The following is a 54,430-nucleotide window of genomic DNA, read 5'->3' as shown; positions in this document are numbered from 1 at the left end:
GTGGTCGATCTCGCCCTTCTGCGCCATCAGGGAAAGCGGCGCGCGCATGTCGGTTTCCATGAGCAGCAGGCCCTCGCCCTCCGAGTCGTTGGGCTTGCCCAGGTGCGGCAGGGCCGCCAGGCGGCAGGCCTTGCCCGCCGCGTAGGTGGCGCGCACCTTTTCGACGCGGTTGTAGGCGCTTCCTTCCGGGCAGCGGTTGTTGCTGCTGCCGAAGATCAGCCCCAGGCCGGGCTCGTTGCGCATATGGATCAGGTTCTCCGTTACCAGCACAGTCTGCTGGCCCACGTTCCACTCGGGACAGAGCTTGGAGACGTTGGGCGCCGACTTGGCCAGGAGGCTCTCCTGGACCTTCAGCGCGGCGTAGCGCCCTGCCACCGCACTGGTGATGCGGTTCCAGTAGACGGTCCCGGCCATGTCCGTGTAGCGGGCCTCGCCCACCGGGATCACGGCGTTGGGGTCCGCCACCGTGGCGATGAGCGCCTGGATCGTCGCCACGTAGGTGGAGACCTCGGCCGCCGTCGGCTTCAGGGGATCGGCCACCACCATGCGCGGAACGTCCAGGAAGGCGAAGCGCTCACCCAGGTTCGACGTGACCATCGTGTTGCAACTGGTCAGGATGGCCGCCCAGAGCGTAAGCGTGTCCGCGCCCACGAAGTGGACCCAATTGACATCCGTGAAGTCCTCGCTGGCCGTGATGCCCGCCGTGTAGTCGCCGTTGGCCAGGGTCAGGCCATCGTTACCGCCCGCCAGGGGGGCCGCGGTCTTCGCCGCCACCAGCCCGCCGGCGCCGATGGTCGCCTTCACCAGGGACTGGCCGGCGTTGATGGCCGCCACGAGGCCCGCGTTGGTCGTGCCCGTGAAGGCATGGACGACGTCGGTGTCCGGGTCGACGATCTCGATCGTGCGATCGCCGGCATTGGCCGTGATGGAGATGCTCACGCCGTTCCACCAGACGCCGGGGTAGTAGCCATCGATGGTGAAGGCCGTGCCGGTCGCCCCGGGAATGGACATGGTCGCCTTGGCCATGGCCGTGCCCGCCAAGCGCAAGGCATAGATGACCGTGGAACCCGCGTCCAGGCGCTCCAGGATGGCCTGCAGCAGTGGGCCGGACTTGAACAGGTCCAAGGCGCTGCGCTTGTCGCTGATGATGTAACGCGTCAGCTTGTCGCCGCCACCCGCCGCGCCGGCCACGCACTCGACGGCCGTCGGCTTCTGACTCATTCCCGCCTTGCCCGAGAAGTACTCGGTGTAGACGTCCTTGATGATCTTGCCCACGATGCCTCCCTACTGCTTCTTCGCCGGAGCCGCGAGCCACGCGGTCACCAGGGCCTCAAACTCCACCGGATCCACGAGTGCCGTCCGGGTCAGCCCGTGCTCGGCCAGGACGCCCGCCGCCACCGGCGCCGGGACCTTCAGCCGCTTGATCACCGTGGCTGCGCGCTGCTGCGTGAACTGCGCCGGATCCCCTTGCCCGCCGCCGCTCGCTTCCGTCCCTTCCTGGGGCTTGTCCTTTTCGCTCTTCATGCCGGGCTCCTAGTTCAGTTCGATGCTCTGGGAAATCGTCTCGATCAGCGGCGCGCGCTGGACTTCGTCCACCATTTCCGCCCAGACTTCCACGTCCAGCGTCCGCTGGGCCTCGAAGGGCACGCGCGTCAGCAGCGGACCCTGGTCGTTCTCGCCCAGGAAGCGGATGCGCTCCAGGTGGACGGGCGTGCTGGTCGTCGTGTCCACCAGATCCAGCGCCTGCCCATTGGCGTGAAGGCGCAGGAACGCCTGCACCGTCCCGGACACCTTGTCCAGGACAGTCGCGCCGCTTTTGCCGCTCATGGCCGCGCTGCGCAGCGTGAGGCGCAGGGTCAACCGGCGCGCCCAGGCCTTGTGGTAGACCCACTCTTGGGCCCCTTCATCCCACTCCTTCACGTCGTAGCGGCCCGTCCCCTTGCCCTGCACCCGTTCCGCCGTCTTGGTGACCATCAGATAGGGCCAGGGCTCGCCGGCCTGTGTCCACGCCAGCTCGTCCTTGAAGACGTGCAGGACCGGATTCAACATCACCAGGTGCTCGGCGAAGGCGCGCTCGACGATCATGACAGGTGCTTCTCCACGGCTGCGAAGGCCAGATCCACCGCGTGCTGGACCGTCACAGGCGCCATTGCCACGCCCATCAGCCAAGCCGGCTGCATGAAGGGCTTGGGCTTGGGATGCACGTAGAAGTAGGTCCGCGACTCGCCCTGCGGGATCTTGTGGCGCACCAGCCATTCCCTGAGGCCCGGCACTTTCTCGACCTTGACGAAGTGTCCTACCGTGCCGAACTCCACGGGCGCCGCGTACTCGGATGGCGTGCCGACCAGCACTGTCAGCGGCCCCAGCACCAGGATGTGGAGGGAGGCCCTGAGCGCGCCCAGGTCGATGGCGCCCTCGTCCGTCAGGCTGCGCTTGGCTTGGGTCTGCACGACCTTGGCGATCTCCAGAATCGCCAAGGCCAGGCTGCGCGCCAGCACCGACGGGAAGGCCGCCAGGAGTTTCTGCGTCTTGCCCAGTGCCTTCTTGTCCAGCAGCATCGTCACGCCGTCGAGCATCACACGCTCCCGTGCAGCTGCTTGGTGGACAGCTCCAGGTGCGTCACGGTGCCGAAGAGATTCCGCGACACGACATCCTCGACCTGGTAGCGATGCCCGCCGTGCGTGAATTCGTCGCCCTCCGCCACCACCGTTTCCGGTCCCACCAGCACGAGCAGTTCGTGCCCCACCTGCAGCAAGTCTTCGGGTGCCTTGGCGGTCAGGACGGCCGGGACGGCGACGGGGGATCCGAACTCGGGTGCCGGATCCCCCGCAAAGCCCGAGGCGGGGGGGGCTTGGCGCTGGCGGAGCTGGATGACGTCGCCCGTCGATGCGAGCAGGCGCGCCACATCTGCCAGGGCCAGGGTCGCCTCGGTTGCCGTCAAATGGCTCATGTCGTCGCCGTATCCGTTGTGACCACGGATCCGCGTTCAAAGAGCAGGGACTGCAGGGCCGCTTGGCGATCCGCCTCGCCCATCTCCACCAGGCGCTGGTACTCGCCCTGGGCGTGGGACAAGAGTTCGCGCCAGGCGCCGGCGGACCGCGTTGTGTCGATCTCGATGGCGCCCGCCTTGAAGCTCGGGCGCCGGGCGGCCTTGGCGATCTCGATCCGGCAGCAGGTGGGCGTCGCGGCCAGGAGCAGGAGCTCCAGGTCCAGGTCCGACAGCGCCGGCGAGAACGTCTCCTGGTCCGTCTCCATCCCGTAGGCCAGCTCGAAGTCCCGGTTCAGCAAGGCCAGACCCCGCTTCAGGGCATTGCGCAGTTGGTCGGTCGTCAGGTCGACTTCATCCGTCGCGACGAGCTCGCCGCGAAGCACCTGGATCAGCTGCGTGACCGTGGTCGCCATAGGTCAGCTACCGCCGGCCACCGGAAGCGGTCCGGGTCGTCTTCCGTGCAGGGGCAGACGGTTCAGCCAGCGCGCCCGTCGCCTCGTCGGCGAAGGGATCGGGAGGCTGCAAGGGGTCTGCCCCGGCGTCCTCGTCCTCTTCGCCACCCTCCACGTGCAGGAGAGTCACGCCGGCGAGGGCCGCATCATCCAGCGCGCCAGAGACCGAGGTGTCAACTGGGCTGGACAGGTCGGCAGCCGGCTCGCCGATCGCCGTGCCAGCGCCGGCAATCCCTGCGTCACCCGTGGCATCCGTGACAGCCGTGGCGCCAGCGTGATCCACGCCGTCGGCTTCGAGCAGCTCCGTAATCTCCACCAGATCCGTCCGCGCCGCTACCTCGGGCGGCACGCTCTCCGGGTAGCAGACGGGCCGGTCCACGTGCAGGACGTGTTCGCCGATCACCACCGTCGAGGTCCTGGCCTTCACCTGGAACATGAGTCCTCCGTGAGAGAGAGGGCCGGCCGAAAGCGCACCTCCGGCCGGCCGCGTTGTCCACGTTCTCGGGCTACGCCGAGATGGTGACCTTGAAGACCAGGTCGGGGCGCGTGATGCCCATGGCGCACTCCTGCCAGGTCAGGAAGCCCACCTTGAAGCCCTGCTTCTGCGGGTCCACCTGCAGGGCCGTGCGGATGGCGTACTTGCCCACCTCCATGTCCGGGATGAGGATCACCTCGTCCGTCTTCATGGACGCGCTGTTGATCAGACCCGCGCCCTGCAGGCGGTTGAGGATGCCCTTCTCGACGAACTCGCGCCGCGATTCGGGATCCAGGTTGAAGTCCTTCAGGTCGATGATGCGGCTGCCGCGGATCAAGAGGAAGCGCGGCGTCAGTTCCAGGTCGTTGATGCGCCCGATGGCCGTGAAGAGCGCCGTGTCGGTGAGCTTGCCGCCCGTCACGTTGACCACGTTGGTGGTGGGCAGTGTGGCCGCCGCGGCGGACAGGAGGTCCACCACCTTGGCGTTGAGCTTGTTGCGGATGGCGCTGGCGGCATCGGTCTGCATGTCGGTGATGGCGCCGATGTTGCCGTTGGCCAGATCGCTGACATCGACCTCAGGGTTGGCGTGGATGCGGAAGATCGGGAAGGACACCTCCGTGTCCGCGTTCACCTCCTGCTGGTGGGGCTGGCCGCCCACACCGATGTAGTGCGCCCGGAGCGCCGCGCGTTTCTGGTACTTGGCCTCCTGCCCGGCCTTGAGCGTGTGCTCGGTCAGGACCAGGGGCACGATGTTCTTGCGCTCGATGTCCATCTTGATCACCGGGGCGATGGCCTCGGCCAGGGCGTAGAGGCCATTCTCCCTGCCCAGAGCCTCGGCCATCAGGACCGCCATGGCGGCCATGAACTGCGGGTCCTTCGTCGAGTGCGTCTTCACGTGGGTTGTCTCCTGCTTTCAGCCTGCTGGCTGGGTTTAGGCCACCAAGCCGTGGTTCGTCCACAGGACGGAGATCTCCGCTCCGTCGACGGACAGCACGCGGCCCACGATCTTGTTCGTCGCCACCGCCTCCTTCAGCTTGGCCGTGGTGGCGTCGAAGGTGAGGTTGTTGCCAAAGGCCGGCGTGCCCGAGAACTGGTCCGTCTGGAAGACGAAGGTCCCCGTGTCGACGACACAAGGGGTCGTCTCCGTCGCGCCCTGCAAGGCGCAGTTCTTGTCGGCGCGCTTCAGGATGCCCGCCGGCACATCGGCGGCATTCGAGACCACCGAGAACTCGTTGTTGCCGACGCTCTTGAGCACCTGGCCCGGCGTGCCCGGCCCCTTGAGGACGCCGTCGCCGTACTCGATGCCGGGATGGGAGTTGTTGTACATGCTTCGCTCCTTGTCTCTTCGTTGACCGTCCCGGCATCTCCGGGTCGGGAGTAGTTACTCGGTCCCGCCGCCGGTCGCCTCGCCACGCTCGCGCGCCACGCGCTCCTCGTAGGCGGCCTGAAAGCCCACGGTGAGCTTGGTCTTGAGGTCCTGGGGCGTGGGGTCGCCACCCGTGGCCGGCGTCAGGCCGGCGTTGGCCCTGAGTGCCCCGCCGCCCGCGGCCGTGGCCGCCTGCGCGCCCTCGCCGCCGCCCTCGCCGCCCGCCGGGGTTTCCTTGGCCGGCACGCCGGACTTGTCACCCGCCTTGTCGGGCAGGGCGCTCCAGGTGTCCGCCACGGCCTTCCGGGCCTCGTCGGAGAGGGCTGCCAGCTTGTCCACCTCCGCCTGGCGCGCGGCGGGATCGGCGAAGGCCCTGCCCTTCTTCTCCATCAGCGCCACCAGCGCCTCGGCCGCCTGGAGGGCCGCGCTCTTGGCTTTCTCGACCTCCGCCGCCTGGACCTTGCCGGCCAGGTCCGTGTTGAGGCCCGCCAGCTCCTCGGCGTGCTTCAAGAGCTCCTCGTGGCTCATGTCCTTCAGGGCCTTCTGCGAGGCCGCCTGCTCCGTCTTCGGGTCCATGGCTCCCGTCTCCTTGCTGATGGTGGTCAGGATTTGGATCACGCGATCCGCCGTGTCGCCGGCGGCCTGGCGGATCTTGGCGCCGATCTCGTCCAGCGACGCGGCCTCGGCCGCGAACTGGTCGACCAGCGTGCTGATGACCGTGTGAAAGGCGTCCTGCGTGCGCCAGAGGTCGTCCCGGATCTCCTGCTGGATCAGGACCTGGCGCATGGTTTCGGGCCGGTCCGGTTGCCTGGCCAGCTCGCCGCCGTACGAGAAGGCGCGCATCAGGCCGTCCGGTTCCCAGGCCATCGACGTGATGTCGGCCTTGGGGTCAGCGGGCTCGTAGCCCTCCAGCAGCCCCGCGCCCGTGAAGGTCACGCCGTGCAGGATCTCGAAGACGTCCTTGCCATCGAGCTGCTGGCCCTTGGACTTCTTCAGGTGCTCGCAGCGGTCCGCCACGGCCACGTGCGTGTGCCCACAGATCGAGCACTCGCCCTTGGCATACGAGCACTCCATCGAGACCTTGGTGATCAGCTCCTCGTGGATGAGCTTCCTGGCCTTGGCCGCCAGCTCGTCACTGCCCGTGAAGAGCTTTCCCGCGCAGACGACGCGGCCGCCCTCCGTCTCCTCGTAGGCCGCACTCTCCGTCTTGCCCACGATGTCCTGGGCCTTCTGGCCGTGCTTGAGGTTGATCTTGGTGCCGGCCGCGCTGGGGGCCGCCGCCTTCAGCTCCACCACCGTGAAGTGGTCGCCATTCTTGTTGGTGCCGGCGTGACACAGCACGAAGGCGATCTCGTGATCTTCGCCGCCCTCGGGCTTCGCCTCTGACACGGCCACCAACCGGCCAGCGTCCAGACGCGCCTTCAGGCGGGTCAACGCGGCGACTGCCGCCAATTCATTGACGGCCTCGGCGTCCACGACCTTTGGGTCCTGCACGGGATCCTCCTTTTGCGCTTCGTCCTGAGCCTTCTTCGCCGTCCCCACGAACAGGTATTCCTTGGCCTTGGCCGGCTCCTCGTCCCGGCGCTTGCCAGCCAGGCTGCCGTAGGAGAAGTCCTTCGTCTCCAGGCGGAACTCACGCCCGGCCTTCTCAAAGACCTCCTGCAGCTCGGCTTCGGTGGGATAGCTGTGGTCGCGGTAGGAGAGGATCCAGTCCGGGATGTGCTCGGCCGCGGCGAAGACTTCCTGGAAGAAGGCCGCGATGTTGGCCTTGGTCAGGTCGCCCTGGGTCTTTTCCATCCGTGTGACGCTGTCGGTGTTGGGCGTGCGGCCTTCGCCCTTCACCATCACGGCGTCCACCACGTGGTAGTTGGCGCTGTAGTTGGCGGCGCTGAACTCGGTCACGTAGGGCGGATCGAAGTAGGCCAGGTCGGCCTTCACCTTGGGCAGGAACTCGCGCACGTCCAGGCGCTGCGCCGTGCAAGCGGGTCCGTCCAGCACCATCGAGTTCAGCCTGCGGATGACCTCGCCCAGCCGCTTATGGAACTGCTCGGGCGAGTAGCCGTCCTCACTGACCTTACTGGTGGTGAACTGGGGAAACCAACCGCGGGCTGAGAGCATGGTGGCGCCCAGGGCCGCCAATGCCAGGTCCTTCTTGAAGCCGGAGAGGTCATCGATATTCTCGCGCACTTCATCGATGACGCCGTGGATTTCTGGCTTCCAGAACTTGCCGGCGTAGTGGTCCCGGACGAAGGTGCCGGCCTTGGGATTGGGCTGGCAGAGGGCCTCAATCTCCTCATCCGTCACAATCTCGGTCTGGTTGACGAGGATGGCCCGGGCGATGTGATGGGGCCAATGCAGGCTGTCGTTGGAGTGGACGGCAAAGCCCTCGCGCTTCAGCATGTAGCTGACGCTGCCGCCGCCGGCGAAGGCGTCCACTACCGTCTTCACGCCCTCAGGAATCTGCTCGCGGATCCAGTCCAGCAGCTTGCGCTTGTTCCCGATGTACTGGACGCCATGCGTCGGCGCGCCAGCGCCCTGGGCGCTCAGGCTCAGTTCAGGGAATAGGGCGGCTTCGACGGTCAGGAATTGCATGGCGGTCCCGCGACTTGAATCAGTCGGGGGACACGGTCGCCTGTCCGAGAGGGTATGTCAAGAAGTGGTAGAAAATCATCGGGGATTGACTCTTGCACCAATGCCACAAAACTCAGCATGTGACTGATGCTGCCGCCGCCGGCGAAGGCGTCAACAGTGGTCTTCATCCCCTCGGGAAGTTGCTTGCGGATCCAGTACAGCAGTTTGCGCTTGTTTCCGATATACTGGACGTCGTGAGTTGGAACACCTGAGCCTCGGGCAACTGGACCTAGCTCGGGGAAGAGGGCGGCTTCGACGTTCAGGAAGGATATGCTCGTCCCCGTAAATTCTTGGATCCACGGAAGCGATCTTCCACCCAAGAGGGCGAGCCGATGCTGAAATGGAGAATATTGTCAGCGACTACTGAATAATTCTTCGTTCGCAATGGCGAACATGTAGCGGCGACTTCCTCCGAACGCTATTTTGCTCAGCAGCGTACTTGGTCAGACTAGCTGCATCTCATGCTCATTTTTTCATTTCCCGTCTGCTCTTTTTTGCTGTTTTCTAAATGGAACTTCAGAGTCTACACGCTGGCTACTTCGACATAGTTTGGCTCCAACACAAAGTACCTTTTTCTAAACGAGGCTGCAATGAGTTCCGAATGCCGCACAAGACTCATTACCGATGCTCCGGCTGATGAGGACGCCTTTGGCTCTCATCAGAAAATTGCATCTGCTTTGGCGGATCTAGTCCTCACGGAACCAGGAGGAAAGGCAATAGGTCTAGAGGGCGGATGGGGTTCCGGGAAATCAACAGTAGTCAATCTACTTCGTAAAGCAGTTGAATCGGACCCAGACCTACGTTTTGTAGTTTTCGATGCATGGTCTCACGAAGGTGATCCTCTACGGCGCAGCTTTATTGAAACTCTTATTAAGTCGCTTGACGTTGCGGGATGGATAGACCACAATTTCTGGAATGAAAAAAAGGAATTTCTCACAAAAAGGAAAAAAACATCAGAAACAACCACTTCCCCGCGTCTCACTTCTTTTGCCAAATGGCTTATTATAACTACTTTATTAGTTCCTATCGGTTATGCACTTTTTAGCTCTTCACTAAACAATACAGTTCATTTGATTCCAGATATCGATCTACCCATTGCTTGGCGGTTTTTGATTGGCTTATTGATTAGTCTGGCACCTCTTTTTCTTCTTCTAGCTAATAAGATATTTGGATCTAACGAGGAAACATGGGCTATTTTAATCAAAGGATCAACTACCAATACTAAATCAGAGGCGATAGAAACATCAGATCCTACTTCAATAGAATTCCAAACATTATTTGTCGAGCTGATGACGGCCGCACTTGATACAAATTTTTCCAGCCGTCGCGTTGTTTTAGTAGTTGACAACTTAGATCGCGTCACTCCTAAAGATGCCCTTTCGATTTGGGCATCTCTCCGAACCTTTTTACAACTCAACGAGAGTAATTCGTTGAGCTGGTTCAATCGCTTTTGGATTGTCGTGCCCTACGATCCCAACGGATTAGGCCGTCTTTGGAATGATGATGATGGAATAAAAGACCTTGCATCATCTTTTATAGGAAAAACCTTTCAACTTCGCCTCTCAGTACCTCCAATACTTGTTTCAAACTGGAGAGCCTATTTAAATAATTGGTTGGTAGAAGCGTTTCCTGATCATGACTCAAGTGAATTTCACGTCATATATCGTTTATATTCATGGCATTTAAAAGAGACGAAATATAAGCCAACACCACGCAATATCAAGTTGTTCATTAATGACATTGGCGGTATTCACAGACAATGGCATCACGAAATCCCGCTATCAGATATTGCATATTATGTCCTATTAGGGATCGAACGTAATGACGTTACTACTAAATTATTAAACCATGACGTTCCACACAAGGAGGTCATTGATCTTCTTAGTAAAGAGATCGCAGACAATCTTGCAGCTCTTGCGTTCAACACTACAGTGCCCGAAGCACGTCAACTTCTTCTTCATGACCCACTTACGAACACTTTGGAGCAGGGCAATGCTGAAGCACTTAACATGCAATCTTCGACACCAGGCCTTTGGGAAACTCTAGAGTCAATTGATTTTAGTCAATGGTCAGAAATTGAATCATCAAAATTGGCTAAAGCAGCTCTTTGCCTTTATAATTCAAACATCGTTGGCAACGATAAATGTCCAATGAAAGTGCAAACTTTAACCAATCTTAGAAACGCAGTGATTCTGGTAAGCAAATGGCGTCCTCTTAGCATAGATTTAGGACAAGGACTATCAGCTATCTGTCGCCTATGCCCTGATCAACCAGTTGTACAACACATACTTACAACATTATCTTCGATTGAACCAAGCGAAAAGAAGGAAACATTTCCTGAAGATTGGGTTGTTACGATTGTTTCCGTATTAACGACACTAGATGATCTTGGACGTTTCCCGCGTGCAGATGATAGAATACCGTTATTGGAGCCAGCCGATATGACACTGCAAACGTGTCATTGTATGGCCCGTTTTAATCTGAACGATCACATTTTGAGCGCCTTTAAGTCGAACGTTTCGCAAGATGAAGTAAATGATGTTATTTGTACAACCATTTCCAATGAAACTGACTTGAACGATCTTGTTGAAGCCGTACCTGTAATTCGAAAGCTGAGCGTTATCACTGACTGGAAAGCTATTATAACTACAACTAAAACTAAGCTTGAGACAATTGAACCGCTTGCGTCGTCAACTATTGATCCTCTTCTTTCACTACTTTCAAATCTACGATTAGAAGATAATGATGCAGTAACAGCTATTTCTTCCCTAGCTACATCAGGATATCTATTACATCATCTTCATACTGTACTACCAAAGGGGAAAGGCACCAATATACATACGGCTGCACAATTGCTAATTCTATATCTTGAATTTGATCCAAACATTTCCTCACCTCCTGGGACCGGCAATTCTGCAGCTGGACATCGAATAGCTACACAATTAGTCGTCGAGCCTACCGATGAGTTCGCCTCTGCTATAATTGGATACATTGCAGGACATAATGAGGCAACACTTCTTTATGATCTTGTTGGTAATAATGAAGCATTAAAACCGCTTGTTTTGAAGTGCCTGCGATTTGCAGCTACTACAAGTGATTTTAGCTTATTTTTCCCTCCTGAAGCTGTCGTTGAGAATTGGGATTTGGTATCGGAGGTGCCAACAGAGACGAAATTAGAGTCGTTTGCAACTTTGTTACGGGAAAAGACGCAACTTGTGAGTTTCCTTGCAAAGAACGATTTCGTTTCAAATCGAGGTTCATTGTATGCTTTAATGATTAGCAATGGTGCAGGAGCAGAGCTTGAACAATTTTGTATTACCGGTCTGAAAGGAATAGCTGGTAGAAGCTGGCAAAATGAACTCGAGACAGAATCAAATCTCGCTGAATTGTTAGTTGAATTAAATTCAGCAAATGTAGAATTCACTCTAGGCCATGAATTTCAAGATGCATTAATATGGCATGCTCGCGAGACAGCTGCCGGCAGAATAGAACCTTCGTATCTTAATCCAAGTCACTGGCAGCAGATTTTATCACATCTTCATGAAGATTCAAGAAAAGTATTTCGGCGAGACCTTCTCAGTGATGCCGCACTTTCGAACGGTCAGCTTTCTGAGGCGTTCTTCAATTTTTACGGTCAAGAGCTTGCACACATTGAGGTTCTTAGTGAGCGAAATGCGATTCCTGGACTTTTTACATCGATAATTAAATCTGGAAATATCAGTGGTTATCAGTGGATGATCAGTTTTCTAAGATCTAATATTGGTTTTTTCACCTCTCATCCCGACATAAGCGCTGTAGAAGACTTCAAGCGCAGAGTACAGGAGCTTGTCGAATCACCGCCTGATTCCGACACCGCGTCAATCCGAGACCTTCGGCAAGAATTAGCAGATATCCTAGGGATTCATTTGGGTGATCTAGAATCTCCACAAACTGATGAGTAGATGGGTGGCCAACTGAATTCACTAAGATCCCAATAGCGCAGAGGAAATCTTTGAAGCGAATCCCTTTAGATTTGATACTTCCTCTTCATAAACTTGACTAGAGCTACGGAAATAGCCTAGGTGCGTTTGCCAATATTCGAAGGCAGCTTGATTGATTGACCTCACCCCTGCTTCCAACATGCGATTGATGAGGTCCGACGGAATTGCCTCATCCTCCGGATAGGCTGGATCGAAGACGTAGTCCAGAGCCCCATCCACCCAGATCCAAGCTCCGATGGGCTGCTTGCGTGTGGAGTCCGGATGGAACTCGAAGACATAGAACCAGAGCACTTTCACGCGGCTGCCTCCTTGTCCCGGGCAAGCCAAACGCGGGCTTCCTCGTCAAGGATCTCAAGCAGCTTTTCTTCGCCACCAATCTGTGTCACGGAAGCCTCCCAGGACTGGTAGACAGCCTGCTGGCGATCATCTAGGTCGTGGGGATCATTCTTGCTGATGAGGAAACGTTTGTCGCCGTCCGTCTCTTTCAGCCAGCAGAAGTGGCCCTTGCGCTCGGTCACCACGCCGCGAAAGGCATGCACGGGATGGCCGGCGTTCAACACGTCCAGGACGCTCATCTCGGCGAAGAGGATGAAGTAGCGCCACGCCTGAACCACGCCCGTGTGACGGTCGAAGAGCGGCGTCGCCTCCAACACGCGGATGCCTGCTGCGGGGATGTAGATGCGGTCGCCATCGCCAAAGGTGACGACAACCGTCGCGCCGTAGTCCGCCAGCAGGGAATCGCAGTAGGCCTGGAAGGCCAGGCGCTCGGGCTCTTGGATGCTCATGCTACCTCGCGAACACGACATCCTCGATCCGCCGGCCGTCCGGAAGGGTCGTGATGCCGTGCTTCTTGAAAAGGGCGATGACCTTGGCCTTGCGGCCGGCATCGCCGACGACGATGGAGTCCATGTTCTCCAGCAGGGGAACCGCCCCCTTGATGATGGTCTCATTGCCACAGTAGTGGGGCATCTTCTTCAGCGTCTCCAGGTCCGAGATGCGGTTCTCGCGGACGAAGTTCCCCACCACCTTGCCGTAATGGTCACTGTTGTAACTAATCGCGTCGGCACGACGTAGCAGGTCGGGCTTGAAACGGATGGTGTTGGCCTGCGTGTTCGTGGAGCGCATGATGCGCGTGAAGAAGTAGCTGGCCCCGCCCGTGTTCATGTCCTGCGACGGACTCATGCCGCCGATGGGCACGCCCGTGCTGAAGCGCTCGGCGTTTGGCATGAAGGACTGGTTGGTCGGCAGCACGGCCTCCAAGAAGTCCTCGACGGAGCCCTTCGTCATGCCATGCATGAGCACATAGCCTTCCATTTCCTTGGCCAAGGTCTCCCGTGACACATCGAAGCGGTACTGCACGCGCATGCCGGCGCGCGCGCCATCCACCGCCGTGGCCGCCTGGTGCACGCCAGCCGGGTTGTAGTCGGGAAGCTTGGTCACGTCCTTGACGCCCAGGTGGCGGCTCCAGGCCTCGCGCCAAATGCGCACGGCCGACTCAGTGTTGGCCTTTCTGGCCTCTTCCGCCGCGGCCAGGAAGGCCGGGCTGTCGTCGATCTTGGCGACGAAGGCGACCTTTTGCAGGTACATGAGCTCCTCGTCCCAGGGCGTCGAGGGCGCCGTGTCCAGGCCCAGGGCTTTCAGCTTCTCCATGGCCTGGGTGACGGTGCTCTCCGAGACACCCTCGCGCACCTTGACGGTCATGCGTCCCTGCATGGCGTAGCTCTTGCCCACCGCCTTGCCCGTCCCCTGGAAGGGCTTGTAGACCGCCTCCACACCGTCGCCCAGGTCGATGTGATACTCGACCAGCGTATCGTGGATACTGGAGTGGAAACGCGATAGCGACACGTGCTCGGCCTCGACCACCAGCTGATGGCCTCTCGTCGCCACGCGATCCTCGGTCCAGCGCGGGCTGGCCGTCACGCGCAGGCCGCTGCCCTTCGTGGGTGCGCTGACGCCCTTCTGCAGGGCCTTCAGATCCGCCGCGGAAGGGGCGTATTGCTTCACCATGGGGAGCTTCGTCGGCGTACCAGCGGTCGTGGCCTCCACTGCGTGGGCAATGTCGTCCAGGGTCTTCAAGTACTGGTTCGCCATGGCGCGCTCGATAGCGTTCTTCCCGCAGGCCAGCCGTGTGAGGACCAGCCGCAGGTCCTCTGCCGCACGCAGTTTCGACGAGTTGTAGTTCAGGTCTCCCACGTGTGTGTTGACGGTCTTGGCGGCAGCCAGGATGGTATCCCAGAACTCGTCCTCCACCACCAGCTCTTTCGGAACCTCGCCGACGACATTCGCCTTCAGAAGCTTCACAAGGCGCTTGTCCGCCTCCTGGCGCAGCTTGAGCTGCAAGATGGTCTGTTTCTCCCCGTCCGGACCCAGCACCTGGCGGACGAGGATGTTCTGGTCCTCGATGTCGCCCTTGTCCACGGCCAGGGAGCGTCCCTGCCAGCCGGACTCGCGAATCGTCTCCACCTCCGCCTTCAGGTCGATGCGGCTGCCCCGCGCCCAGACCTCGCCCGCATCCCTGGCTGCGGGCGTCGTCGCCGGCGCAGCCTCTCCGAAGCGGAAGGCCACAGGCTTTCCGGTCCGCGCAGACTCGAGCTCGCTGTAGAACCTCTCGAATTCCGCCTGCAGCGTGTTCTTGCGCAGCGTGGCCGCCTTGAGGAAATCCTCCAGGGTGCCGGGCTGCCCGGCGAAGCGCCGGCCGGCGTAGGGCAACAGCATCTCGCGGTAGGCGGCATCCGAGATCCCCTGCACACGGCGCACCCATTCGCCTGTCGCCTGCAAGTCCAGTTTCAGTTTCCCATCCCGGTGGGCGCGCAGCAGCTTGTTGTAGATGGGCTCGTCGAAGCGCCCACCGGCGTTGGGCGCATAGTCAACGGACAGGCGGTCGTGGCCGAAGTACTTGTAGAGCTGGCCCTTGTCGATGCCGTAGACGCGGCCGTCCTGGGCGCGCAGGAACTGGCCCGCGTGGCCGTCGTGGTTGGAAATGAGCCAGTCCACCACCTGCTCGCGCTGCAGCTGGACCAGCTCCGCCGGGTCGATCGCCAGAACGTCCATCTTCTCGAAACTGATGGGGTCGCGCAGCCCCAGCTTCATCTTTTGGATCGACCCGGTGCGCAGGCGGCCGTGCATGTCCTTCAGCTCGATGTAGTGCACCTCGATCGCGTCCGGATCGATCTCGCGCTGGATCAGGTAGGCCACCTCGTCGCCCCAGGCACGGAACTCCTCGCCGATGGGCTTGAACAGCCACTTGTCGCCGGCCTTGTCCGTGTAGAAGTACTTCGTGTGCACGCCGCCCAGGTCGCTGGCGTCGCGCTGGAAGGTGAAAGGGTTCGTGGCCTTCAGCTCGGCCCAGGCCTCGTCGGCCCCCCTCGCCAGGACGGCTGGGCTGGCCACTGGGGCAGGCGCTGGCGTGGCCTTCGGCGCGGGTGCGGATGGTGGCGCCGCCGACTTCGGGGACGGGTTCGGAACGACCTTCTTGAGCTTCGCCGCGTCCTTGGCGGCCGCCACCTTGGCCGCCACCTGCTCGGCGATCTTGGGCTGCAGGGGCTTCTGGGTCAGGTAGGCGACGGACTCGGGCTTCGTGAACCACTGAAAGTTCTTGACCTTCGCCGCCTTCAGGACCTCGCGCAGCACCGACTGGCTCGTGCCCGCCACCTCGGCCGTGAAGGCGTCCTGGGCCTTCACCAGATAGCCGCCCAGGTCCGCCGCCTTCTGCGGGCCCAGCAGCTCCAGGTTGCCATGGACCTGCGCCAGGAGCTGGTCCATCTGCTGGTGGAAGGCCTCGAACTGGGCCGGATTCGCCTCCAAGGCCTTCAGCTGGGCCAGACCCGCGTGGAAGTCCGCCACCGCCTGGTCGGCCTTGGCCAGTTTCGCCGCGGCTTCCTCGGCCGCGTGTTTGGCCTGCTTGGCCGCCCCCTCGGCCTGCTTCAGCGCCGCTAGCTTGGCTGCATCCGTGGCGTGGTCGGCCTTGTAGAGGGCCGCGAGAAGCTCGTCCTTGGACTTCAGCGCCCCGATGGTGTACTGCTTGAACCAGGCGTCCAGCTCATTCATGGTGTGTCTGGAGAGCCACTCCTCGCTCTGGCCGGAGGCCTTCGACAGGAGCGTGATGCGCTCGGCCTTGGTGCGGCCGATGGACACGCCCTTCTGCTTGGCCACCTCGCGCAGCTGGGCGCTCGTGAGCTTCCCGTAGTCGCCGCTCGTCAGCGCCTCGACGACGACGGTTTGGCCCAGCGTGTCGCCGGCGATCTTTGCCGCCAGCGTGGCCAGGTCGGTGATGCTGGAGAGGTCCCCAGCACCGGGAGTGTGCGTGCAGCGGCAGGCCGGGTGCAGGGGCTGGCTGGGCAGGCTGGTGAGCGGGTATTCCTTCCCGTCCAAGGGCTCGCACTCCGGGCACATGCGCTCGTCGCCGGCGGTCAGCCAGTAAACGGACTTGACGCCGATCTTGGCTTCGAACTTCAGCGCGCCTTGGTTGTAGGCGCGCATGGTCTCGCTGCGCGCAATTAGCTCGGCGCGCTGCTGCACGGTCTTGAAGACGGTCTTGCCCGCCTGGCGAAACTCATCCGGGTCCTTCACGATGCCGCCGATGCGGCGGGCAATCTTCGCCGGGCCCTCACCCTGGGCAATACCCACTTGCACGGCGCCCTTGATGCCCGCCACCATGTCGTCCGAGAGCTTGCCCAGGAGCTGCAGTTGGTAGCCGGAGAGAAAGTCGAAGGCGTCCGCCGGGAAGAGCGAGAAGGCCCCGTCCGCCAGGGCCTCGCGGCCCGCTTGGTCCAAGGCCTGGTATCCACCGACCTTCAAGGCGCCGAGCTTGGCCAGCGTGCCCTCGATGCCGGTCTTGGCCATCTCCTCGGTCATGCCCTGGTAGGCCAGGGTCAGGTCCTGCTTCAGCCGCGTGCCCACCGCCGCCAGGTTCTTGTCCAGCGCCTTCAGCCGCGTGAGCTGCACGAGCTTGCCGCCCTGGCGGTCCGGCGCGAACTGCGAGAGGTCGCCCAGGCCCAGGATCTCGGCCTTGACGGCCTTGGCCGCCTGGTCCAAGTGCTTGAGGCTGGTCTTGAGGAGCTCGCCCGAGTACGCGCCGGCCTGGGCCAGACTCTCGGCCGTAGCCTTCTCGATGGCTTGCTTCTGTGAGAAGGCGAATGCCGTGAGCGCCCGGCTGCCATGGACTAGCAGGAGTGCCTCCACCTGGGTGTGGAGCTCTCCCACCGGCAGCGGGGCGTGCTGCCGGCCGCACGTGCAAGTGGCCATCGGCATCAGTCAACCAGGGCGGGGTCGGGTTCGGGATCCGCGTCCAGCTCGGCCAGACGCGCCCGCACGAGGACCTGGGCGCGCTGCAGGAGCAGGTGATCCACCTGATCGTAAAGGGCCGCCACGTCGCCTGTCTGTCCGCCAGGCGGGCCCGCCGGCGCTCCCCCCGCGGGCTTGGCGTCCGGCGCGCCTTTCAGCCGCTCGGCCAGGTTCAGCAGGTAGAAGACCTGGTCGTTCTGCAGCATGCCCTGCTGCGCCAGGCCCACGATGTCGCCTGGCGACAGAGGCGCGATCACCTGCTTGGTCTCGCGCTTAGTCTGAGCCTGCTCGATGTCGGGCGAGAGGCCCATCATCGCCTGCAGGCTGCGCACGCTGATCAGGCCGCGGTCGTAGAGGTCCACCAGCACCTTGCGCTGGTCGGCGCCGGCGGAGAGGTCGATTTCCGGGAAGGCAATGTGCAGGCTCTCGCCCTCCTTGCCACGCATGGCCAGCCAGTCATCCAGCACCCATTGCAGCATCTCGCGCGCCGTGTCACGCAGGTCGGAGAGCATGAGCTGAATCTTGGCGAAGCCCAGGCTGGCGGTTGAGAAATTCGCCCCGTCCCCGGAGACCAGCGCCCTGGTGAAGCCCATGGCGACGATGACGTCGCTCTTGGCCTCCTTGACCTTCTCCTCGGTCTTCAGCGTCTCGCCCTCGGCGCCGTAGGTGTCGATGGTGACGTAGAAGGGCACGACCGCGCCCTGGCGGGCGCTCATTGAATCGAAGACCTTCTTGATGTCCTTCAGCATGCTGGGCTTGGGCATGACCACGGTCTTGCCGAACTGCCCACCCACCTTGATCAGCCTGACGGGCGTGGCCCAGCGCTTGGCGATGGCGCGCTCGGCGCGGCGATAGTCCCTGAGCAGCTCGATGGACTCGAAGGCCGGCAGCACCATGCTGGTGCCGTGCTCGGCGAAGTCCGGCGCGTCCCACATCCAGCGCCGGAAGTGCTCCAGGGACACGTCCTGGTGGCCCGTCGGGGTGTTGGACAGATCCAGCGTGAAGGAGCGCACCTTCGTCACCGCGCCATCCTGGACCGTCGTCTCCAAGAGCAGCGGGTTCAGGGCCTTCACCTTGCCGAAGTCCTGGTAGAGCGGCGCGCCGTTCTGGTCCGTATCCTTCTTCTCTCCGCCGTAGACCTTGAAGGCCGCGGCTTCGCCCTTGGTCAAGAGCTGCAGCAACTGGTCCTTCAGCCAGCGCTTCAGATTCAGGCGCTTTTTCAGCGCATCCACGTCCATCTGCAGTTCGGGGCTGGAGGCGATCAACGTGAAGTCCTCGCCCACGGCCAGGGTGCGCCAGGCGTTGATGCAGTTGTTGACGATGGGTTCCTGCTGGTAGTACTCCCAGGCCTTGGCGCCGCGGTCAGCCCAGGCCTGGGCGATGCCGTCGCTCTCCGTCTCGCTGGAGAAGGGATCCAGCGTGGCGGCCTGGGTCTGCATCTCGCCGCCCACTTCCAGCACCCCATCGGTTTGCTTGCGGGTGAACAGGCCGGAACTCAAGAGCCGCATGGATCCCCCTTCCTAATCGAACACGCTCTCGGTCAGGACGGGCATGACGAACTCGCCCTCCAGGCCCCGGCCGTCGTCCACCAGCTGCTTGAGGAGTTCGCGCTCCTTCCTGAGCACGGCCGTGCGCGTCGAGTCGATGATGTGGTCGTTGCCCTTGGAGTAGACCAGCCGGCCCATCTGCGTCTGGCTGTAGGTGTGCGTGCAGAACTGGTCCTCCCAGTCCAGATCCACGTCGCCGGCGGGAAAGAGCAGGGTGCGTGCCGCCAGGCGTCCGTTGATCAGGCTGGTCATGTATTCCTTGATGCGCTGGACCTTGGGCCGGCCCTGCGGATCGTAGCTCGTGGTCAGGCAGCCGCCGAAGTCGTAGGTCTCCAGCCGGAAGGCGAACTGGTGGCCCTCGTAGCGGTCCTCGGTCGTCAAGATGTGCTCGACGGCCAGGCCGTTGGAGCCGGCGTCGAAGCCCAGGCCCGCGAAGTCGAAGTGGTCGTCGAGGATGGCGATCAGCGCCGCCTGAAAGGTGTAGGGCATGTGCTCGTTGTGGACGCGCAAGACGGGCACCAGGCGCCCGCGCTCGTCCTCCAGCCAGACCGTCAGCTCGCTGGGGTCGTTGGTGTAGCCCAGGTCGCCACCCATCCAATACGTGCCGCGGGCCTCGTCCTGCAGATCGAGCAGGGCCTCCAGCCGACTGTAAGCCTCGTCCACTGAGTGGATGGCGCTGAACTCCTCGCCGTCGATCCGGACCACGCGGTAGACCTTTTCCAGCTTGCGCTGGCAGTCGCGGAACTGGCGCACGTTGAAGGCCGCGTAGCTCGGCGCGCCGTGCTCGCCCGCCACCTCGTGCTGGAAGCCCGCCGTGTCCTTTCCGCCGTAGAATTTGGCCTCGCCCTCGGTGTCGGCCTGGCACCAGCCCGGCACGATCCAGCTCGGCCACTTGTAGATCCGCCAGCCGCTGGAAGGCTGGGTGATCCGGTAGTAGGTCGTGTTCCTCAGGCCGTTGGGGTTGGAGTAACAGCGCATCTGTCCGCCGCGGTTCAAGACGCGGCGCAGGGCCCGCCAGGCGGGCTCGGGGTACCAAGCGGCCTCGTCCACCAGCACCTTGTCGCAGTGCAGGCTGCGCACGCTTTTGCCCGTCGGACCGGCCGGGCGGAAGTAGATGATCGTGCCGTTCTTCCACGTCTGCTGGTAGTAAGGCTTGCGCGTGATCCGCATGCGCCCGTTCGCATCGACGGCGACCATCTCGCGCAGGAACTCGCTGGCCTCGATGTGGGCCTCCACCTCCTCGATGATCTTGTTCACATGACCGTCGTTGGGCGCCGTCACCAGCATGCGGCCGTTCCGGGCGGTCACGCCGTAGTGCAGGACCTGCACGACGATGTCCACGGTCTTGCCCACCGCGCGCCCGTCCTGGTGGACGATCTCGCGCGAGGCGTCCCGCACGTCCTCCACCTGGTGCGCCCAGAGGGCCATGGGCCGACCCGACTCGGGGCCATCGAGCTGGGAGAGGAAGCCGGCCGAGAAGGCGACGGGGTCGAGCAGAATCTGGGCGAAGGAGATTTCGTCCGCTGAGAGCTTGGCCGGCTGGGGCTTTCGGATGGTCATCGTCCTGCTTCTCAAGCGGTTCCGACTTGACTTCCCGACCGTCTTCGCGCAGACTGGTGTCCGAGACATGTTCCAGGCTGCAAGGAGACCCGATGCGCACCCGAATCCCCGCCTACGCCGAGCATCTGAAGGCCCGGCAACTCGCCGCCGGCACGCTCATGCCCTACCTGGCCGAGCTGGAGCGCCTGGCCCGCTTCCTGGAGGCGGAGGGACTGAGCTTGGAGACGCTTACGCTTCCGCAGCTGACACGGTATCTCGCCCGAGAGGGAAGGGCAAGCGGGACGACGCGCCGGGCCCTGACCATCCTGCACCAGTTCCTCAACTGGGCGAAGCATCCGCTGGCCACCGAGCTGGGCGCCATCCGTCTGCCACGTGCTCACACGCCCTCGCCCGACTACCTGAGCGAGGCCGAGGAAAAGGCCCTGAGGAAGACCCTGAAGGCCCGCACGGACCTGAAGTGCCAAGCCCGGGACCGGGCTCTCTTCTGCCTGATGCTGGACACGGGGATTCGCGTCTCCGAGGCGGCCGGGCTGACCGCCGGCGCCGTGGAGCTACTCGAGAAGCTGATCCGGCTGGTCACGAAGGGCGGCAAGCATCGGCCGCGCTTCTTGCCCATGGAGACGCGGGACCTCTTGAAGCCGCTGGTGGCTGGGCTCGCCCCCACCGCGCCGGTCTTCCAGACCAGCAGCGGGAAGGGCATCTGCCCGCGCCACATCCGCCGGCTCCTGGACGCCTGGGCCTTGCGAGCCGGGATTGAACGCTCGATCCATCCGCACGCCCTGCGGCACACCTTCGCCACCAGCCTGTTGAAAAAGTCAGGCAACCTGCGATTGGTGCAGCTGGCCCTGGACCACGAAAGCCCCAAGACCACGGCTATCTACGCCCACGTGGCCGACGAGGAGCTTAGGGCCGCCATTGAGGGCAGGCGGGCCTGATATTGGCGAGGCAAACCGCAGGCATGGCCGGCTTCGGAGGGGCATCCACGGGATGTATGCTCGAAGTCATGTCAGGAGCGGTTCGCTGGTTTACGAAGTGATCAATGTCTGTTCAACTTAGTCTTATTGATCATTCCATGTATTTTTACGACTTTAACCCCATCAAACAGAAAGACGACGATGTCCTCAGAATTGCAACTCATGAGCGCAGAGCCCTACAGCCAGACTCCAGCCGCCCTGGCCATGCGCCGGCTCCGCACCCAGCGCCGGGAAGTCCGGCTGGGCCTGCAGCTTAGCCACGAGCAGCTTCGCATCGAAACCAGCCGCTACCTCTACCCCACGGTGCGCACGGAAGTGCGGGGATCCGGCAAGGTGTGGGTCCGCCACGCCTGGGAAGGCCGTGTGCAGGTGTGTGGCCACAACCACGTCATCACGCGCAGCGTGTCCAAGTATGGCGCCCGTGGGGCCTACCTGCAGTGTCTGAATCAAGTGGGCGAGTGGCTGCTTTTGCTCTATCCAGCGGATTGGGTTGAAGCCAAGCTGGAGCTGCTGCGGGATCAGGTGCCCGAAACCTAACCCAGGAATTGAACAACCGTACACAAGCGCCCCGAAAGGGGCGTTTCCTCTCTTGATTCAAATGGGATCCGCGTAATGACGATTTAAATGATTTAGTCCGCGATTAATGATCAAACATAACTTGACTAACGAAAGTGTCTCTGCGTAGTTATGCCCACCAAACGAGGAGATGGACCCATGACGAAGATGGCGCGCAAAGACCTGATCGACCTGCTGGGTGAGGATGAGGCCGCTTTCACACAGCTCCTGAAAACCAAGCTCATCCACCTGATCGCCACCGACCAGGTTGACATGGTCCAGCTGGCCCGCGACGAGATGGCCAACCGCGGCCTGGGCCAAAACGCCGAGTGGATCGGCTTCCCCGCCGCCGCAAAGCTCTGGCAAACACCGGTGGCGACCTCCCTTGCGGCAACGGGGCCGGACGACGCCACGCTGGACGCCGGCATGGAGGTCCTTGCGCAGGTCCACCTCGGGATCCAGACGCTGAAAGAGCGCCGGATGGATGCCCTTGACTTCCACGAGGTCAACGTGCTGCAGCTGAAGGACGCCCTGCGCGCCGCCTTCGAGCTGGGCCGGGTCAGCAAGTAACCAAGCACGAGGAGAACTGGACATGCTGCTCACCGACTTGATCGACCGACTGGAAGAACTGGCCCAGGCGCACCCTGACGCCGAGGTCCGGCTGATGACCCAAAGCCAATGGCCTTTCGAATACTCGATCCAGGGATTGGCCACCAAGAGCAACATGGATGACGAGAGCGACCGCCAGGAAGCCGAGCGAATCCTGGAACGGGGCGTCGACCTGGATGAAGAGGATGAGGTTGGCCCCCGCAAGGAAGTCGGCACAGGCCCCGAGATCATCTACCTCGTCGAGGGCAGCCAGCTCGGCTACGGCAGCAAGGCAGCCTGGGACGTTTGCGAACGCTGAATCGCGCCGATCGAAAACTGATACACCAATCACACGCCCGGGCCGACAGGATCCTGCCCAGGCAGCAACCAAGGAGTCGAGCAATGGCAAAGCAGAACTGGGACGTAAAGGCCTTTGTGGCCGGACAGGTGGCGCTGGGACGCGAGACCCTGGGCGGTGCCCGCAAGCGGCTGGGCCGCGTGGATGTGCAGCTTCAGCAGGCCTTCCTGCAGCTTGGGCAGGATGCGCAGCTTCAGGCGGAGATGGCCACGGTGATGGGCCGCATGCAGGCACTGAATGAAAGCGTCGAGCAGGTTGCAATCCACTTGGAGGCCCAGCTGCCAGCCGATCCTGCCAGCCAGGAATGAGCAATCACATCGCTCATAGCATAACGCCCGGCGCTGGCCTGGAGGCCAGCCCGGGCACTCATGCGGAAGAGCAATGTACGAGCAGATGATTCGAGAAGAACTTGCGCGCCAAGATCATATCGGTATATCTTCTCGCTGGGTAGAGGCCTGGATGCGTCTTGAACTGGGCACTTTGGACTGGATTGACAAGGCGCGCTTTCACCGTGAGGTGGCAATCGCTACTCAATGCATATGCGCCTGCACTGATCAGGACAATGAAATGTTGGCAACTTCGCTTTTAGGGGTCAGACACATTTAGATTAAAATGAACTACATGCCTTTTACAATCGATTTTGCTTCTTCTTCGCTAAGTGCGGACCGTGACGAAACATCAATCGTGTATTTAATACCAACAATCCCGCGCGGGGGTATATAGTCGTCCGGCAGGCGTGGGAAGGTGCCAACAACATCGAAAATCAAGCAATCCCGTAGGTTGAATCTGAAAAGCGATCCAGATTGTCGCAAACCGTCGTGCCAACCCACCTTGCCTACTTTGGACTCAAAAACCTCTATCATCTTGCCGTCTTGCCCCAAGGCACCAATCACCTCATCAATCTTCGTCGCAATTGTTTCTTCGCCATCAATGGAGCGTTCCAACTTGATGCTTGCGAAAAGGAGTCGCTTGTCCATCGGTGCGCGAAGTTGGTCTATACGCGAAATATCGTGTCTGTCGTCTGAGCCGACCGTGGTTTTTACTTCAAGGTGGGCGGAATCCCCTACAAAATCATGTCTTTCACGGAGTGGCCCACTCCAAAGATTGCATGCCCGTGCGCCAAGAGTCGGCAACATGATTCGCCACAGGACCCATAGTTCACCGAACAATCCAATCTGCTGGCTGATTCCCAGTTCTGGTGCGATAGGCTTTAATGCCCCTCTGAAATCACCTATGACATTGGTTACTGCATCAATGGGCTTCCGTCCTTGTATCACCAACGCTTTGAAAACTTGGTTTGCCAGCGGAGTGAAAATTGGCTCGTAATGGCTTCGAGCCGAAACATCCAAATAGGTGCGGTCCACCTCGATGACACGAACGCTGATCCCTTGAAGGTCCTGCGGAAGCTCACCCGGATCCTCATCCAGCGCAATGAGCAGATGTATGCGCCCCTCGTCGTCAGCCCCAATCAAGCACCCGTATACCTGAGGATTCACAGGCTCTACAATCAAACCAGGTGCTTCAAGTCGAGATCGCAGATGTTCCCATCGTTCTATCGAAATCTCACCCATTTGCCACTCCGCGATTGACCACAAAGGTCTGCCCTTCGTCGCTGGTCCTTGGAAGCGACAGAGCAATGCCAATGACGGTTGGGACTTCAACGTGGAGTGATTCAGGATCCAGGGCGTAGATCATCAAGAGTCCGCGGTCAGGTGGACGATCCAGGCGCATTGCCTTGGCGTTGTATGAAGTGGCACTCCGATGCGTTTCCGGTCCGCCATTTAAATCGACACCCTCATGGCGTGGCTCAGTCAATATCCCGATGGATTCCGACGCGGTCAGCGAGCGCTGGGCCAGCCCAATCAAACTCGTTCCCAGGTGAATCTGTCGGCCACGTTTAGGATTCGCCACAAAGATGGTCCATGTCATGAGTTCGCCGACCGTCGCCCTTTCCATGATCCAGTCGGCGATCATGGAACTCTGAAATGCAATTGTGTCTTCGTGAACAATGAACTTTCTCAAATAGTCGGCAATGATCACTGCAGGTACGTCGTGATTCAGACAGCCGCCATAGGCTTCATGAGTCGGCGGATAAGCCTTCAAGAGGTCATCTGTCAGATTGACGTTCTGCTCCAAAGCCAATGGATCTCGCAATGGAAACAGAATGGTCTGGGGATTCTCACAAGACCATGAACGGGCAGCCTCTTCCAACTGTTTGCTTTTCACTTTGCTTGTAAGCAAGAGTTTCGTGTGTGCTCGCATTTTGATTGCCATCTCGTCCGGTCGGCGACCTGCACGGTTCAAGGCCGTGATTGAATCCCTCAAGGATTCCTCCACAAGCGCCAGCTCCACGAACCACTGAGCAATACCTTCGGTGGTCCAAATTCGAATCAGGTCCTGGTAGCCCGCGCGGAAGCCATACCAGCGAGCCATCTGCAACAGGGAATCCGCCATGGCCGTGGTGCGCAGAAAGTATGCGACCGTCAACCCTTCCAGCGTCAATCCACGTGAAAGGCGATTGCCGCCGACTGCAATCAGTTGGCGCTCGGGCTTCTCATCGTATTCCAATTCTTCGCCGGTCGTGCTGTTCAAAACGATGACCTGCAGTCGAGCCAGATTGGTCTCGGACTCGGCCAACACTGCGTCTTGATCAGCAGGGAGGTCCACAACGCCAAGATCGTCGAGTGTGGAGCGGAGCAATCCCCTCAAGTACCCTGGAACTACCTTCTCGTGATCTCGCCAAGCTTTGATTTGATGATCAATTGAACTGCCTATGCGAATCTGGTCCTTCTGTAAATGAGAGGCGTGAACCAGCATGGTGTGGGGTTGCCCTGCTTGGCCTCGCAAGTTTCTTATAGCGCCTGCTACCGTGAACACTAACAGCGCATCACAAAGCGATTGAGGAAGCCCTTGTGCTTCCTCCACGACATAAGGCGTCCGCTTCTTTCGCCGCTTGGTCTTCAAAGCGCGGACATCCTCTTCGGTCACAGATCGTAGCACGTGTCGCCCTGGACTTGTTGCTCCAAAGAGTTCCTCCGTGCCTGTGTAACCATCTGGTCGAGGCAGCTGGATGACAAAGTCCTTGGGAAACAAATCCTCACCTACTTCCTGATCGACGGCATTAGGATCGATCAGGATGTTTGCAAACGGTGTTGCAGTATACGCGATGTATGTTGCGCGGGGGATACGGCGCAATGTGTCGCGGATGAGAGAGTTTGTGAGTGATGGATCAGAATTCTCACCATTATCATCGTAAACGCTGGGATCACGTCGATTGCCCTTTGTATTGATCGACGCCAAATCCGCTTCGTCATCAATCAGCAGCACCGGCACGTCGCCCAATTGTCCGTCTAGGCACTTGATCCAATCGTTCAGCCGATTTAGAATTGGAACAGTTTTTTTCATTACTACCAAGACCGTTCCAGCAGTTGCAAAACCGTTGGCGAATTCCGGAATCTGGAAATCACTTTCTTCCGTTGTAAGAGATGTCCAATCGACACCGACTCGGACCAACTCTCTGTTTAATCGCTTCTGAGTTTGATTTCTCAGAGAATCGTGGATTCCCGACAGGACAATGATTAGTCGGTAGCCAACATCAGCGGCTCGCGCTGCAACTGCCGTGAAATTGGCCGTCTTTCCACTTTGGACATAACCCACCACGAGGCCGCGACATTGGTACACGCTTCGCCTGATGTCCGTGGTCCTGCAAATGATTCGCAAGGATTCTTCAGCCACCGAATCAACCTGACGGGGCTTCCATTTAGGCTGAGATCGTAGGTACGTTTCATGGCGGGACCAGTTGGTCCACTTCGTACCGTCGGTCCAACTTCGAACGACTGGTTTCAGGGTGAAATGCTGAATCAGGTCAGACATGGTCGTTGAGAAGTTTCATTACTCCCGCTTGTTCCAAGACAAGAAGGAACTGGGACAACGCGAACTTGGCAGTGTTATCATCATCTATCAAACGTACGAGCTCGACAAGTGCAGGGATCATGGGCGTGACTTCAACTTGCTCTCCAGTGAATCCAGATTTGCGCTCCCAAGGTTGATCGCCGGTCTCTACTAGCCTAATTGCCGACTTCTCTGCTTTGGAAGGCTTTGTCTTCTTGGGAGATTTGGGTGACAACCCTTCCTCAGGCTTACCAGGCTGATTAATCGGTTCTGAAGTGCTGCCATCTTTGGGGTTCTCGGTTGGTTCTGCCTTGACACTTAGCTTTTTTGACTTTGCGTAACGTGTTCGCGCCTCTGCGCGCGGTTCCTTGACGATGTCCCGAATGTGCTCACTAACACTCACTGGGAGTTGTATGATTTGCTTGGAGATGTCGACCTTAAGCAAGTCGTCAGATTTCCGATCAAAATCCACAGAAACACGCAGCAGCTTTGTCTTCTCATCTACAGCGAAAATTCCTTCCCAGCCGCCCCATTTGATGAGACGATCCAAGCGGTAGAAAAACAGCCCCTGAGTCTCGTTCCAACGTCCATAAAGTGAGATCCGATCCCGCGCATCACGAAAGGCCTCGGCACTCTCCGATGCGTGGTATGTCTGGAATTCGACTTCGTTAGGCGTTATGAAGCACCTGACACTAATGTTGGCTGTATTCTCCGGCGTTTTCTCATTCAATTTAATTGTCTTTGGGTCATAAGCCTTTGTCAGTGGATGCCCCATAGGATTGTTCGGAACTAGCGGATTTCCATTGAGTTTTATCTCTAATTTTTCTCGTCCACAAATCATACCTTCCAAATATCTATGAAAAACCAGTTCCAGATGCTCACGAATTTTGGTCAATTCAAATGAATAAGGATCTATACCTTTTGCTATAGGCATCTCAATAGGAGGTCGCATTTTGGTCAATAATACAGCGGTACCATTTTCCTGAATCAATGTAACTTCACTGAATTTCTGCTCAACCGGCGTCGTTAGAACATCCCATTTACGAGTTTTTACAAGGTGGTCTCTATCCCACGTCATGTGGACCAAACTGCCGCCAAGGGCTTTTGTAACAACAGTCAAGCAATCTGCCTGCGACCAGGACGCCCCTTTTAGTCCGTATCCATATTTACCAAGATCGCTCCCTTCATATTGTCCACGCTTTTTAATACGCATTGCAACGGACAACTGTTCAGAGGTCATGCCACATCCATTGTCATGGATACACATCCAGCGTCCGCCCTGATTGGGATTCGGAAACGTGATGTTGATCTCTGATGCACCTGCAGAAATGCTGTTGTCAATCAAGTCCGCCACGGCACTAGGGAGTTGATGACCCGCACGGGCAAGAATATCAAACAGGTCAACAGGATCAGGTTCCATGCCATTCACATCAGTTGTGGTTGAGTTCATTGTTTCAATCCTTGTGAATAGGTTTGGAAAATGCTTGCCAAGAATCCCTCGCGTGAATCTTCCTTCTTCCCCGTAAAGGGCGATCATTCCTGATTGATTCAATCTCGCGCTCTCACCGTGTGATACGATTGCATCGCTAGCTGGATGATCCATCGGTATGACCATCCACGAGGCGGTCGCAGGCGTATGGGATGAATCCACAATCATGGCAAACAGAACACCTGGTTTAACGAATCCGAAATACTTATTTTTGGGGCACCAACCTTCCAATCGCCAGTTCTTGTCTTGTCGCTTAAGCCATTGTTCTCGCTCAACTACCGTTGATTCATCATCCATACAACGGCAGTTGATGAAGATTCTATCGGTATCCTTTGCTGACGGAAATACTCGATCCACTACGTCCCAATCAAAATTGACCGCGCGCTGCTTTGATATCTCATTGCCAAGCCTACGATACTCATGGAACATTCCAAGCTCAGAATGCGTGAGTTGCCTGAGAATGGTAAATATCATGGCTTTCCTGCTGTATTAGAAACAAGCGACTTGCTCAACCCAAGTAACTTGGTGCGCATATCAACAATGGCAGACGCACCAAGACTTGTCCTGATGCACATGGCAATTGCATAGGCAAAGAGCGGGGGAACCGCATTGCCAATCTGTCTGAAAGCAGGATTCATCGATCCTTTGAAAACAAATCCGTCAGGGAAGGACTGAAGTCGCGCGGCTTCCCTGACCGAAATTGTACGTGCCTGAACCGAATCGAAATGGATGTGAGAATAGCTGTCCTTCCCGAGATGTGCCAACAGTGTTCGCACAGGTTTTGTCGAACTGAGCTTCCACCATTTGTTGGGAAATTTCGTGGGATCATATGGCAGTCGCCATGATTTAATGTAATCACGCACTTCAACAGTTCGTCCGTCAACCGAAAGACCGCGCCGCGTTCGCTCCGCCAACCAGTTCTCGATCTTCCTCTCGACAAAGTCAAAAATTTCTGGATACTGCCACCCTTGTCCTATCTCCGCGAAAATTTTGTAATCGCGCGGAAGATAACGTATGACATGCCCCGTAGTGTAATCTCTTGTGCCGAATCCATTCCACCGACGCATCAAATGTGAATATGGCGTGCTTGCTTTGGAAGTAGTGTACCGGACCGGAAGGGAAGGATCCTTGGCTCCACGCTTTAGAATGCCTCGGTTTAATAAATCGAGTGCATTTATTACGGGAAGATCGACAAGAGCCTCTTTCGCCGTAATGGCGGGCGGGTTGTCCTCGCCAGGATTCTCAACCCATCTATGGTGCTCGGATCCCTGTTCGATGACAAGTTTACGAGCGGTGCCTTTCGTGCCCTCGTATCCTTGCGGAAGGACCACATGATGCGTCGGGTTTGGAAATGCAGGATTTATTCCAGTATCTCGATGAAAGCCAATCAGAATCATTCGTTCGCGCGTTTGTGGGACTCCATACCAAGATGCATTCAATAATGTGTAAGTAACCTCGTAGCCTTCATTTGATAAACTCCTGGCGACCAGCTCAGCCACATTGTTACCGCCATGATTCAGGATGTCAGGAACATTTTCCATCAATAGTGCAACTGGTTTAGTGTCGCGAATGTACTGAACGTACCGTTCCCACAAACTCACCCGCCCATCTACCAAAAAAGCGTACTCTGCAGATTCCTCTTTTCTGCGATGAGCCTGTTCCCTTAGCTTCGCCCTTCCCACTCTTGCAAATGCTTGGCACGGAGGGCCGCCGACTAGAACATCAATTTGGTCATCGACTGGGCCAACCATCCCGATTTCGGTGAAGATGTCGGATGGATCCTGACTTGTCACGTCTCGCGAGATGTGGTGCCCAGGATGGTCGCCCCCGAGAGAAAAGGACCCAAAGTTAGCACCAAGCGATTTTGCGGCCCACTCATCAATCTCGACTGATGCGACGGGAGTGAAACCTGCAGTGAGAAAGCCAAGCGAAAGCCCTCCACAACCTGCAAAGAGGTCCATGTATCTGATTGGCTGACCAGACTGGAGGCGTTTCAATTTATTTACGATTACGTTACTACTCATATACATAACTCAACAATAGCTACTAGGCACATTAGGTCACAAGTGGCTTGTTCGGAAATCGGCAAACAAGTAACTACTTTTTCCATAAGAAACCTTCGTGATATAGAACTAGCTCATAGACGGTAAGCGCGCACAAGTAAGACTCCATGGCGGTTTCAATAACTCCTATTAGTAACTTCTATTTAACCAGGAAGTCCTTGATTTTTCGACGAATGCACTCCAGGTCAGCCAGCTCACACTCCCAGATTGTCAGAACATCCCAGCCACATTCATGCAGAAGATTCAAATTTCTAACATCCCTCGCATGATTAGCAGACAGTTTCTTCTGCCAGAACTCCACGTTGGATTTGGGTAAAATGGCATTTTTGCATCCATCGTGGACATGCCAGAAGCAGCCGTGGACAAAAATAACCTTTCGCCGTGAGATGAAAGCCAGATCCGGCGTTCCGGGCAGATCGCGGCGATGGAGTCTGAAACGGAATCCCATGCCATGAATCAGCTTTCGGATTTCAACTTCAGGGATTGTATCTTTACTCCTTATCCTCGCCATTTGGGCACTGCGCTGTACCTTGCTCAACGAATCCACTGCACTCTTCTCCAATGTATTCAATCTCTTTATTCCGGTAGACGCTCCGCATTATCATCTTTCCATGGTACCTTTATTCCCAACCTATCCAGCTTCTTCGAGAATTCACTAGCTTCGCTGCTCTCAACCCATTTTTCATCCTTTTGTCTTAAAAGTCCATTATTTCTCATAACATTCACCACCTCAGTCTTACGACTGTCACTAATCATTTCCATTATTTCAATCTCAATCGCAGACAGCTTAATGGCATTAATTTGATAATCGAGGAATGCTTCCCATGCCATTGGAACCCAATGCTTTACTATTTGCGTTCCAATAACATTAGCATAGCTTCTTATTTCATATTGAGCACTTGAGTTCATCCTTAATGACAAAAAATGAAAAAGATTGTGCAAATCAATTTTCCAATAGGCTTCAGTATATGTAGAAAGCGGTAAATCCTTTCGAGCCTGCTCACGTGCCACACCCGCGCCTATCCTCTCCTCATAAATCGCCTTGCAGGCAATGTGATTCTCTACTTCACTACGACTTAATTGCTCTCCAATCTCGATCGCAATATTTCCTTCACTTCCCTGACGATTTCCCGAAGATTGTGATCTCCATTCACTTGGCCGAGTTTCATGCATTGAATCTATGGCAATCGAATACCGCGTCGAATATTCGTTAACATTAGCCGTTCTATGTCTAATCCATTGACGCCAACAATCCATTGGCACTCTAACATGCAATTTCAACTCACACATTTCGAATGGAGTCGTATGCTTATGCCGCATCAGATATCTAATTAGACTTCTATCATCACTCACGTGCTTGGTTCCAGCGCCATATGATACTCGCGCTGCTTGGACAATTGACGAATCGTTTCCCATATAATCAATTAGCCGCACAAATCCATCATCCAAAACAGATATAGTCCTGTTGATGATATCACCAACCTGAATCTTTTCGTCATCTCTCATCTCAAATTCCTCATATTTCACTGCTCCCAAATATCAAACACTGACACAACATCATCCGGTACAGAATAGGCGGCAAAATTATATGTCTCTGGCTCGGCGTAACAAATCTGCACTTCTCTGCTCTCTAAAGCGACATTAGCAATTGCAATGGTCGATATTTTCGTGTTTAATGGGACAATAATATGGTTATAACCTCTCGATCCATCAATTTCTGCCATCAATGATTGAGCAGTTTGAATGGAATCATTACAAGAGAATTCAAAGGATCGTACCGATCCACGACTAGAAACCATATCGCTAACTAGTTTATGAAAGTGCAGCATGGGCGCTAAATGTGACTCACAAGTGAGGTGTTGTGCTGCCGAAATTCCTCTACCTAAAAGCAAGAGATCGGGATCCATCTCTACTATCATCCGCGTTGCACGTTCATGTTCAAATCCGACAAGAACAATCAGACAATTAGGTCTACCTGGAATTAGGCGCCCTGGAAATCCCAAAACACTTCTTATATCCTTGCAACCTTTGCTTAGCCACTTTCTCTCATCCGGGTCACCTATAGAATACTCCAGTGCGCCTGTATAAATGCACGTTATTTTGGTGAACCTATTTTTAAATCGATGCAACGATTTCAACAATATCAGAAGCATTTCATGTGTAAATGTCGTTATATCAATTACGACATCCCTTATATCAAGCTTCACCAATTCATTTACAACTCTCGCCATAGTGTCAGCCGTGAATAGTGGCTCGTGCATTTTAGTCAGTACCACTGAGTTCTCTATAAAAAACATACTTTTTATCTCTTCAGCAGTATCTAGAATCACAGGTGAACAATCTGTCGAGGCAAATATTTTTACCATTCTAAATTTCATCGACTTCACCGACGCTGGTACTGATTTTGCCCGTTCCTCAAAGCTAGCACAACAAAGGAAAGCGCCCTGTCTTTCCCCAAGGAACTTTGGCAGATCAGAGATAGGCACCTTCAATTCGTTCCTCATGAAATGTCCTAATTAAAGAGAGTCAATTGCTCTGGTTCTTCCTGTGACTCAACATCTCTCAATCGTTTTCCGTCACTCATTGCTCCCATTAGTCGTTCATTAGTTACAAACAGGTAACCAGCAAATCCTGTGGGATCCAGAGTAAATTGAGGCGCAAGACATCTATTTAGAATGAAAAGCCACGTTCTACCTGTCCCATCCTTGTTGCCAATAGTGGCCATATGCAGATATCCAGTCTGTACTCCGAAGGAAAGAACATCCATTATCTCCTTGGTAGGAACGTTTGTCAGCGCTATTGAGAATACTCTGCGTTCTGATCTATCTGAAACTAAGATGTCATGAAATGTAAATCCCATCGCATTTATCAAATTTTGAAGGTTCTGAACGATTCCTAATTTGCCTGTCAAGACCTCTTCGTCAGTTTCCAATTTTTGAAACTGGGAAAACATCATTCTATCACCCTGATCCCTTGCTACTTTATTTTGAATACCGCACGGGATGCTTGCAATCGCGGCTGACTCGCCAGCTTCTTTTATTGTTTCATCAAACATAGCTGCAGCAGAATCAAGAAAATATCTGATAACACCAGAAGACAGATGAACTAAATGCTCAAATCCCGCATACATGTAAGTTGATCTAGCCTTCCTAGTACCCCCCAAACTTCTAATATAGTTTGGCCTTGCATAACGTAATGCATCATCTGAAGCGCGGTAACCTGTTCCTTCTTCCTCCCAAGCAGAAAGTAGTCGCAATCTTTCCTTCTCAACAGCCTCTTCCTGCTTCTTATAAGATGGAAAATAGTCTTCTGGTAGCACACCACTTATTCCCGCCAAGTCCAATCGCTTTTGAACTATCTCTTTAACTCGTCTATGGTATGCAGTTTTACTCGTTGTATATCTGTCTGAAATATTTATCTCCTGATAATCATGTGGGGATTCCACAAGTGTCCCATTCGGAGACACGAAACTCTTGTAATTGCCTAACTGTGCCGAGACTTTTAAACTGATTTCTGGGTGAGTTCTGGTAGACAACCAAGAGTTCAAGATCTTAGTTTGGGTCTTACTCAAATTATCAGCATCGTCTATAAATAGATAGACGCACTTCTTAGGAAATCCTGGTAGCGCTATAAGACCTTGAAAAAATGGCACTAAGAAACCTGTAAATGACAATAATGGCAGATTATAAGCAGGGGCAGGTGAGTCAATCTCAGGACAAAATTCTAAAACATAGCGAATAAAATCTGCATGCATGTCAAGTGCATGATCATACAATGACTGAAAAAAACTCTCTGCGGAAGCGTCATCAAATCTACATTCGGATTTGCATCCAGACAGCTTAAGACGACGAGAGTAGGTCTTTTCTAAAAACTCGCGATATCTATTTTCATCAAATACTAAATTGCTCGACAAAGATTTTGTTAACGCTTGCAACACTTCGATAATGACAGAGAGAGTAAAAAAGTGTTCGTTTATAAGAAATGCGGCATGATGACAATCCAGTCTTTCCAAATCAGTTATCTTTAACTGAGTGTTTTTAATTGGCACATGAAAGGCAAGAAATTCTAGATCCTCAAATGAACGTCCCTCTTTTAGTTTTAGAACATCAGGCAGAAGGCATCGAAAAATCATGCTTTTCCCCGAACCACGGGCTCCAAGAATCATTGAATGACCAGGATTTCTAACCTGCGGAAAGTCAGAGAAGACTTCGACAAACAGCTGTTGGGCAGTTGATGCGTCCAACTTTTCCGGACTCATAACGGTAAACGGATTGGAAAATGTTGAGCTTTTTTGCATTTCTAACATGCGCCATCTCCCCTCAATAATCCTTGCAATGCGATACCATCGGCGGCGGCTAGTGGCTTTTCTACCATTGAGCATATATCTTTCTCAATGGAATTTGGGTACCCTGACAATTTAAGAACAATCTTATCATGAAAGACAGGATTCAGAGTATGCGGTTTATGGACATTAATTTCAGCACTAATTGAATTAATGCCTATCATTCCACGAAAATACCGGCTGCAATATTCAAGTTCCGTCAAACATTTTTTAAGCCTCAACAAGATTTCATCATATAAAAACATCTCAGAGTAACCTCTAGGATCACCGACATTCTCTTTCGTCGATAAACCATCTGCTAATTCAAGTGGCAAATCAAACTTCAATATCAACGAGTTTCCACTAACTCCAGTTTGTTGCAGGCATTTAGAATAGTAGTGAAAAATCTGATTCTCGGGTGGTAGTGATTGCAGCAAAAACCTTGCCGCACGCGTATGATCATCTGAGATTTCATCCGAAAAACGTAGTATTGCGGCTAATAGAGCTGGTTTAATTAATGCACCTTGAAGATGTTCCTCCTGAGCCAATGATGAAATTGTGTCCTTCGAGCCATTAATTTTGCCGCCATGAGCCATTGCGACAGTCGCTATGGTCTTTTTAAGAGGAGTTTCGGATGGAAATAGAACGCCAAGCTCTTCCATCACTTCAAACACTCGTTTCTCATGTTCATCTCTTCCAAAGATGTTGCCAACATCATGAAAGTGAATGGCAAGCAATAAAATGAATATTTCATACCCGCTCAGTTGCTCTACGCCAATTCCTAGCAAAAGTCCTGCACGTTGAATGACCATTTCAACGTGTTCCTTTCCGTGATCATTTAGAAGGCCAGAACCATGAAGTGCCGCTCCAGTGACAACTTCTGGATGAATATTTCTGTTCAAGTAATCTTCTATCTGCTGAAAGATTCTTACGTAATTACCTGCATTGATGGGGAATTCATTAGTCTTTTCAGTATACCGTTTTTCAAGTTGAAATCGGAGACCGTCTTTTTCACTGAAAACACACGTCATCTTTTTCTCACTTGTTATTGAGCATTGATTTCTGATTGTTTGAAGCGGAGAACTTTACAATTGCTTCAAAAACAGATTTAGCCAACAGCGGCGGAACTGCATTTCCTACCTGTTGCTGCTGAAATCCAATAGATCCGCGAAACTCGTACCAATCAGGAAAAGACTGTAACCTTGCTGCTTCTCGTACCGATAATCCGCGATTTTCCCATGGATGCACGACCATGTTCTTTCTATAATTTCCCAAAACAACAGATGGTTTGTCTGCACTTAAACGTCGATAAATGCCGGTGTGGCATCGTGTTCTATCAGTATAGTTTGCCATCAAATCTTCCGAGATATTTTTCCAGTTTCCTCCCTGAGGAATCTGTTTGTAGCGTTCTATTATATAATCAGCACTCTTTGTTACTAAATTTCCAGTGCATTCAGTTTTGTCATCTCTCATCTCGCGCGCGTATTTAGATCGTGCAACTCTTGCATATTTAGAAGTACATTTACTTGCGCCATTAGATAAAATGGGCAAATCAGCCAGCGCTTGACGAACAGTAACTGGATGTCTTGATGTAGCTTTAGGCATTTCTAATTTAAATCCATTACGTGAAGCAATAATGAAGAATCGTGATCGAATTTGGGGTACGCCGAAATCAGATGCGCAAAGAACTCCGTTATTGCATGAATAACCTGCTGTCAACAAATTGCCTATGACAGAGTTCAAGAATAGACCGTTTTCAGTTTCAACTATACCCTTCACATTTTCAAATACAATCCAATCAGGCTTCCATAGATGCACAATTCTAATGAATTCCTCAAATAACCAATTCGTGGGATTCTTGCGGTTTCGTGTGCGCTGGTTAGAGGTCGAAAACCCTTGGCATGGCGGACCGCCAAAAAGAATTGATACTTTGTCCTTTTGAGAAACGTTGATTGTGTTAACATTTTTTATGTTATCAACAACTAGTGTCGTATCAGGATGATTAAAGGAATAGGTGGCTGCTGTGTGCTTATCACATTCAATAGCTAAAGCGACATAGACACCTGCCATCTGAGCGCCGAGCGACATACCACCGGCACCAGCAAACAGATCGACTCCGACGAAACTAGACTCGGCGTTTTGCATCATCTCTCTCTGTTCAATTTGTAATGCAAGTCGTTGCGTACTAACATTTTCAGATTATACATATAACACTCACCTGCCATGGTTGATTGATTTTGGGAAATGTAGTATGCATGTAGTTGAGTCTCAACAGATCCTCTAATGATGGGCCGCCCAATACGTAGGATTGCCCGCGCTCGAAATCACCCCTTACAACCAAAGTGCCCCTGCGTGCCCGGCCGCTTTGCGATGGACCACCCCCCCGGCCCGCCTGTTCAAGGGGCCGCCGGCAGGTAAAGTCGGCGCTTATGCCCGAGCCCATGTCCCAGAACTACCATTCTCGGACCTTTCCCAGCCAACCTGGTGGGCGATCCCCTTGACAGGCAAAAGCCGCCCCAAGGCGGCGCGGCATGTTCTCGGACATGAATTCCGGGTTTTGGGCACTTGGTGGCCCAGAAGGTCAGTCGCCGAAGGGATCCGGCGCCTGGTCGTCGGCCTGGGCGACCTCCATGCCGGCGCCTGGCGCGCCGATGGCGCCGACGCCCAAGCCCTGCGGCGCCCCACCGGCCCGCAAGGCCTTCAGCTGGCCCGGGGTCATGGTTGCCCGCACGCGCTCCAGCAAGGCGCCCACGCCGGCCGCAGCCGCCAAGGCGCCCAAGCCTGCGGCGTCCCGGTTGCCCTTGGACTGGCCGTCGGCGATCTCCTTGGGCGTCGCACGCAGGTTGCGCAGGTGTCTGTCCACAATCTTGGACAGGAAGTCCATGTCCTTGGGGTCCAGGGAGGCGCCGTCGTAGAGCAGGCGCACGTAGGCCGCGCCGGCCATCAGGATCTGGCGGAGGTCCGCACCCGTGTTCAGCCCGGCGTAGTCCCGGTAGATCTCGGCCACGTAGGCCTCCAAGGCCCGTTGCCGGTCCTTGTCCTTCGGAAAGACCTCGGGCACGACCACGCCGGCCGGGAGCTCCGGTCTGGCCTCCAGGTCGCCCGGCGCCAGGTCCTGGTGATCCGTGCAGCGCATCCCGACCGCGGGCACGGCCGACCGGCAGAGCCTGCCGCCGTCCATCTCCATCCCGCAGCGCGGGCTGACTGCGATAGGGTTTCCCCGGCTGCCGGTGTCGATTCTCCCCGGATCTCGCTTCATGCCATCCTCCAGCATCTGTGGGCGGGCCTGGCCCCAGGGCCGGCTGGGAAGGCGCACGCGGAAAATCTCAACAGCCCTGCAGGCCCGCCTGCCGTTCATGACCCCTTTGCGCGCTTCCTTCAAAGCGGCGAACTGAAATCCGTGCCTGGCCGCGCGCCATCCTGCCCAATTCTCACTTCTGAGAATCCGGCTCCGCCTTTCTCAATTCTGAGAATCCGCCCTCACACCCGGATCCTGCGCTTGGCCTTCGGCCGGGGCGCCTTCCGGGCCTGAAGCCCCGGTTCCTCCACCAGCCGCTTGTAGGCCTGCAGCTTGGGGTTGGGCATGGTTTCGATGAGAGGCGCGATCTCGTCCTGCAGGTCCTTCCAGGCCGTGGTGGTCAGCCGACCCTGGGCATCCTTCAACACCAGATCGAACTCGGTCTTGGAGAGCCGTCCAATACGGCGCAGCACTTCGCCGTTGGTGCGGTGATACGCGCGGGCCAGCAGGCTGACGATCTGGTACGGGTCGGTGAACGTGGTCTCGTTCGCTGGTGTGACGCGATAGAAGTGCGTGGGCGTCTCGATCTGCTCGTGTCCGATGAGGTGGATCTTCATGAGGTCGGCCAGCTCTTCCTTCCGGCCGTAGAGGATCTTGGCGGCACTTGACAGGCGGTCGTATTCGATGGCGATGGCCGAGAGGTCGCCCGGATTCACCTGGACCTGGGGCAGGCCGCGCTGGGCCACCTCGCGCCAAAGCGGGCAGCGGGTTTTGTGGTCGCACCAGGCGCAGTACTTGTTCAGGTGGGGTTCGAAGCGCGTGCTCTTCTCGCAGCGCCGCACCAGCGTGACCACCTGGTGGAGCGCCAGGTCGAGGTCTGACGCGGAGCGCGTGGTGCGCTGGGCGATGCCGTGCCGAAGGAGGACGAACTCGAAATCGACGGGCGTGTCCGGCGTAACGGCCAGGGCTTCGGATTCGCGCACGGCGATCTCGTAGAGCGACGCTTGCAAGGAGTGACGGAGCTCGTCCTTCGTGTAGAGCATGCGGTTGGTCTTGTAGTCCTTGATGCGCACGACGCCCTCCGGCGTGACCTCCAAGCGGTCGATGAAGCCGACGATGGGGATGTCGCCATCGGGCTCCTCGATCACCAGCTCGAAGGGCCACTCGAGGCCGAGGATCTGGTCGGCGTAGAAGTCGCCGCTCTTCAAATACCCGACCAGGATGGCCTGGGCTTCCTCCAGCAGCATGCCGCTGGCCTCCGGATGTTCTTGAAAGGCCTGGGTAAGGCTGTCGAGGACGAGCTTCTGGTGGCGAAAGAGCCGGCCCTTGTGCCTGGCGGCCAGCAGCGTGGTGCACGCCAGCTCGAGTGTCCGGTGGCAGAGAGTACCCAAGATTGCGGGTGAGATGGGATTGGCCAGCGGCACCCAGGCCTCCTCACCGAAGATCTGGGGATCCAGGTAGCGGGCCTTGTAGGCCAGGGGGCAACGGGCGTAGGTGTCCAGGCGCGAGAAGGACCAATGCTCGTTGTGGACGACGAAGCCCTCGGGGATGGCGGGGTCGAGGAGGGGCGTGCCTGGGCTATAGGGCACCTGAGGCGCCGTGTGAGGCGTTGTCATGGGCGGGTCCTCGTGGTGGCTTGGCGAGTTGGCTGGAAGGTCACGGCGGGCACGTGGCGCCAGCTGGTGCGGGCGTGGCGCCAGCTAGTGCGGGCGTGGCGCGGGCGGGCGGCGCGGGGGACGCCAAAGGGGGAACCGTCGGTTAGCGGGAAACAGCGCGGGCGTGTGATGTGTGGCGTGCCCGATGGCTTTTTCCAATAGCATGGCAAGTGGCTTTTGCGCGCTCTCTCTCCAGCGCCTGCCCGCAGGCTCCAGGACGCACAACGACTCTTCTTTAAAAAAGAAAAATGATCAGTCGTCGAGTGTCCCCGATCCCGCGGGCTTTTAGAGGGAGAGCGCGCACTCCCCTGATAGTTTGCATATCGTTGGGCCACTGGGCCATCCAAGCTGATTCCACGCCCGATGGCCTGGGCGGAAATCTGATTCTGGAACAGGTCCAGTGGGCTAGAGTTCCAAACGAGTTTTTCTTGTGATACAACTTCGCTCAGCCTGACTGGACCCTTGGCCCACCAGACCCGTTCCGAACCCCTGCCGCCTGAACAAGCTCGTCCCATCGATCGCTGATCACGCCTCATCGGACTCCCCCTTCCAGGCGCGGATTTGCCGACCGCCGGCGTGCCTCGACTCATCGATCCACTCCCTGAGCATGCTGCGCGTGGTCGCATCAAGCGGGGCCTTTCGGCGGTTCAGCCAATTGGTGAGCGTGCGCACGTGGACGTTCAGCACACGCGCCAGCTGGGTCTTGGACAGGCCGGTGTCGGATCGGGCGTAGATCAGGTCGCGCAGGAGCTCGTCGACAACGCGGCCCTGGCTGTCGCGCTTGACCTTGGGGACGGGGTTGACGGCTTCCTTGGGATGCGTGCGCGACACCAGGTCCCAGAGGGCGGCCACGCGGCGTTCCAGGTGCAGGAGTCGCTCGCTTAGCTGCTCCGTGCCCTGCATGCCCGGATGGGTCTGGCGGAAGTGCTCAAGCGCGCTTGAGGTCTGGACGGTCACGTGGTCGAGGAGTTTCTTCTCGCGCCGGGCGAGGTATTGCATGATTTCAGGGGCGATGGGCATGACCGGGAGTCTCCTTGGAGTGAAAGGCGCCCCTGGCTGCGCACGGTGGCCACCAGGGGCGTGGGGTCTTGTTGGCGGGTTGGTGGCGATGTGCTCTGGCGCCAGGCGCGGGAGGGCCCAGACCCGTGACCTGCGAGCCCTGCATCATGGCCCAGGGTCCTCGCGCGCGGGGTGCGTTTCGTCGGCGCGAGGGTCTGCCGTGGAAATCCGTGCCTGCTTGGACCGCAGACTCGCAGCCAGGAAGGCGGCGGGCGTGAAGCGAATCCGGCGGGTGGGAAGCGGCAGGTCTCGGGATCCCGGCTCGCGCGGCCACGCCCAGCGCCGGGCCTTGGGTGCCTGGCATTCCAGGCGGCCCAGATGCGTGAGCGTCAGCGAGTCGCCGATCTGGAGATCCTCAAGCTGGTCCAAGAGGACAGACAGCACGTCCTGCAGGACGGACTTGGCGCTGCGCGCCGAATAGCCGTGGTCCGCCCGCAGGCGCTCAAGCAGGTGACGATGGGAGAATGCAGTCATGGAGTGGTGCCCTTAAGCGGGGCCGGGACCTACAGGCGCCCCGGCACGTGTGTGGGGTGTCAATCGTCGAAGGGATCACCGGGCTCGGGATGGCTTTCCTCCGGAAGAGAGGGGGAGGCGGGGCTGGGAGCGTGGACACGGCGCCGGTGCCGGGACGTCCCATCGGTCCGGCCACTGGGCGCCTCGATCTCCTCCCCTGCCCTGAGGTCCGGTGGGATGGGCAGATCGCTCAGCGTTCCCAGCCCGATCAGCGTCACGCGACTGTCCAGCTCGTTGAAATCCGCCCGGCATGGGAAGTCCTGGGCGAAGAGCGGGTAGCGCTCGCAGTGCTCGTTCAGATCGTCCACGGCCTGGCGCAGCGGGGCCTTCTGCTCACGCACCAGGGCAATGGCGACCTGGCAGCGGATCACGTCGTTCATCTTCTCGGCGGACTCCAGCTTGCGCGTGGCATCGGCGCTGAGTGCGGCAAGCGTGTCCGCCACCTCGCTCCATCCCTCGCAGCGCGTCAGCTCCTGCAGGCGTAGCACACGCGCCAGGAGATGGTCATAATGGTCCAGGTCCGTGGCGCTCGGCTTTCCGTTTGCGGGGTTCTTGTCCACAGTTCAGGTCCTCCGATGGGTGGGTGTGTCAGGTGGCGGACGCGGTGGCTGCCGCCCGGTCGGCGTCCAGGGTGACGTCCAGGATGGCGACGACGTCGCTCTTCAGAGCCTTGTCACGGCGGGTCTCGGGCAGCATGACATGGGCAAGCTCGCGGGCCCCGGCGATCCCTTGCAGCAAGGCGGCCACGCGCAGGAGGAGCGCCTCCCGGGCGCGCTTGTCGTCCAGGATCTTGCCGGCCTTGACGCGCTCAAAGAGCACGCTGGATTCGAGCACGCCCAGCGTGCCCGTTCCCTGGAGGACCTCGCCCAGGACCCCCAACGCCGCGGCGGCGGCCTCGGAGATCTCAGCCGTGGCCTGGGACGCCTCCGCCACACCACGCGCGAGCTGTCGGCGCCACGTCGCCTGCTCGCTGGCCACGCGGCGGCGCACGGTAGCCCGGTACCAGATCCAAACGCCAGGCAGGCTGAGCACAGCCAGGCCCCCAAGGACAATGGGGTGATTCATAGGGTGGCTCCATTGAAGTGGATGAGGATGAAGTCGACGACATCGGCCGGGCGGTAGAGAACGGGCCGGCCAATCTTGAGGTGGGGGGGCATCGGAGCGCCTTCCCAGCGCCGTGTCCGCAAGGCCGAGGCGGTGGTGAGCAAGACCTTGGCCAGTTCGGTTTCCGATAGGAAGGCCGGCAGGAGGGGCGGAGCGTAGCCGAGCTGGCGGAAGATCTCGTCCAGGATCTCTTGGCGCCGGGCTTGTTCCGGCGCGACAATGGGCGTGTTCATGGAAGGGCGGCCTCTCGCGCGTCTTGGTGTTTCCCACCAAAGGGGCGGCGATGGACCTGAAATCGGACAGGGAGGCCGAAGAAAAGGCAGAAAGTGCGGTGGGGACAAGGCCCCTTCCGCAGGGCTACTCGGTCTTGTCCACCGTCTTCCAGTGGGTGGTGACGATCACGAGCTGCTCGGTGATTGGAGAGTAGAAGGCTGCGCGAGGTCGCATGGGCTTCCCCACGCCCAGCTCGTCCATGAGCTTGTGCAGGATGACCAGTCCCGCGCGGCGGAAGACGCGCAGGGCGGCGAACTGGCCGGGAACCCCGTGTCCGGCCCGCCCATGGGCAGCCCGCGCGCGGTCCACCAGAAGCTCCATCCACTCCGTCGATCGGTCCTCGACGCAGCAGTAGCGCAGGATCGCGGCCAGATAAGTGTAGCCTCGCTCATCTTCACCAAAGGCGGCCAGGAGATCCCAGTTCACCCAGCGAATGTCCGTGCCGATCTCCTCGCGCGTATGCGGCCGGCGCTCCTTCGCTCGCGCTGACTTCTTTCTACCCATGGATCAGGCCCTCCCGAGCTTCATCTGGCCAGGTCCTGCAGCAGGTCAAGCGCTAGATCCAGGATGCCCGCGACCTGTTCGCGCTCGTCCGCGGTCGGCCAGCGGGGATAGAGGACCCGGGTGGACGCCGGGTCCCGGAGGGCGGCCGCGGCGGAGCGAAGGACGCCTGGCTGCAGTTCCAAGAGCTTGCGCACGCGGATGAGGAGCGGCTGCCTGCTGGTGGCCAGATCCAGCGCCCTGCGCGTGCTGCGGTGGCGATAGCCCACACAGGGGGGTGGCGAGGCCTTGAAGTGGGCACGAATCGACTCCCGCTCGCACTCCATCTGGGCCGCCGCCTCCCGCAAGCGGACCCGCTCAAAGGCGCGTCTGAGCAAGATCCGGGCGCTACCGCGCGCCGTTTGCCCTCTGTCCACTCCCGACATCAGCACGTGCTGCCGGGCGAGAGCGGCCCGGTCGCGCGTCAGGAAGTAGGCCCCGCGGATGTCGCGCGTGGCGAAGGGCGTCAGCAGCGTAAGGCGCGCGTCATTGGAAAGCGTGTCTCGCTCCACGATCTCAAGAATCCTCCAGGCATCCGCCGTGGCGAAGTAGACGGGACGTTCCCCCGACGGCCAGTGATCGATGGCGTCAGATCCCACTCGCCACCTCGCCGTCCACGATGTGCACGCCCACCTGCTCGCTTGTGGCGAGCTCCATCAGGACCAGTACGCCCTGTTCAGCCGCCCAGGCGGCCACGCGCGCCCGGGTCTTTTCAGTCATCATGGAAGCCTCGCGCAGGGCCAGAAATCTGAGCTTCGGGTGCATGGCCGCGCCCATGGCCAGGGAAACCTCCAAGCGCTGGGCATCGCTGGCCTGCTCGAAGGGCATGCCCTGGTAGAGCACGACGCCCTCGTCCGTGATGGACAAGCCACCGATGGGGAAGTGCGCGGCCAGGATCACCTGACCGATCTCGTCGTCCACGGCATCGATACGGGTCGTCAGGTCCTGGGTCTCCTTCTGCAGACGTGCCCTGTTGTCCTCCTCTTCCCGGTGGCGCGCCGCCGCGCGGGCCCGCTCGTTCGTCTCTTCCGCCGTGGCCAGGCACTCCACAAGGGCCGTCAGATCTGGGTCCACCAGCGCATCCACCTGGGCCTTGGCCACGCGTCCGTCCTCCACCAGCTGGACCACACGGTCGCGCGCGGCTTGCAGCTCACCTTCAAGGCGTGTCACCTCCGCCCTGGCTTCGCCGTGCGTATGGCGCAGGTCCACCAGCGCCTGCCGTGTGGCGTCGTTGCCTTTCTTCACCCGTCGCGCGTCTTCCAGCTCGCTTGAGAGCTGCGTCAGACTGACCACCGCCGGCGTGTTCGGTGCCGGCATGGGCAGGGCTTCCAGCCGGCTCTCAGAGGCCTTGAGGTCCCGGTTCACGTCGGTGCGCTCGTCGTAGATCGATTGGCGTCGCTTCTTCAGTTCCTTGATGGTCTCGCCGATCCCGGCCATGTCGATCAAGACGCGGCTGCGGCCCTCCGGCTTCATGCGAATGAACTCGCTGGGGTCGAAAGTCAGCGTGTTGAAGAAGGCGTCCAGGATCGCTTGGGGGCTGGGGAAGCTCCCCTTGTCCGGGGTCCAAAGCTTGAGGCCCCAGCCGCCCTCCGCCGTGACCGTGCGGGTCACGCGGATCCGCCGCGGGCTGTCCGGGCGCGCATCGTCCGACGGCGCCATGTCCAGGACGATCTCCGCTTGATCCGAACCCGCGTGCACGGGCTCGCGCGGCGCGACCTTGGCGCCGCCCAGGGCCGTCCAGATGGCCTGGATGACGCTGGTCTTGCCCTCGCCGTTCTCGCCCGAGAGGTGCGCCGTGTGGGCTGCCGGGTCGAAGGCGATCTCCACAGCCTTCAGGCGCATGAAGTTCTCGGCCTTGAGACCGACGATGCGATAGCTGTCCGCCAGCTGGTGGGGAGGCCGGGCCATGAGATGCTCCTTTCGTTAGAAGGGGAGAGGGTCCATGTCGGGGGTCGTGCCGGGACCGGGTTGGCCGGCCTGGGAGATGCCCGCGTCGTTCGGGGCCACCTCACTGAGGCTGGCGGGTCCAGGCTTCATGTCGTCGTCCTCCTGCCCGTGGAGGCGCCGGAGGGCGTCATGCAGCGGCGCCTCCAAGAGCCGGATGGAGCGCGACCGCTTGCCGCCCTCCACGCGCCGGCGGACGTCCTCTTCGCTGATGACGTGGTGGGTCTTCAGCGTGTTCGTCAACCGGTTGGCGCTGAGTTTCTTTTCGAAGGGCCAGAGCCCGTCTTCCAGTAGCTCGGTGTGAAGGGCCTCGGCGAGCTTGGCTGAGGAATACTCGTGCGGGAAGGACAAGAGCTCGTACACGCGGCGGTCCTCGCCCGTGATCAACTGCAGTAGCGTCTGCAGGATGAGGATGTCCAGGTTCTCGCGGCGCGCGCGCTCCTCCTGCTCCGTCGACTTCTCGCGCTGGGCCTTCAGCAGCGTGTCCACCAGACAGCAGGTTTCGTCCTGCCCTGACTCCCGATCCACCTGGTGGGCGAGGGTGATCAGGGGCAGCCAGATCTCCCGCTCGCGGCTGTAGAGGTCGGGCAGGGCGCCCATCAAGTCCTCGGTGTAGATCTTGTGCAGCAGATGGAATTTGGTCAGCGCCCAGCAGTGGAGGCGGTTCCGCAGAAGCGCTGTGCGGGTCTTGATCTCACGGTCGTTCTGGGCGTGATCCTTTAGGACCACGTCCTTCTGCTTCTTCAGGCTGCGGATGACGATGCAGCGGTTGCCGAAGACATGGTCGATCTCGTTGATGGACCCGAAGCACTTGGGCCCATAAGTGTCGAAGATCTCCACGAGGCCCGTGTCCATGTTGGTCCGGCTCGCGCTGGACCCTTCCTTGTAGGAATCGAGGAAGGTCGTGCGGATCGCGGCTTCCATGGTGCCGGGCTTGGGGTAGCTGAGCTTCTCGGCCTCGTCCAGGATGGCCGTCGCGCGATTGGCGTGCACCAGGCGGAAGAGGGCCGAGTCGGTGATGTTGGTGGTCTTGCGCGCGTTGAAGGCGAGCTGGTGGATGAAGTTCAGGCTGAGGCTCTTGCCGGATCCCGTGATGCCGTTGAAGTGCAGGTAGCCCAGGGTCCCGAAGAGAGGGTAGACATAGGTCATCATGATCCAGAGGGCGATTATGTCGAACTCGTGCTCGGCCGGGTACCAGATGAACTCCTTCAAGAGCGCACGGATGTCCAGGAAGAGCTCGGCCGTGCTGGGCGTGTTGGCGGATGGGTCGTGCATGAAACACTCCACACTGTTGGGGATGGATTTGGATAGGTTCCAGCGAGGCAGGTCCGGATCCGGGAAGCGCGTGAGCTTCTTGTCGTTGATGGCTCGGGATGCGTAGCGGACGATGGACACCTGGGGAGTCCCAAGGTCGACGCGAGACTCCACCACGAACTTGACTGGGATCTCGCCATCCTCGTCCACTTCGGTCACCCAGACGCCCAGGTTGCCCACGGCCTTGTCCGTGATGCTGAAGTTCAATGCTGCGACGTAGGGCACGGTGTCCTTGAAGAGAAGCCTGGGGCTCACTTGCGTCCCGCCATCCTCCGGCGGGGACTTCAGCAGCTCCTCTTTTCGCTTGGCGCCGCGATCCTTCAGCATCTCGCGCAGGCCTTTGACGGGCGTGTCGATGCGGCGACTGATGCGCTTCAGGTACGCGGACTGCAGGTTGTCGTCCAGGGCCAGCAGGGCGTCGATGATCGCCAGCAGCAGCTCCTGCTCTTCGCGTCCCAGGCGGCCGCCACCTTTCACATCGGGCAGGAGGTCGATCTGGTAGTCGATTAGGTCCGGCGCGGCCTTCAGCAGCGCCTGGAATTCCTCCTTCGTGCCGCCGGCCCGGGCCCAGTCGTTGATGTCCTTCTCGCCCGGCACGTGCAGGATGCACACGTCTCCGTCCGGCATCTGGGCCTGGAGGGCCCGCGCCGATTTCAGAACGCGGCCGCGGCCGGTGGCATCGTTGTCCCAGACCAGCGTCACGCGGCGCTGACGGGCGAAGCGCACCGCGTGTTTGGAGGCCTCCGCGCCCAGGCAACCCAGGGATGGGATGTCCCACTCTAAGAGGGTCCAGCAATCGGGGATGCCTTCGGTGAGGACGACCTCGCGCCCCGGATGGTGAAGAGCATCCTCATTGTAGAGGCCGGCCGGCCCGGGCAGGTGCAGGTACTTTCGCTTGTCCTGGGGCTCCAGGGCACGGAAGGTGAAGCTCGTCACGCGCTGGCGGACGAGCAGGGGAATGGCCAGCCGAGGACCCAGGAAGAGGACGTTCCCTTTCTCGCCACGCAGGCCTACGGCTGCGAAGTCCGCCTCGCTGAATCCCGCCAGCCAGGGATGGCTTTCCCTGACCTGAAAGAGCTTCTGGATGTCTAAGAGGCCCACACGCTGCGCGCGAATCAGCTCATCTGTGAAGCCCCGGTCGTGCAGGTAGCTCCGTGCTCGGGTCGCCAGGTCGCTGTCGCCCAGGAGCCACCCATGGCAAACCTGGGCCAGCACGGTCAGCACATCCTCCCGCTGCCGGCGGGCTGCGCTCTCGACCTTCTCCTCCTCCGTTGGGGGCTTGAGTTCGATGCCGAGGAGATCGGCGCCGATTTGCACCGCCTCCTTGAAGGACACGCCCCGTTCGGCCATCAGGTAGTCCAGCACGCTGCCGGCAGAGCGCCCGCCCGGATGGCTCCAGCAGATCCAGCTGTTGGTTTCGCGGTAGTGGGTGAAGGAGGGAGTCTTGTCGGCGTGGCCCGGCAGGGGGCAGCAGAGGGTTCGCTTTCCCTGAGCCGCCCGCGGCAAGAGCGAGTCCAAGGTCAGCTCGCGCTTGAGGTGCTCGACAACATCCTGGAAGTGGCCCACGCGATTCCCCTGCTACCGGATAGCCGCCATGAAGAGGTCGTCGCCGCGCGCCGCCAGGATGGCCGCTGCGGCGTCGAATTGGTGTTCGCTGCGCTCCTTCGTCACGTCCCAGCCCGCCCCGGCCCAGGACCGGTCGTCCCGCGCCCGAACCGCGCGCACACCGTCCGCCACGCGCGACTTTGTCGCGGTCAAGCCGCCGCCCACGCGCTCCTTGATCTCGCCCGGCAGAAGCCAGATCGTGGGCACCTCGTGGTACACGTGCGCGGCCACCAAGAGGGCCTTGGCATAGGCCAGGCCTTTCAAGGCTGCGGCACTCTGGGCGCCGGAGGACGGTGTCTCGCAGCAGAGAAGCGCGGGCGGGTAGGCTCTCAGGAAGTCGCGGATGCCTAGGGCCAGGATCTCCAGGCGCCGGCCGTCGTCGTCGGCCTTGCGCAGGCCCAGCTTGCGATCGGAAGGCGCCGTCACCAGGGTCGTCATGGCCAAGGGCCACCAGGTGGCCAGGTCCACGGCCACCAGCGCGAAGTGCGTGAAGGAGGGATCCAGGCCGACGACGAAGCGGGTGGGCCCACCAGGTCGCACGATGATGGTCGGGGCTGCCAACACGGCTATCGGCGCCGTTTCAAGCGGCGGGGTCTGCGCCGCCGGCTGTGCCTTGACAATTGTCGCCAGGAGCTTCTTGTAGGCGGCCCGCCTGCCGGCGTACTGGCGCAGCAATGGCTTCGAGTCGTTCTCCACGTGAACAACGGCGCTGTCGATGAAGTCGTAGACCTCGCCCTTCGTCTTGCCCGGCGCCGCGCGCATCACGCGGCCCACGCGCTGCTCGACGCGCCCCTCGGCCTTGGCCGGGAAGGTGAGGAGCAAGGTGTTCAGCTCGGGAATGTTGAGGCCTTCGTCGGCCACGGAACTGGCGAAGAGCACGCGCACCTGGCCGGCCCGGACCGCGCGCCGGATCAGGCGCCGCGCGTCCTTCTTCACCTTGCCGGCCAACAGTTCCCCCTCGATGCCCCGGGCCCGGGCCGCCTGGAAGAGTTGTTCCAGGTGGTCCTCCACCCGGCCGGACAAAACCAGGATCACGCGCTCCTCGTCCTGATAGAGGGCTTCCAGCACGTCCAGGACGAGGCTACGGCGCGCCACGTCCCGGGCCAGCACCTCCACGAGGGCCTGCCAGTCGCCAGCGCCGCGGTAGGGGAAGGTGAAGGCCGTGTGGATCTCGTGGATGACAGCTGGCACCAGCCAGCCGCCCGCCAATAGGTCTGCCTGGCGGGTTTCGTGCAGGAGGGGTCCAAAGGTGTGGTAGAGCTTGGGGGTCAGCCCGTCCTCGCGCTCTGGCGTCGCCGTCAGGGCCAAGCGCCACTTGGCCGGGCAGGCGTTCACCACGCGATCGAAGGTGCTGGCCGGACCGTGGTGGCCTTCGTCCAGAATGAGGCAGCCGTAGGAGCCGAGCTCGCGTGAAAGTGCGTCCGGCGCCAGGCGCGCCAGGCCTTGCACCGTGGCCACGATGATGGGCGCGCTGGATCCGGCGCTCGCGCCTGGGACGAAGCCGAAGTGTTCCTCCACCTCGTCGCGCCACTGTTCCAGCAAGTCGATGGTGTGAACCAGGATGAGCGTGCGCTGTCCGATCACAGCCAGGGCTGCGAGAGCCGTCACGGTCTTGCCGCCGCCGGCGGGGATCACCAGCACGCCCTGCTGGCGCTGGACCATGGCGGTTCGGGCCGCTGCCTGATAAGGACGCAGCGCGAGCAACAACGGTGGGAGTGCATCCCCGGGCAGGGGATGAACAGCGCGCCGATCCTCGATGCCGGGCCAGGGAACCAGCAGGTCCTTCAGCAGGGCGATGGCTCCCCGTGGCGCGCACCACATCTGCTCAGCGTCCAACGAGAAGCCGTCCAGCCGCCGCGGCACAGGTCGCCAGACACCGTCCACCTTCTCCCTGGGCGCTTGGATCCCGCGCTTCCTGGCAGCCACGAAGGCGGGGTTCGCATAGGACAGGGCCCGCTCAAGCTTCTCGCGGGCGCGGGCCGGCAGGTCCGTCATGGGCAGGCGCAGCAGGCTGTCGACGTGGATCATGCGAAGGGATCCTCGTCATCTGCCAGGAAGGAGGCGATGGATGCCGTTTCATGGCTGAACCTGCCGCCGGGAAGCGCCTTGAGGAATTGGCACCCGTATTTCTTGGACGTGACCCGTCCGTCCAAGAGCAGCACGCAGCCCTTGTCATCCTGCCGGCGGATGAGGCGGCCGAAGATCTGCCTCCAGGTGATCAAGGCGACAGGCAGGCTGTGGCCACTGAACCAGCCCTTGGGGTTGTGCTCGGCGATGTAGTCCATGACGGGATCGGCCGGCGAGGGAAAGGGCAGGCGGTCCAGCGCGACCAGGGACAGGGACTCCCCGGGCACATCGATGCCTTGGAAGAAGGTCCGCGTGGCGAAGAGCACGCTGGACACGTCATCCTGGAAGCGCTGGATGAGCTGCCTGGACGGCGCCTCGCCCTGGCAGTGACAGCGGATCCCCCGGCGCTCGAACTCAGGGGCCAGTGTCTGGTGGGCGGTGCGCAGCGCCTGGCTGGAGGTGAAGAGCAAGAGGGCGCGCCCCCGCGAATGCAGAACGGCATCGTGCAACTGGTCGTGGATCTGGTCACGGTACTCTGGCGCGCCGGGCTCCGGGAGCCCACGGGGGACCACCAGGAGCGCCGCCCGTTCGAAGTGGAAAGGACTGGGCAGGGCCACCTGGCGCGTGTGCTCGGACAGTCCGATGCGCTCGCGAAGAAAGCGGAAGTCGCCAGGCGTGGTGGTCAACGTCGCGCTGGTGGCGATGAACGAGGGCAGCCAGGAGAGGAGGGCCTGGCGGACGAACGCCGCAATGCACACGGGTTTGCCGCTGAGCTTCCAGCTTTCCCTGGAGGCCGACTCCACGTGCTCGGTCCAGTAGACCCACCCCTCGTACAGCTGCCAGGCCAGGGCCTTCACGCGCCTGCCGAGCTGGGTGCAGATCCCTTGCTGTCGTTCCAGCAGCTTGAACTCCGGGGTCCCCTCTTGTTGCTGACGCTTGGCCGCCTTCAGCTCGCGATGCGTGCTCCGTAAGGCCATCAGCATGGGGCCCACGTCGATCAGGCCCGCCTCCTTGATACGGCCGGAGCCCGGTGCGCCATGCTGAAAGCCCAGTAGCCGAATCTTCTGGTCCAGTTGCTCCGCGGCGGCGTCCAGGGATTTGAAGCCGGCATGGGACAGGTGGCGCTGGAAGCCGCGAAAACTCCAGCGGCCAATCTGCTCGCTGGCGAAATCACGGCCGATGTCTGGGATCTCGTGGGCCTCGTCGCAGATGAGCGCATCGAATGCCGGCAGCACGCCGGCCTTGCCGGCCGTGGCCTGCTGCACCATCAGGTGGGCAAACAGCACGTGGTAGTTGCAGACCACCACCTGGGCCAGCTCTGCTTCGGCCGCGGCCGCCTTGTGGAAGCAGAGGTGCTCGCAGCCGGCGCACTCGCTTGTGTCAGCCACGAAGAAGTGACGCCGGATGCGCGGCGAAACCTTGAAGGGCAGTTCGCTGGAATCGCCCGTGCCGGTTTCCCCGGCCCAGTCCAGCACGCGTTCGAACTCCTCACGCTCGCCGTCATGGTCCACGCTGGCGAAGAGCCGACTCTGCTGCTCATCATGCTTGGCCCGGCATAGGTAGTGCCCGCGGCCCTTGAGCAGAGTGAACTGGAAGGGCTCGGGCAGGATGCGGGCGAGGAAGGGCAGGTCCTTGTGGACGAGCTGTTCCTGCAAGGCGATGTTGGCCGTCGCGATCAAGACCCGCTGGCCGGTGGCCAGGGCGTGCAGGATCGCTGGCACCGAGTAGGCGAGCGACTTGCCGACTCCGCAGGGCGCTTCGACCATCAGATCATGGCTGCCGGCCAGCGCGTCCGCCACCTCCCGCGCCATGATGAGTTGGCTCTCGCGGGGTTGGTAGTCGGGCAAGTGTTGAGCCATTAGTCCGCCCGGACCGAAGACGTCGTCCATGGAGAGGGCGGGAGCGGGTTCTGTGGGTAGGACGGCTGCGTCCAGCAGGATCGGATCGGCTATCACGTCGTGAGTCATGACTGCTCTCGGGATGGGGATGTGGCACAAAACGGCCCGGCCGACACCTGGACGCGTGCCGACCGGGCCTAGGTGGGGGAGTTCGGGATCAGGAGAAGGGATCGCCCTCACCCGTGGCGCCATCCGCCTGGGCATGACGCGCGGCCTCCTCCTCCTGGCTGACCCAGCGCTGGGCGGTCTTGAGCTGCTGGGAAGGGAGGTCGCGGATCTTGGCAATGCGGAACTGCTTGAGGAAGTCGGCCATCATCTGGCCGCCCTGGACCTCGCCCAGCACGGCCTTCAAGGCCTTCAGTCGCTCAATCAGCTCGCTGCCCTCGGCCTGGCCAAGAATGGCCGCGGGCTCGGCCTTGGCGCCGGCCTTGGTGCCGCCGGTCGCCTCCGGGCCCTCGCCTTCCGCTTCCAGATCGAAGAGCTCCAAGGCTTCCAGCTGGGCGCGCAGGGTGGGCGAGATGGCGGCTTCGGGCAGCACCGTGTATGTCGTGTCCGTCTTCGCGCCGGTGCGCTCGATCTCGAAGATCTGGGCCTCGACGCCGTACTTGGCGTCCATCTTGGCGACCAGCTTGTAGAAGGTCTTCGAGTTCTCCAGGACCTTCACGCCCAGGATCGCGTAGCCGCCCTCCCGCGCCTCCAGCACGGCCACGTTCATGCTGGTCTTCAGGCTCTTGGGCTTGCCGCAGCCCTCGGTCCAGGGGTGGGTCTTCGAGTCCTCCCAGTAGATCTCGCGGATGTGCGGCTCGCCCAGAAACACGACCAGGTGCTTGTCGCCGTCATCGAACTTGAGGAAGCGCCCGCTCTGCAGATCGTGCTCCTCGTACCGCTTGTTCATGTCGCCAAACCGGCCCATGGTGGGTCCTCCTTGAATGGGTTAGTGCGTGATCTTGATGACGGAGAGGAGGTGCAGCACGGCCGGATGCCGGCGCAGGTTGATGGCCGGCGGCGGGGCGTCCTCCAGCACACGCAAGTCGGCCAAGGGCTCCAGACAGGCGCGGAAGGCGCGCTCCACGCAGCGACTGAGGGCGAAGACCGCCGGGTCGCCCACCGGGTGCTCGGCGACGATGCCGCCCACCTGCAGGGCCAGCTCCAGGAAGGCGCCGCGCACGCGGGCCTCGATCTGGTCCACGCAGACGGGGTCGCTGATTCGGGTCTCGTCCATCCCGGGCCTCCTCTTCCTTTCCCACCAAAGGGGCGGCGAAGGGGCTGGAATCGGACAGGCGTCAGCTCTTTTCCTGGGCTTTTTCCCGCAGGCGCTTCAGCAGGCGCTTGTGGCGCTTCTGCGTGGTGTCGTAGGCTTCGCCCGATTGGGCCGCGCACTCCTGAAGCGAGTAGCCGTAGACATAGAGGCCGATCAAGAGGCCTCGCTCCGCCTCGCTGAGTGGCAGGTCCTGGATCGTGTCCTGCAATGCCTGGTAGGCGTCGGTGCGCTCGTCCGGCAGCCGGTCCGACATGAGCGACTCGTCCGACGCGCACGCGAGCCTGGCCTCCTGCTGATAGTCCCGCAGCCCCAGCTGCACGCGCAGCCGGTACCTCGTGTCGCGCAGGAGTTCCAGCGCCAGGCAGGGATCCGCCAGCCGCTTTTCTCCCAGGAGCAGCAGCGTCTCCAGGAAGGCCATCACGACCGAGCTTTCAGATTCCGCCAGGCCCATCCCCGTCATCTGGTAGCGCGCCGCCAGGCCTTGCAAGGCCGTGGCGTAGGAGACCAGTAGCCAGAGCTGGATGCTGGGGGCCTCGGGCGCACCTGCCTGCAGGTGGCGAATGGCGGCGCTGAGGGCCGCGTGGCGGGCCTCCTGACGGTCCTTGGCCCCAGGTCCCAGGAGAGCCAGGAAGTCCGCCAGCGTGGGCGGCAAGGCGGGTTCGCGGGCGGTTAGGGAGAGGTAGTCGGTGGTGGACGCGGCGGTGTTGGCGTCGGTGCGGGAAGCGGGCAGCATGGTGGCTCCAGCGCATGGTCAGCGCCGGCGCGAAGCCGCCAGAAGGCATGATCAAGTCCCGGGCGCAAAGACGCGCCGGGCCAACAGGTTGTGGGTATGGACAGAGTCCGCCCCGGCAGCCCAGGACATGGACCACCCGGCCCGTGATTTCCACGGGAATGGCTGGGGCATGGAAAGCCCCGGGACGAACGTGTCCGCTTAGAACGCCTGGCGATCAGCCAGGCGAGGACTGTCGACCCGGGTTACTTGAGAGTCAGCAGAATGGAACGGGAGAGGGCGCAGTGGTGGGTCCGCTGCGAGACGGCGGGGGAGGGAATGTATTGAGGCCGGTACATGATGAACTCCAAGAGAACAAAGCATCGGGAGGCGACGGAGCCAAGATAACCGGGTCTGGTACATGGGTCGCGCGCCCCATTGCAGGGCTTGGAGATCCGAGGCAAGTCTTCGGCAAGCTCCGTCGAGGCGGGCCATTTGCCCGCTTCCACAGCGGGTCTGGGGACTCGCAATGCTCAATAACCATGGCATTCAACTGCTTGGAGGAATGCCCCCCACTCCACGTTATCACAAGTCCTTGTCACATATCACTAGTGTCCGGTTAGAAGTCGAACAAAAACAATTGGTTACCATCTGATGCTTGCTCGATTTGGGAACCTTCGGCTCTCAAGGCGCTTCGTAGCTGGGTTTTCTCGAAGACAGAGATGGAC

Annotated in this window: 48 protein-coding genes; 7 read left to right on the top strand and 41 right to left on the bottom strand. The window is 59.3% G+C overall.

Annotated features, from left to right (window positions below):
- The 10 genes from WC326_15340 to WC326_15295 form a co-directional block, all read right to left on the bottom strand.
- On the bottom strand, window positions 1-1,275 hold a 1,275-nt coding region (locus tag WC326_15340; GenBank protein MFA7332442.1), incomplete at its 3' end, for a DUF2586 family protein.
- A gap of 9 nt (window positions 1,276-1,284) precedes the next feature.
- Window positions 1,285-1,524 (bottom strand): hypothetical protein, encoded by a 240-nt coding sequence (locus WC326_15335; GenBank protein MFA7332441.1) that lies wholly within the window; start codon window positions 1,522-1,524, stop codon window positions 1,285-1,287.
- Window positions 1,525-1,533: 9 nt separating this feature from the next.
- A complete protein-coding gene (locus WC326_15330) occupies window positions 1,534-2,085 on the bottom strand; it encodes a hypothetical protein (GenBank protein MFA7332440.1) in 552 nt (183 codons plus the stop codon).
- Window positions 2,082-2,576, bottom strand: a complete 495-nt coding sequence (locus WC326_15325; GenBank protein MFA7332439.1) for a hypothetical protein — start codon at window positions 2,574-2,576, stop codon at window positions 2,082-2,084. The genes WC326_15330 and WC326_15325 overlap by 4 nt, the downstream gene beginning before the upstream one ends.
- Window positions 2,576-2,950, bottom strand: coding sequence for a hypothetical protein (locus tag WC326_15320; protein MFA7332438.1), 375 nt, complete (start codon window positions 2,948-2,950; stop codon window positions 2,576-2,578). Before WC326_15320 ends, WC326_15325 begins: the two co-directional genes overlap by 1 nt.
- Entirely contained in the window at window positions 2,947-3,402 is a 456-nt protein-coding gene (locus WC326_15315) for a hypothetical protein (protein MFA7332437.1), read from the bottom strand. Before WC326_15315 ends, WC326_15320 begins: the two co-directional genes overlap by 4 nt.
- A gap of 7 nt (window positions 3,403-3,409) precedes the next feature.
- Entirely contained in the window at window positions 3,410-3,877 is a 468-nt protein-coding gene (locus WC326_15310; protein ID MFA7332436.1) for a hypothetical protein, read from the bottom strand.
- A gap of 70 nt (window positions 3,878-3,947) precedes the next feature.
- Entirely contained in the window at window positions 3,948-4,811 is an 864-nt protein-coding gene (locus WC326_15305) for an HK97-fold major capsid protein (GenBank protein ID MFA7332435.1), read from the bottom strand.
- A gap of 36 nt (window positions 4,812-4,847) precedes the next feature.
- Entirely contained in the window at window positions 4,848-5,243 is a 396-nt protein-coding gene (locus WC326_15300; GenBank protein ID MFA7332434.1) for a hypothetical protein, read from the bottom strand.
- A 54-nt stretch (window positions 5,244-5,297) separates the two neighbouring features.
- Window positions 5,298-7,874, bottom strand: coding sequence for a DNA adenine methylase (locus WC326_15295; protein MFA7332433.1), 2,577 nt, complete (start codon window positions 7,872-7,874; stop codon window positions 5,298-5,300).
- 629 nt (window positions 7,875-8,503) lie between these two features.
- Between WC326_15295 and WC326_15290 the strand changes: the two genes are divergently transcribed.
- Window positions 8,504-11,854, top strand: a complete 3,351-nt coding sequence (locus WC326_15290) for a P-loop NTPase fold protein (GenBank protein ID MFA7332432.1) — start codon at window positions 8,504-8,506, stop codon at window positions 11,852-11,854.
- A gap of 21 nt (window positions 11,855-11,875) precedes the next feature.
- Here WC326_15290 and WC326_15285 read toward each other — a convergent pair whose 3' ends face one another.
- The 5 genes from WC326_15285 to WC326_15265 are packed head-to-tail and all read right to left on the bottom strand — an operon-like array spanning window position 11,876 to window position 20,283.
- A complete protein-coding gene (locus tag WC326_15285; GenBank protein MFA7332431.1) occupies window positions 11,876-12,190 on the bottom strand; it encodes a hypothetical protein in 315 nt (104 codons plus the stop codon).
- Window positions 12,187-12,678, bottom strand: coding sequence for a hypothetical protein (locus WC326_15280; protein ID MFA7332430.1), 492 nt, complete (start codon window positions 12,676-12,678; stop codon window positions 12,187-12,189). Before WC326_15280 ends, WC326_15285 begins: the two co-directional genes overlap by 4 nt.
- A 1-nt stretch (window position 12,679) precedes the next feature.
- A complete protein-coding gene (locus tag WC326_15275; protein MFA7332429.1) occupies window positions 12,680-17,143 on the bottom strand; it encodes a minor capsid protein in 4,464 nt (1,487 codons plus the stop codon).
- Entirely contained in the window at window positions 17,143-18,684 is a 1,542-nt protein-coding gene (locus WC326_15270; GenBank protein MFA7332428.1) for a hypothetical protein, read from the bottom strand. The genes WC326_15275 and WC326_15270 overlap by 1 nt, the downstream gene beginning before the upstream one ends.
- 12 nt (window positions 18,685-18,696) lie before the next feature.
- A complete protein-coding gene (locus tag WC326_15265) occupies window positions 18,697-20,283 on the bottom strand; it encodes a hypothetical protein (protein MFA7332427.1) in 1,587 nt (528 codons plus the stop codon).
- Window positions 20,284-20,375: 92 nt separating this feature from the next.
- Here WC326_15265 and WC326_15260 point away from each other — a divergent pair, with 92 nt between their 5' ends.
- The 6 genes from WC326_15260 to WC326_15235 all read left to right on the top strand — a co-directional run bounded on the left by WC326_15260 (window position 20,376) and on the right by WC326_15235 (window position 23,364).
- Window positions 20,376-21,218, top strand: coding sequence for a tyrosine-type recombinase/integrase (locus WC326_15260; GenBank protein ID MFA7332426.1), 843 nt, complete (start codon window positions 20,376-20,378; stop codon window positions 21,216-21,218).
- A 201-nt stretch (window positions 21,219-21,419) separates the two neighbouring features.
- Window positions 21,420-21,794 (top strand): hypothetical protein, encoded by a 375-nt coding sequence (locus tag WC326_15255; protein ID MFA7332425.1) that lies wholly within the window; start codon window positions 21,420-21,422, stop codon window positions 21,792-21,794.
- A 177-nt stretch (window positions 21,795-21,971) separates the two neighbouring features.
- Entirely contained in the window at window positions 21,972-22,382 is a 411-nt protein-coding gene (locus WC326_15250) for a hypothetical protein (GenBank protein ID MFA7332424.1), read from the top strand.
- A 22-nt stretch (window positions 22,383-22,404) separates the two neighbouring features.
- Window positions 22,405-22,719 carry a hypothetical protein gene (locus WC326_15245; protein ID MFA7332423.1) on the top strand — a complete coding sequence of 105 codons (315 nt, stop codon included), beginning with the start codon at window positions 22,405-22,407 and terminating at the stop codon, window positions 22,717-22,719.
- 83 nt (window positions 22,720-22,802) lie between these two features.
- Window positions 22,803-23,066: a hypothetical protein gene (locus WC326_15240; GenBank protein MFA7332422.1), complete on the top strand. Its 264-nt coding sequence runs from the start codon at window positions 22,803-22,805 to the stop codon at window positions 23,064-23,066.
- A 73-nt stretch (window positions 23,067-23,139) separates the two neighbouring features.
- Window positions 23,140-23,364: a hypothetical protein gene (locus WC326_15235; GenBank protein MFA7332421.1), complete on the top strand. Its 225-nt coding sequence runs from the start codon at window positions 23,140-23,142 to the stop codon at window positions 23,362-23,364.
- 11 nt (window positions 23,365-23,375) lie between these two features.
- On the opposite strand, the gene WC326_15230 is transcribed toward WC326_15235, so the two are convergent.
- The 26 genes from WC326_15230 to WC326_15105 form a co-directional block, all read right to left on the bottom strand.
- Window positions 23,376-24,329, bottom strand: coding sequence for a PD-(D/E)XK motif protein (locus tag WC326_15230; protein ID MFA7332420.1), 954 nt, complete (start codon window positions 24,327-24,329; stop codon window positions 23,376-23,378).
- Entirely contained in the window at window positions 24,322-26,439 is a 2,118-nt protein-coding gene (locus WC326_15225; protein MFA7332419.1) for a Z1 domain-containing protein, read from the bottom strand. Before WC326_15225 ends, WC326_15230 begins: the two co-directional genes overlap by 8 nt.
- Window positions 26,440-26,623: 184 nt before the next feature.
- Window positions 26,624-28,612 (bottom strand): ATP-binding protein, encoded by a 1,989-nt coding sequence (locus WC326_15220; GenBank protein MFA7332418.1) that lies wholly within the window; start codon window positions 28,610-28,612, stop codon window positions 26,624-26,626.
- Window positions 28,609-30,099 (bottom strand): DNA (cytosine-5-)-methyltransferase, encoded by a 1,491-nt coding sequence (gene dcm, locus WC326_15215; GenBank protein MFA7332417.1) that lies wholly within the window; start codon window positions 30,097-30,099, stop codon window positions 28,609-28,611. The genes WC326_15220 and dcm overlap by 4 nt, the downstream gene beginning before the upstream one ends.
- A gap of 241 nt (window positions 30,100-30,340) precedes the next feature.
- The gene (gene vsr, locus WC326_15210; GenBank protein ID MFA7332416.1) at window positions 30,341-30,748 is read right to left on the bottom strand and encodes a DNA mismatch endonuclease Vsr; all 408 of its coding nucleotides are present in this window, start codon (window positions 30,746-30,748) and stop codon (window positions 30,341-30,343) included.
- A gap of 29 nt (window positions 30,749-30,777) precedes the next feature.
- Complete coding sequence (gene thyX, locus WC326_15205) at window positions 30,778-31,707, bottom strand: FAD-dependent thymidylate synthase (protein MFA7332415.1); 930 nt, start codon at window positions 31,705-31,707, stop codon at window positions 30,778-30,780.
- Between the two features lie 17 nt (window positions 31,708-31,724).
- Window positions 31,725-32,705, bottom strand: coding sequence for a hypothetical protein (locus WC326_15200; protein MFA7332414.1), 981 nt, complete (start codon window positions 32,703-32,705; stop codon window positions 31,725-31,727).
- An 8-nt stretch (window positions 32,706-32,713) separates the two neighbouring features.
- Window positions 32,714-34,507, bottom strand: a complete 1,794-nt coding sequence (locus WC326_15195; GenBank protein ID MFA7332413.1) for a hypothetical protein — start codon at window positions 34,505-34,507, stop codon at window positions 32,714-32,716.
- Complete coding sequence (locus tag WC326_15190) at window positions 34,501-35,553, bottom strand: hypothetical protein (protein MFA7332412.1); 1,053 nt, start codon at window positions 35,551-35,553, stop codon at window positions 34,501-34,503. Before WC326_15190 ends, WC326_15195 begins: the two co-directional genes overlap by 7 nt.
- Before the next feature lie 7 nt (window positions 35,554-35,560).
- A complete protein-coding gene (locus tag WC326_15185) occupies window positions 35,561-36,667 on the bottom strand; it encodes a DNA cytosine methyltransferase (protein ID MFA7332411.1) in 1,107 nt (368 codons plus the stop codon).
- 436 nt (window positions 36,668-37,103) lie between these two features.
- The gene (locus WC326_15180; GenBank protein MFA7332410.1) at window positions 37,104-37,781 is read right to left on the bottom strand and encodes a hypothetical protein; all 678 of its coding nucleotides are present in this window, start codon (window positions 37,779-37,781) and stop codon (window positions 37,104-37,106) included.
- 221 nt (window positions 37,782-38,002) lie between these two features.
- Window positions 38,003-39,376 carry a PD-(D/E)XK nuclease family protein gene (locus tag WC326_15175; GenBank protein MFA7332409.1) on the bottom strand — a complete coding sequence of 458 codons (1,374 nt, stop codon included), beginning with the start codon at window positions 39,374-39,376 and terminating at the stop codon, window positions 38,003-38,005.
- Window positions 39,377-39,940: 564 nt separating this feature from the next.
- Window positions 39,941-40,435 carry a hypothetical protein gene (locus tag WC326_15170; GenBank protein ID MFA7332408.1) on the bottom strand — a complete coding sequence of 165 codons (495 nt, stop codon included), beginning with the start codon at window positions 40,433-40,435 and terminating at the stop codon, window positions 39,941-39,943.
- Between the two features lie 144 nt (window positions 40,436-40,579).
- The gene (locus WC326_15165; GenBank protein ID MFA7332407.1) at window positions 40,580-40,948 is read right to left on the bottom strand and encodes a hypothetical protein; all 369 of its coding nucleotides are present in this window, start codon (window positions 40,946-40,948) and stop codon (window positions 40,580-40,582) included.
- 59 nt (window positions 40,949-41,007) lie between these two features.
- The gene (locus WC326_15160) at window positions 41,008-41,547 is read right to left on the bottom strand and encodes a hypothetical protein (protein MFA7332406.1); all 540 of its coding nucleotides are present in this window, start codon (window positions 41,545-41,547) and stop codon (window positions 41,008-41,010) included.
- 28 nt (window positions 41,548-41,575) lie between these two features.
- Entirely contained in the window at window positions 41,576-42,052 is a 477-nt protein-coding gene (locus WC326_15155) for a hypothetical protein (protein MFA7332405.1), read from the bottom strand.
- Window positions 42,049-42,324: a hypothetical protein gene (locus WC326_15150; GenBank protein MFA7332404.1), complete on the bottom strand. Its 276-nt coding sequence runs from the start codon at window positions 42,322-42,324 to the stop codon at window positions 42,049-42,051. Before WC326_15150 ends, WC326_15155 begins: the two co-directional genes overlap by 4 nt.
- Before the next feature lie 124 nt (window positions 42,325-42,448).
- A complete protein-coding gene (locus tag WC326_15145) occupies window positions 42,449-42,868 on the bottom strand; it encodes a hypothetical protein (GenBank protein ID MFA7332403.1) in 420 nt (139 codons plus the stop codon).
- A 20-nt stretch (window positions 42,869-42,888) separates the two neighbouring features.
- Window positions 42,889-43,503: a hypothetical protein gene (locus tag WC326_15140; GenBank protein MFA7332402.1), complete on the bottom strand. Its 615-nt coding sequence runs from the start codon at window positions 43,501-43,503 to the stop codon at window positions 42,889-42,891.
- Window positions 43,493-44,812: an AAA family ATPase gene (locus WC326_15135; GenBank protein ID MFA7332401.1), complete on the bottom strand. Its 1,320-nt coding sequence runs from the start codon at window positions 44,810-44,812 to the stop codon at window positions 43,493-43,495. The genes WC326_15140 and WC326_15135 overlap by 11 nt, the downstream gene beginning before the upstream one ends.
- 15 nt (window positions 44,813-44,827) lie before the next feature.
- Window positions 44,828-47,728 (bottom strand): CHC2 zinc finger domain-containing protein, encoded by a 2,901-nt coding sequence (locus WC326_15130; protein MFA7332400.1) that lies wholly within the window; start codon window positions 47,726-47,728, stop codon window positions 44,828-44,830.
- Between the two features lie 12 nt (window positions 47,729-47,740).
- Window positions 47,741-49,795, bottom strand: a complete 2,055-nt coding sequence (locus tag WC326_15125; GenBank protein MFA7332399.1) for a DEAD/DEAH box helicase family protein — start codon at window positions 49,793-49,795, stop codon at window positions 47,741-47,743.
- Window positions 49,792-51,801, bottom strand: coding sequence for an ATP-dependent DNA helicase (locus tag WC326_15120; protein ID MFA7332398.1), 2,010 nt, complete (start codon window positions 51,799-51,801; stop codon window positions 49,792-49,794). Before WC326_15120 ends, WC326_15125 begins: the two co-directional genes overlap by 4 nt.
- Before the next feature lie 88 nt (window positions 51,802-51,889).
- Window positions 51,890-52,645 (bottom strand): hypothetical protein, encoded by a 756-nt coding sequence (locus WC326_15115; GenBank protein ID MFA7332397.1) that lies wholly within the window; start codon window positions 52,643-52,645, stop codon window positions 51,890-51,892.
- A gap of 21 nt (window positions 52,646-52,666) precedes the next feature.
- The gene (locus WC326_15110) at window positions 52,667-52,954 is read right to left on the bottom strand and encodes a hypothetical protein (protein MFA7332396.1); all 288 of its coding nucleotides are present in this window, start codon (window positions 52,952-52,954) and stop codon (window positions 52,667-52,669) included.
- 61 nt (window positions 52,955-53,015) lie between these two features.
- The gene (locus tag WC326_15105) at window positions 53,016-53,726 is read right to left on the bottom strand and encodes a hypothetical protein (protein ID MFA7332395.1); all 711 of its coding nucleotides are present in this window, start codon (window positions 53,724-53,726) and stop codon (window positions 53,016-53,018) included.
- Window positions 53,727-54,430: the final 704 nt, after the last annotated feature.

The sequence above is a fragment of the Candidatus Delongbacteria bacterium genome, assembly GCA_041675285.1.
Classification (GTDB): domain Bacteria; phylum CAIWAD01; class CAIWAD01; order CAIWAD01; family CAIWAD01; genus CAIWAD01.
This window is presented reverse-complemented; position numbering and strand designations above follow the sequence as displayed.

Coding starts and splice junctions, on each gene's coding strand:
- WC326_15335 (MFA7332441.1), bottom strand. CDS start 1,524: ATGAAGAGCGAAAAGGACAAGCCCCAGGAAGGGACGGAAGCGAGCGGC.
- WC326_15330 (MFA7332440.1), bottom strand. CDS start 2,085: ATGATCGTCGAGCGCGCCTTCGCCGAGCACCTGGTGATGTTGAATCCG.
- WC326_15325 (MFA7332439.1), bottom strand. CDS start 2,576: ATGCTCGACGGCGTGACGATGCTGCTGGACAAGAAGGCACTGGGCAAG.
- WC326_15320 (MFA7332438.1), bottom strand. CDS start 2,950: ATGAGCCATTTGACGGCAACCGAGGCGACCCTGGCCCTGGCAGATGTG.
- WC326_15315 (MFA7332437.1), bottom strand. CDS start 3,402: ATGGCGACCACGGTCACGCAGCTGATCCAGGTGCTTCGCGGCGAGCTC.
- WC326_15310 (MFA7332436.1), bottom strand. CDS start 3,877: ATGTTCCAGGTGAAGGCCAGGACCTCGACGGTGGTGATCGGCGAACAC.
- WC326_15300 (MFA7332434.1), bottom strand. CDS start 5,243: ATGTACAACAACTCCCATCCCGGCATCGAGTACGGCGACGGCGTCCTC.
- WC326_15295 (MFA7332433.1), bottom strand. CDS start 7,874: ATGCAATTCCTGACCGTCGAAGCCGCCCTATTCCCTGAACTGAGCCTG.
- WC326_15290 (MFA7332432.1), top strand. CDS start 8,504: ATGAGTTCCGAATGCCGCACAAGACTCATTACCGATGCTCCGGCTGAT.
- WC326_15280 (MFA7332430.1), bottom strand. CDS start 12,678: ATGAGCATCCAAGAGCCCGAGCGCCTGGCCTTCCAGGCCTACTGCGAT.
- WC326_15275 (MFA7332429.1), bottom strand. CDS start 17,143: ATGCCGATGGCCACTTGCACGTGCGGCCGGCAGCACGCCCCGCTGCCG.
- WC326_15270 (MFA7332428.1), bottom strand. CDS start 18,684: ATGCGGCTCTTGAGTTCCGGCCTGTTCACCCGCAAGCAAACCGATGGG.
- WC326_15265 (MFA7332427.1), bottom strand. CDS start 20,283: ATGACCATCCGAAAGCCCCAGCCGGCCAAGCTCTCAGCGGACGAAATC.
- WC326_15260 (MFA7332426.1), top strand. CDS start 20,376: ATGCGCACCCGAATCCCCGCCTACGCCGAGCATCTGAAGGCCCGGCAA.
- WC326_15255 (MFA7332425.1), top strand. CDS start 21,420: ATGAGCGCAGAGCCCTACAGCCAGACTCCAGCCGCCCTGGCCATGCGC.
- WC326_15250 (MFA7332424.1), top strand. CDS start 21,972: ATGACGAAGATGGCGCGCAAAGACCTGATCGACCTGCTGGGTGAGGAT.
- WC326_15245 (MFA7332423.1), top strand. CDS start 22,405: ATGCTGCTCACCGACTTGATCGACCGACTGGAAGAACTGGCCCAGGCG.
- WC326_15240 (MFA7332422.1), top strand. CDS start 22,803: ATGGCAAAGCAGAACTGGGACGTAAAGGCCTTTGTGGCCGGACAGGTG.
- WC326_15235 (MFA7332421.1), top strand. CDS start 23,140: ATGTACGAGCAGATGATTCGAGAAGAACTTGCGCGCCAAGATCATATC.
- WC326_15230 (MFA7332420.1), bottom strand. CDS start 24,329: ATGGGTGAGATTTCGATAGAACGATGGGAACATCTGCGATCTCGACTT.
- WC326_15220 (MFA7332418.1), bottom strand. CDS start 28,612: ATGATATTTACCATTCTCAGGCAACTCACGCATTCTGAGCTTGGAATG.
- dcm (MFA7332417.1), bottom strand. CDS start 30,099: ATGGACCTCTTTGCAGGTTGTGGAGGGCTTTCGCTTGGCTTTCTCACT.
- thyX (MFA7332415.1), bottom strand. CDS start 31,707: ATGAGAGATGACGAAAAGATTCAGGTTGGTGATATCATCAACAGGACT.
- WC326_15200 (MFA7332414.1), bottom strand. CDS start 32,705: ATGAGGAACGAATTGAAGGTGCCTATCTCTGATCTGCCAAAGTTCCTT.
- WC326_15195 (MFA7332413.1), bottom strand. CDS start 34,507: ATGTTAGAAATGCAAAAAAGCTCAACATTTTCCAATCCGTTTACCGTT.
- WC326_15190 (MFA7332412.1), bottom strand. CDS start 35,553: ATGACGTGTGTTTTCAGTGAAAAAGACGGTCTCCGATTTCAACTTGAA.
- WC326_15185 (MFA7332411.1), bottom strand. CDS start 36,667: ATGCAAAACGCCGAGTCTAGTTTCGTCGGAGTCGATCTGTTTGCTGGT.
- WC326_15180 (MFA7332410.1), bottom strand. CDS start 37,781: ATGAAGCGAGATCCGGGGAGAATCGACACCGGCAGCCGGGGAAACCCT.
- WC326_15175 (MFA7332409.1), bottom strand. CDS start 39,376: ATGACAACGCCTCACACGGCGCCTCAGGTGCCCTATAGCCCAGGCACG.
- WC326_15170 (MFA7332408.1), bottom strand. CDS start 40,435: ATGCCCATCGCCCCTGAAATCATGCAATACCTCGCCCGGCGCGAGAAG.
- WC326_15165 (MFA7332407.1), bottom strand. CDS start 40,948: ATGACTGCATTCTCCCATCGTCACCTGCTTGAGCGCCTGCGGGCGGAC.
- WC326_15155 (MFA7332405.1), bottom strand. CDS start 42,052: ATGAATCACCCCATTGTCCTTGGGGGCCTGGCTGTGCTCAGCCTGCCT.
- WC326_15150 (MFA7332404.1), bottom strand. CDS start 42,324: ATGAACACGCCCATTGTCGCGCCGGAACAAGCCCGGCGCCAAGAGATC.
- WC326_15145 (MFA7332403.1), bottom strand. CDS start 42,868: ATGGGTAGAAAGAAGTCAGCGCGAGCGAAGGAGCGCCGGCCGCATACG.
- WC326_15135 (MFA7332401.1), bottom strand. CDS start 44,812: ATGGCCCGGCCTCCCCACCAGCTGGCGGACAGCTATCGCATCGTCGGT.
- WC326_15125 (MFA7332399.1), bottom strand. CDS start 49,795: ATGATCCACGTCGACAGCCTGCTGCGCCTGCCCATGACGGACCTGCCG.
- WC326_15120 (MFA7332398.1), bottom strand. CDS start 51,801: ATGACTCACGACGTGATAGCCGATCCGATCCTGCTGGACGCAGCCGTC.
- WC326_15115 (MFA7332397.1), bottom strand. CDS start 52,645: ATGGGCCGGTTTGGCGACATGAACAAGCGGTACGAGGAGCACGATCTG.
- WC326_15110 (MFA7332396.1), bottom strand. CDS start 52,954: ATGGACGAGACCCGAATCAGCGACCCCGTCTGCGTGGACCAGATCGAG.
- WC326_15105 (MFA7332395.1), bottom strand. CDS start 53,726: ATGCTGCCCGCTTCCCGCACCGACGCCAACACCGCCGCGTCCACCACC.